Here is a 55712-nt window from a genome sequence, read left to right as displayed (position 1 = left end):
GCAGTCGGGCGCGCTGCCGCTGCCGTCGCTGGCGTGCGCGACGGCGAGCCTAACCGCCACATCGCTGATCGCCGCGCGCAAGGCGGAGATGGAAACCGCGCGCGGGCTGACGCTCGATCACCTCAAGGCGCGCGGGCTGAAAGTGGTGCCGACGAACGCGAATATGGTGATGATCGACTGGAAGACGAAGCCCGCCAAGGAAGTGCAGGCAGCGTTCCGCACGCAAAGCGTCGAGATCGGTCGGTCTTGGCCGATCTGGCCGACGGTGTCGCGCGTGACCGTAGGGTCGGCGGCTGACATGAAGGCGTTCTGCACCGCGCTTGATAAGGTGTGGACAGCCTAAGGATGCGGCAGGGACGCGGGCGTCGCTTAGCCCGCGTTCTTGTCTGCCCGACGCACGCCGAACAGCACTTCGCGCTCAAGGTGCGCGCGCAGGCCTTCGTAATAGGCCCATAGGAAGGCGCGGGGGTCGTGCAAATTGCCGGTCCAGCCGATCCGGTTTTCGATCGCGCGGGCGACGATCCAGCACGCATCGTCATTCGGTTCGCGCAAGACCTGTTCGAGCCGCTGCAGCTCGCTGATGCCATAAGCGTCGAACTGCGCATCGGTGAAGTGGAAGCGCGCCACTTGCGGCGGCGCGACGGCTACCAGATCATCGAGCAGACGGCGGCGCGGGGCGTGGATGACGGCAGTACCCGCGAGTAGATCGCCGATTCGCAGCCGATCCCGATTGAACAGCGGGAAGAAGGTGAACAGGAGCGCCCAGCCCAGCCCGAACAGCGTCATCAGCGTATCGGCGGTGCCATTGGCCGCGCGCGTCGCCAACAGCGTGAGCGGCAGGAACACCTCAATCTCGCGCATCAGATTGCGGGCGATGATCTGGTCGATCGACAGCCCGCTGCCATCACGGCTGATCACGCGCAGATTGTTGAGCCGCTTGCCCGGAGTCGCCGCACGACGGCCCGCTTCGAACAGAATGAAATAGAAATTGCGCAGCAGGAAAAAGAACAACAGAAACGCAATCGCCATTGGCTCGCCGGCGGTCGCGCCATATCGCACGACGCCGATGATGATCACGATCGCGACGAAGACGATCGTTACCAGCATGATGATCGCGTCAATCACAAAGGCTGCCGCGCGCGGCGATGCTTCGGCGAGAACGATGCCGAGATCGACGCCTTCGGGCGTCACCAGCGATCGGCGCATGTCGCGGAGACGGCGCTCAGCGCGGGCCATGCGTCATCCGGGGCAAGAGGTAGAAATAGCCAAGCCACAGCAGCAGCATCGTCGCCCCAATGCCATACCGCACGGCGTCGCTGGTGATCCGCTGGCGGCCGATACCTTCGAGCAGGCCCGCCACGAACAGCATCACCACCACCCCCAGTATCGCGGTGGCCGACACGCGGCCCGCACGCGCGGCGGCGGCAAGCCTCGTTTGTCCGCCCGGAAACGCCACGCGCGTGCCGATACGGATACCGGCGGCGCCCGCGATCGTGATCGCGAAAAGCTCGGTGGTGCCGTGGATCGACAACCAGCCACCGAGTTCGAAGCCCAGCCCCTTGGCCACATAGACCTGAAAAAACGCGCCGAGCAGGCAGCCGTTCATCAGGATCAGCAAGGCGGTTGGCACGGCAAGCGCAAAGCCGAGCGCAAACGCCAGCAGCGAGATTTGCGCGTTGTGCGTGAACAGCATGACGGCAAAACCCGACAAGAACTGGCCACCGCCGCCGTCATACAGCATCGCACGCAGCGCTTCGGCGCTGGCATTCGGCCCACGCCCGCCGGCAAGCTCTCCCGGAATGATCGCGTCGAACCACGCCGGATTGGCGGCGACGAGGCGATAGCCCGCGACCGCGCCGATCGCCAGCAGCGCGAATGACGCCCAGGTCTCGCGCCACAGATCCTGCACCGCACGCGGCCAATCGGCGAGGAAGAAGCGGACGATGCGCTTGCCGATGCCCTCTTTCACGCCATAGATGAACAGATAGCCGCGCAAAGCGAGTGCTTCGAGATAGGCGATCAGCCCGGCGTCGAGCGAAATCGCGCGCGCCACCGACAGCGACGACAAGGTCGATCGGTAGAGTGTCGGCAGCAACAGCAATTCTTCTTCCGACAGCGCGCGCGGCGACCGGCGCTCGACACGGTCGAGCAGCGCCTGGAATTCGAGCCAGCCGGCCTCGCGCTCGGCACGAAAGCTCGACACGCTCTGACGGTCGGGAGCAGTTGCCATGATCAGAGCCTATCCATCCGCTTGATCGCGAGATAGCGCGCAATCAGGGCCGCGCCGATCGATTTGTGGTCAGCCTCGATCACATCGGCGCCGAGCAGCTTCAGCCGCCCGATGACGAGGTCGCGGTCGCGCAGCATCGCGCCCGCCGTTACCGCGCGCGCGACATCGTCGAGCGTTTCGGGCACGGCATCGGCCAGCCCCTCCAGCTCTTCGTCACGCATCAGCATGAACAGCACGACATGGCGTTCGGTCAGGCGGCTGGTCACGCGCAGCATCAGTTCGGCGCTGACCGGATCGACGAAATCGGTGAACACGACGATCAGCGACCGCCGCGTGAGCTTGCCGGCGAGCGTGGTCAGCGCGAGCGTGAAATTGGTTTCCTCGGTCGAATAGTCGATCTCCGCTGCCAGCCGCTGGAGTAACAGGAAGCGATCGGCGCCGCGGGTTGCGCCGCTGCTGATGCGCGGACGCGAATCGAAGCTGAACAGGCTGACAAGATCGCCGCCGCGCAGCGCGACAAATGCCATCAGCAGTGCCGCCGTCACCGCGCGGTCGATGCGCGGCATCCCGTCGAGCGGCTCACACATCAGCCGCCCGCTATCGATCGCGAGGACGATGTTGTTGTTCTGCTCGACCTGAAAATCCTTGGCGAGCAATTGGCCGTGGCGGGCGCTGCGCTTCCAGTCGATGAAGCGACGCTCCATGCCCGGTTGATAATCCTTGAGCGAATCGAATTCGCGTCCGCGCCCGCCGCGTTTGCGCGCAAGGTCGCCGGTGAGCGCATCGCTTTGCAGCAGCGCGATGGCCTGTTCGCGCACGCGTTCGACATCGGGCATGACGGCGATGCCATGGCCGACCGGGACCGTCTTCTGCTGCCACGCGAGGCCGAAAGGGCCGCGCCAGCGCAGCCAGAGGCGGTCGACCGCCGCGATGCCGCGCCGCTCGGCACGAAACGACAGCGTTACGCTGCTATCGGGGAGCTTAATCGTCGCGGTGTCGGCCGATAGCGGGATAATCCGGTCGTCATGGCCGATCCGCAGCTCGACCCGCCGAGCGCCTGCCCGCTGCTGGTTGATGGTCACGCGCAGATCGATAACGCTGCCGATCGCGACGCGCCCGGTCGAGCTAATCTCGGCGGTGACGGTGCTGCGCCCCGGTGCTGCGACGACGTCGATCAGCGTGAAGCCAAGCACGGCGCAGGTCCAGGCGAGGCCCAGATACCAGAGCGCGGGGAGCAGCAGCGCGATAGCAAATGTTGGCAGAATCCCTGCCACCGCCAGCCAGACCGCGCGACCGCTGGGGTAGATCAACGCGGCGCCTCCGTCGCGTCGACCATGTCGGTCACGATTTGCTCGACCTGGCGCCCGTCGATCTGCGCGGCGGGCGAGAGCAAGACGCGGTGGCGCAGCGCCGGTATCGCGAGCAGCTTGACGTCATCGGGAATGACATAGTCGCGCCCTTCGAGCGCGGCGCGGGCGCGGGCGGCGCGGGCGAGCATCGCGCCAGCGCGGGGTGACGCGCCGACTTCGAGCTGGGTGTTGGTGCGCGTCGCGCGGATGAGCGTCGCGACATAATCGACGACTTCGTCGACCAGCCGGACCGAATCGACCACCGCCCGGGCGGCAGCCAGCGTCGCCGCGTCGGTCTGCGCGGTGATGGGGTAGCGCGCGAAGGGATCGGCTCCGGCGGCACCGTGCTGGGCGATGATCGCGCGTTCCTGCGCCAGATCGGGATAGCCGACGCGGTGCTTGAACAAGAAGCGGTCGAGCTGCGCTTCGGGGAGCGGATAGACGCCCTGATGCTCGATCGGATTCTGCGTCGCGACGACCATGAAATTGGGGCTGAGCTGGTGCGTCGTCCCGTCGAACGTGACCGAGCGTTCCTGCATTGCTTCGAGCAGCGCGGCCTGCGTCTTGGGCGGGGTGCGGTTGATTTCGTCGGCGAGCAGCAAGTCGCAGAACACCGGCCCCTTGGTGAGGCTGAATTCGCCCGTGCGGAAATTGAAGATGGTGCCGCCGACGACATCGCCCGGCATCAGATCGGGCGTGAACTGGATCCGGCCATAATCGACCCCGATCGCGGCGGCAAAGGCGCGGGCGGTGAGCGTCTTGGCGGTTCCGGGAGGTCCCTCCAACAGGATATGGCCGCCCGCGAACAGCGCGGTCAGCATCAGATCGAGCGTGTCGCTTTGCCCGGTGATCGCCTTGGCGACTTCGCCCCGAATGGCATGGCCCAGGGCCTTGACGTCATCAACTGTCACGCTTCCTCCTTTGAATCCAGTCGTTGAGCGCGCGCGTGCGGGCGTGCACTCTTGCTTCGTCGGTCGTGGCGCCGGTAGCGGCGGCAAGCTCGCTGAAGCGCGGGGCCGACGTGTTGTCGCGGGCATCGAGCCACGCGTCGAGCGCGTCGCCCGCCAATCCTGGCGGTGCGCCGAGCAGCTTGCCCGCGCGGGTGCGCATCAGCGCGGCATAGCGCCCGCCAAGCGACCCCAGCCGCCCCGCGCGCCGGAACAGCCGCGCGGTGGTGTCCGCCAGCGCATATTTGCCAAAGGCGATGGCACGGGCCTCGGCACGGGCCGGGCCGAAGCGCACCAGCCCATGCGCCACCGCCAGACCGGCAGCCGCGATCAGCGCGAGCGTCAGCGCGAGGAAAGGCGGCTCGACCAACAGCTTTTGCAAGCTCATGCCATTGCCCGCGCGCAGCAAGGTGAGATCGAACATCACCGCATCGTCATTGCCCTGCAACCGCTGGATCAGCCGCAAGGCGGCGGCGGCGCGGGTGGGGTCGGCTAGGCCCTGATTGTTGAGGAAATCGGGGTCGGCGAGGATCCAGTGGGGGGCGCCTTCGATCTGGCTCACAATCGCGTGGTCCGCCGCATCGGCAATGTAAGGCTCAGAATTTTCGAGCCATTGCATTTCTTCGGGCGCGGGCACCGACAGATCTTCGATCATGACCGGCGCGACCTTACCCTCTTGCCAGCCGATATGCACCACGGCGACTTTGCCCAGCACCTTGTCGATCGCGGCACGCTCGAGATGGCCGATCTGCTGATCCCAACCGGCATGGTCGAGGCGCGGCGCCACGATCCACTTGGGCAGCACGAACAGGGTTGGCTTCGATTCGCGATGCGCGACCAGCGTTTCGAGCGCCTTGGGCGGGGTGTCGGGGCGCAGCGGGACGATCAGCAGCCGCTCGTCGAGGAGATCATCGTCGCTGCGCGCCATCTCTGGCGGCTTGCCGGTGAGCGTCAGCAGTTTCGCGAGGCCAGCGAAACCAACGCCGCTTTTCGACAGCGGCGTTGCATCGCCTTCGCCCGCGAGCCGAAAGTCGGGTGCGTAGGTCGATAGCAGGAAGAACGCCGCTGCCGCCATCATGCTGGCAAAGGCTGCCCACAATATCGTGCGGGGATTGAAGGCGTCGCTGCTGTTCACGCGGGGGATTGCTGACGATTCCAGGTGCCGCGCAGCGCGAAATCGGCATAGGCGTCGCGTGCGCGCTGCCACCCTTCGACCCCGACCGGGGTGCGCGCGAACAGCGCGGCTTCGACGACAACCGCGATCGTCGCAAAGGCGGTGCGCGCGCGATCGGGCAGGCTGGGCGAAGCGGCGATGTCGCGCGCGGTAAGCGAGGGGCGGACGAAATCGGGCAGGCGGTCGCCGATATCCTCGAAACTGCGGCGCAGGATCAGGTGGACCGCGCCGTCATAATCGCCGCTCGCGGCCAGTGCTTCGGCTTCGGCGAGCAGGGTGCGCGCTTTCGATTCATCGGGGGCAAGCGCGGCGTCGGGGTCTTCGTCGACGACAGCGCGCTGCCACGGCCAGCGCCATGCCATGCCGGTCGCTTCCTTGATGATCAGAAAAGCGATGAACAGCGCCCCCAGAATGACGGCGCCCCAGAACAAATAGACCAGATAGGGGCTGATCGCATTGAGAAGCTCAAGCACCGGCCGCAACCATGCCGGTGGCTTGGGTGGTTGATAGGCCGTCAGGTCGAACTGGATGCTCCGGTCCGCCAGCAGCTTGGCATGCGCCGCCGCGACGTCGGGCGCGATCGCGGCCTGATTTGCCCCGGAATGAACCGCTGATTGCGCCGCCGTCACACACCCTCCCGCGTGGCGCGACACTGTAGAATGCAATCCCGCTTGGCAAGGAGATAACGGACTGGACTTGCTGACTTTCGATGGGCAGGCTGGGCGCCAAAGAATCACGCAGGTCTTTCGGGGGCAATGGCCATGGCGACAGTATCACCAGCGTTTCAGGAAAATTTCGAAATCGGTCGGGTCATCAGCCTGACTTTCTCGGTGATCGGACGTAACGCACCGTTGTTTTTCGGGCTTGCCTTCATTGTGAGCGGCATTCCGCAGATATTCCTGCAATATTACCAGCTTCAAATTTTGTCGTTGGGGCAATCTGGGGTCGTTCCCGATGCCGGTGCGATCACGGCCGATCTTACTTTTCTTGGGCTTTATGGGGCGTTCGCGGTGATTCTCGGCGGGCTGTTGAACGCGATGCTGTGCCGTGCTGCAATCGAGGACTTGAATGATCGCCGCCCTCAATTTGGCGAATGCTTCGGCACCGCGATTGCAGTCCTGCTCCCGCTGTTTGCGATCGGGATCGTCTCAAGCATAGCGATTCTCTTCGGGTTGATGTTCCTGGTCGTGCCGGGGATTTACCTCGCGCTCGGCTGGGCTGTGGCCGTGCCGGTATTGGTGCAGGAGCGCGAGGGCGTCTTCGGCAGCTTGTCGCGCAGCCGGGCCTTGACCAGGGGCAGCCGCTGGCGGCTTTTTGCGATGTTTCTGGTGGTTTTTGTCGTGCTGTGGGTGCTGCAGATTCCGCTTGGCCTGTTGTCGCTGCTCGGGGCGTCGATCGGTCCAGCCTATCTCGCGCCCGCGATTTCAGCCGGGATCAGCGGGACGTTGTCGTCGGTGTTTACGACGACCATCGCCGCCGTCAGCTATATCGAGCTGCGCCGCATTCGCGAGGGCACGTCGATCGACGAACTGGCGCAGATTTTCGCCTGATCGCGGCAAGGTTGACGGGAAGCCGTCGAACCGAGGGATTGGCAAAGTGTAACCTTCACGGGGGCCCGTGCGAATGTGGCATAGATTCGCCCGATTTTGGATGCCGGCCCGCCGATGACCGATTGCCCGCCAGCCGCTCCCGCATTCTGCTTTCGATCGACCGGCGGGTCGGTCAATGCGGTTGCCGCGCCGCTTGAGCTGCGGTTGTCGGGCCAAACGGCAGAGGGGCTCGCCGTGCTTGTGCCGCTGCTCGGCTGCGGCGAGGAAGCAGCGGCATCGGCGTTCGACGGCATGGCTGCCGCGCCGCCGCTTGCGCATGCGGCGCTCGCGACGATCGCCGCTGAGGAACGGGTCCATGACGTCTTGCTCAAGCAAGTCGCGGCCAGCCTGCCGTCAATCGACCGCACCAGCGCGGCACTGCACGCATCGAAGCGATTCCATATCAGCCTGGGCCGGGGCGGGGCAGGGCTTCACCTTGGCCGAATTGCCGCGATCGATGCCGCGCTATGCCTCGTGATCGCGCGCCTGATCCGACCTGGCACGCCGATCGCCGCCGAACGGCAGCTCCACCGGATTTTCGCGCGCATTCACCGCGACGAAGCGCGGCATGTCCGCGTGTCGCGCACGCTGGCGATTGCCGGGCTGCCGGTGGCCCGGTTGCGCAACGTGGGCGCGGCGGCGCGTGAGGCGATGGCCGACATTATCGCGCTGGCCGGTGAGTCCTTTGACGCCTTGTCGGTCGATCCCGATGCGGTCCGCCGCGATGTCGCGCGCCTCCTCGACGGCCTGTTCACCGCGTGAGCAAGCCCTGGACCACCCCGCGCAAGCTCGGCGTGTTGGGGACCGGCAGTGCGCTGCCTGGACCGGCGATATCGAGCGCGGCACTCGTCGCGCGTGCCGCCGAACGGTTCGGGCTTGCGAATCCCCGGCGGGCGCTAGCGATCACCGAACGCATGGGCATCGCCACCCGTCATCTGGTTCGCGACTTTGCCGATGCGCGCGAAGTCGCGCGGCCAGGAGATAGCAATCCCGAGCTCAGCGCGCGCGCCGTTCAGAGCGCGCTCGATCAGGCGGGACTGCCCATCGAGTCGATCGATTATCTGATCGGTCACACGACGAGTCCGGCACAGCACTTGCCCGCCAATGTTGCGCTGGTCGCCGATCATCTCGGCTATGCCGGGCCGCATCTCGAACTACGGCAGGCCTGCACCGGCTTTGCCAATGCCTTGATGATTGCGCATGGCCTGATCACGATCAATCCCGGCGCGCGCGTCGCCATCGTCGGTTCGGAAACCGCCTCGACCTACCTCGACCCGGCGACGCTCGATTCGCAGCCGGGGCAGCTCGTCAACTTCGTTCAGATGGGCGATGGTGCGGGTGCCGTGGTGGTGTCGGCGCCGGGCTGCGGCGCGACGATCGATGCGACTTGGTATGGTGCAGTCGGCATGGGGCGGGCACCGGGCATTAGCCTTGCCGTCGGTGCCGACCAGTTTGAACATGACTTCGAAGCCATCCGCGCGGAGGGCCATGTCCTGTTCGACGCGGGGCGCGCGACCGCCGCAGACCTTGGCTATGATCTGGCCGACGCGCACCGGATCATCCCGCACCAGGTGAGCGGCCGAATCGGTGCGCAGATGGCGCGACATTTCGGGCTTTGCCCGACGCGCGCGTTCGTCAATGCTGATCGGGTGGGCAATACCGGATCGGCGGCGATCTGGATTGCGCTTGATGCGCTGCGCGGCGAGGCGCGAACGGGGGACATGGCGATCGTGCTGGGCGCTGAGGCATCGAAATTCATGTTCGGCGGCTTTGCCTACACACATGGTTGATCCGGTGATCGCCGTGACGGGCCTGGCCAAATATTATGGCGGGCGTGCGGTGATCGAAGGGGTCACGCTGACGCTGGCGCCGGGCGATATGGTTGGGCTGGTCGGTGCGAATGGCGGCGGCAAGACGACGACGCTGCGGATGCTCGCGGGGCTGATCGCATCCGATACGGGGACCGGCAGCGTGCTGGGCGAGCCGATCGGTCGCGCCAGCGCGGCGCGACGGCGGCGCATCGGCTATATGGGGCAGCGGCTGGCGCTTTATGCCGACCTGACCGTTGCCGAGAATTTGCGCTTCTACGCCGATGTCCATGGGCTCTCGGCAGCGCGTGCGGTGATCGCTGCGGCGACTGATCGCTTCGGGTTGGTGCCGGTGTTGACGCAGCGCTTCGGCACGTTGTCGGGGGGATGGGCACGACGGGTGCAGTTCGCCGCAACCATGCTGCACGCGCCGCCGTTGCTGCTGCTCGACGAGCCGACCGCCGGCCTCGATGTTGTGACCCGGCACGATATCTGGCGCTGGCTCGACGAGCTTGCGGCGGCTGGCCACGCGATCGTGATCAGCACCCACGACCTCGCCGAAGCCGAGCGTTGCCCCACGGTGCTGCTCTATGAAGCCGGTCGTGCAGCCGCGCAGGCGACCCCGCGCGCGCTTGCGGCGGCAGCGGGCGTCGCGACCCTTGAAGCGGCCGTGCGCGCGCGCGCGACGCGGACATGAGGGCGATCCTTGCCATTGCGCGGATCGAGCTGATCCGGCTGCGGCGATCGCGCATTGCCTTCACGCTGCTGCTCGTGGTGCCGATGTTGCAGGTGTTGCTCTTTGGCTATGCGATCCGGCCCAATGCGGCGCGCGTCACAATTGCCATCGCGGCACCCACAGCTGCGCAGGGTGAATTGGTCGCGCGCCAATTGCGTGCCGAGGCCGGTGTGGCGGTGCTTGCCGCCACCCTGAAGCCTGGCGAAGCGGCAGCGCAGGTGCATGCGGGCAAGGCGTTGATCGGCATCGAAATCCCCGCGCAGCGCAGTTTCGCCAATCCGTTCGCGCCGATTGCGCCGGTGCAGGTGGTGGTCGATGGCACCAACGCCGCACTGACGGCTGCTACGGTGCCGGCAATCGAGGCGGCTTATTGGCGCGCGCTGACCGACCGAGCCGGGGTAACCGACACGGGCCCCGGGCTGCGGATTGATCGGCTCCATAATCCGCAAGGCCGGGCAGACTGGACGTTTCTGCCGGCGCTGATCGGGGTGACGGTGATGATCGCGATGATCATGCTGGGCACGCTTAGCCTTGCCCGCGAGCGCGAGGGCGGGACATGGGAAGCGCTGCTCATTCTGCCGCTGCGTCCGGTCGAGGCGTTGCTTGGCAAGCTATTGCCCTATGTGGTGATTGGGACGGTGCAGGGCGGGCTTGTGCTGGCGGTGGGTGTCGTGCTGTTCGGGCTGCCGGTGCGGGGCAGCGTGGCCGCGCTGCTGGCGCTGCTGCCGCTGTTCGCGGCCTGCCACCTGGTGCTCGGCTATGCGATTTCGGCGCGGGCGGCGACGCAGCTTGCCGCGCTCCAGGGCGCGGTCGCCTTTTATCTGCCGGCGATGCTGCTGTCGGGGTTCTTCTACCCGTTTGAGACGCTGCCGGGTTGGGCGCAGATGGTTGGTCAGATTTTTCCGCTCACCCATTTCATTCGGGCTGCCCAAGGCGCGTTGTTGCGCGGCGATGGTGGCTTGGTGGTATTGGCGCACGGCGTGCCGATGCTGATATTCCTTGCCGGCGCGACGCTGGCGGCGCTGGCGTTGCAGGCGCGGCGGCTCGATTGATCGCGCGCTTGTAACCGTTTCGCGCGCGCTGGCGAAATTCGGTTGGTGCGAGCGCCGAAGGGGTGCTCGTCGATAAGGAAGTCTGCCATGTCCCTGCGCCGTTTCCTTCCCATTGCCGCCCTTGCCCTTGCCGTGGCGGTCGCACCCGCACAGGCCGCCGAAGTGAAGAAATTCGATCGCGCGTCGTTTGAGGCTGCCCGGGCCGCCGGCAAGCCCATCCTCGTCGACGTCAAGGCATGGTGGTGCCCGGTCTGCGCATCGCAAAATCGTACGATCAAAAAAGCCGTCGCCGGCAATGCAGCCTATGACAAGCTCGTCATTTTCGAAGTCAATTACGACAGTCAGAAGGCCGACTGGCAGGCACTTGGCGTGCGCAAGCAGGGCACGCTGATCGGTTACAAAGGCGCGCGCGAAGTCGGCCGGGTGGAATTCAAAGCCGACAAGGCCGTGATCAACGAACTGCTTGCGCAGACGCTTCGCTAGCATCGTGGCCACCGAAGCGCTCAACCCCGCGCTCGCCTATGCGGCGGGTGCGCTGACCATTTTGTCACCGTGCGTCCTGCCGCTGGTGCCGATTGTGCTCGGCAGCGCCGGCGCGCGCCACCGCTATGGTCCGCTCGCGCTGGCGGCAGGACTGGTGCTGTCGTTCACTGGTGTCGGCTTCGCGCTCGCGACGGTGGGTGCGGCGAGCGGTTTCGATGGCGACTGGGCACGTTATGCCGGCGCGGTGATGCTGCTGATTGCCGGGGGCGCATTGTTGGTCCCGAAGCTTCAGTATTGGCTGCAATCGGCGGCGGCGCCACTGGCCGACTGGGCATCGCAGCGGCAGGCAGGGCTTGAGCGCTTCGGCCTGCTCGGCCAATTTGCGATCGGCGCGCTGCTGGGGCTGGTGTGGAGCCCGTGTGTCGGCCCCACGCTGGGCGCCGCGACCGTGCTGGCGGCGCAGGGGATTAATCTCGGCATGGTTGCGCTGACGATGGCAGCATTCGGGCTGGGGATCGCCAGTGTATTGCTGGTGCTGGCCTTTGCCACGCGGCAATTGCTCGCGTCATGGCGCGGCAGGATGCTGTCGGGCGGGCAAAGCGGCAAGCGCGTGCTCGGCAGCTTGCTCGCGGTGGTTGGCCTGCTGATCCTGACCGGCGGCGATCACATCGTCGAAGGGGCGATCGTGTCGGTCTCGCCCGACTGGCTGATCGATCTGACGACATCGGTGTGACGCATGGTTGCAGACGGGTTGTAATGTCGGAATAGCTCGGTTAAGTTCGTGCTTCGTTCTACTCGATCGGAGCCTTAAACGCTTGGATATGCTTGCCATCTTGCTGATTGTTGCCGCGCTCGTCGGCGGGCTCGCGATCGGCTGGCGCGTCGGGCGGGGCGAAGCGGCATCGGCCCGCGCCGAGCGCGACAAGGCGGTTGAGGATTTCCGCCGCGCGATCACCGATCTGGCCGCCGCGAGCGAGCGCGCCAAGGCGACCGACGCGCTGGCGACCACGCTCGATCGCGTGCGGGGCGAGCGTGAAGCAGCGCTGACGCAGATCGCGACGCTGACCGCCGAAAGCGCGGCGTTCGAAGCACGGCTGACCGAATTGCGCGAGGCCAAGGAGGCGATGGGCGCGCAGTTCGCTGAAGTGTCGGGCAAATTGCTCAACGAAGCACAGGAGTTATTCCTGAAGCGCGCCGACGAACGCTTCCGCCAGTCGGAGGAAGTCGCCGGCCAAAATCTGCGATCGATGCTCGCGCCGGTGAGCGAGCGGCTGTCGCTGTACGAAGAGACGGTCAAAAAGGTCGAGACCGAGCGGGCGAGCGCGTTCGACCAGCTGAAGGGCGAACTCCAGGGGCTGCGTGTCGGGCAGGAGCGGGTGAGCAGCGAAGCCGCACGGCTGGTCAATGCGCTGCGCAATGCCCCCAAGGCGCGCGGGCGCTGGGGCGAGCAACAATTGCGCAACGTGCTCGAGACGTGCGGCCTGTCCGAACATGCCGATTTCCAGACCGAAGTCAGTGTGAGCGGCGAGGACGGGCGGTTGCGGCCCGATGTCATCATCCGCATTCCTGGCGGGCGGCTGCTAGTGGTCGACGCGAAAGTGTCGCTCAATGCCTATCAGGACGCGTTCGAGGCCGAGGAGGATGCCGAGCGGATCAAGGGTCTCGCCCAGCATGCGGCATCGATGCGCGCGCATGCGATGGCGCTGGGCAACAAATCCTATGAAGCGCAGTTCAAGGAAGCGGTCGATTTCGTGGTGATGTTCGTGCCGGGCGAGCATTTCGTCTCGGCAGCACTCGAACAGGATCCCAAGCTGTGGGACGATGCCTTTGCCAAAAAAGTGCTGATCGCGACACCAACCAATTTGGTCGCGATTGCGCGCACGATTGCGGCTGTCTGGCGGCAGGAAAACCTCGCGCGACAGGCGGCCGAAATCGGGCGGTTGGGCAAGGAGCTTTATGAGCGGCTCGCCAAGGTCGCCGAGGACATGAACAAGGTCGGCAGGGGGCTGAACAGCGCGGTCGGCAACTTCAATGCCTTTGCCAATTCGTTCAACGGGCGGCTGGTGGTGACGGGCAAAAAGTTCCGCGACCTCGACATCGAAACGGGCACCCGCGAGATCGAAGAGGTCGCCCATGTCGAAGCGCTGGCGCGTGTCGGCGATACGCCGTTGTTGTTTGATCCGCACGTTGTTGACGACTGACATAGTCGCGGTCGCCATGCAGCGCCGCCTCGCGGGGCAAGGAGCATCTTAGGATCAAATCAACCCCTGCGCGATAGGCTTGGTCAGCTAACCGGGAAACTGCCACATGACTTTGCCGATGATCGACCTTGCGGATGCGCTGAAGGCGCGCGCGGTGATGACTGCCGATGATGTGCTCGCGATCCGCCGCGTCGCCTGGCCCGACGGCAAGATCGATGCGGTCGAAGCCGATGCGATTTTCGCGCTCAACGACGCGATTGCCGCACCCCCTGCCGAATGGGTCGCGTTTTTCGTCGAGGCGATCACCGCCTATGTCGTGCAGCAGCAAGCGCCGACGGGCTATGTCGATGACGCCAAGGCGGCGTGGCTGATGGCGCGGATCGATGCCGATGGGCGGGTTGAATCGCGCGCCGAACTCGAAACGCTGGTCAAAATCCTCGAAGTTGCGGTCAATGTCCCCGATAAGCTGAAGGCCTATGCCCTGCGCCAGATCGAGGCCGTGGTGACCAGCGGGGCAGGGCCGACGCGCTCGGGCACGCTCGATCCTGGATCGATCAACGCAACCGAAGTCACGCTGCTGCGCCGGATGTTGTTTGCCGCTGCCGGCGACGGCCCTGGCTGCATCAGCCAGGGCGAGGCCGAGCTGCTGTTCCGGTTGAAGGCGGCGACAATGGGCGCGGCCAATGCGCCCGAATGGAAGACGTTGTTCGTCCAGGCGGTGGGCAACCACTTGATGGCGCACAGCGATTATCAACCGCTGAGCCGCGACCGTGCGGGTGAGCTCGACGCGTTCATGAACGACACCCATATGAGCGTCGGGGGCTTTCTTGGCCGCATGGGCCAGTCCTTGGCGAGCGGGGCCTTCCTCGACCTGTTCGGGGCCAAGCCCGCCAAGCCCGACCATGACGCCGCGGTCGCCGCCGACCGCGCCATCGCGCCCGGTGAAGCCGCTTGGCTCAAGGCGCAGGTCGATGCTGACGGCACGCTCGACGATTTCGAAAAGGCGCTGCTGGCGTTCGTCGCTGACGAAAGCGGTCGCCCCGCCTTTTGATCAGGCTGCCCGCTCACCCGAGCTGAGCGAACGCCTCATAGGCCATCACAGCTGTCGCGACGGCAGCATTGAGGCTGTCGGCCTTGCCGCGCATCGGGATTTTGACCAGCAGATCGCAGGCGGCGGCGTAATCTTCGGGCATGCCCTGCGCTTCGTTGCCGGTCAGCAGGAAGCAGGGCGCGGCATACTGTGCGGCGCGATACTCGCTATCGGTGTCGAGGCTGAGACCGACGAGCTGGCCCGGCCCCGCGCGCAGCCACGGCAGGAATTGCTCCCATTCGGCCTGCACCACGGGCACGGTAAACAGCGCCCCCATGCTCGCGCGCACGGATTCCACGCTGAACGGATCGACGCACTCGCCGATCAGGATCAGCCCGCCCGCGCCAACGGCGTCGCCGGTGCGCAGGATCGTGCCGAGATTACCCGGATCGCGCAGGCGCTCGGCGACCAGCCAGATCGGCGCGGCGCTGCGGTCGATGCCGTCGAGCGTGGCGGCGAATTCAGCGAACACGCCGACCACCGCTTGCGGATTATCCTTGCCCGAGAGTTTGGAGAGAATGTCGGGGGTGGTTTCGATCGCTTCGCCGCCTGCCGTCTCGACATCGGCGATCAGCGCGCGGACGAGCGGGTGGTCAGCGCTGTCGCGGGCGAAGAACAGATAGTGCGGCAAGCGCCCGGTCTCGCGCGCTTCGGTGAGGATGCGCAGCCCCTCGGCGAGGAAGAGCCCCTCGGCTCGCCGGTGGCGCTTTTCGCGCAACGACCGGACGCGCTTGATCAGCGGGTTGGAGTAAGCGGTTATCTCGCGGGGCATTTCAGTGCAGCCTTCCCGCGCTATTCCTCGTCAAACTTGGCCTCGACCAGCGCGGCGAGGGTGCTCACCGCGTCCTCGGCACCGTCGCCCGAAGCACTGATCGTGATCGAATCGCCCTTGGCCGCGCCGAGCATCATCAGCCCCATGATCGATGTGCCGGTGACCGCCGCGCCTTCCTTTTCGACCATCACTTCGCACGGCAGGCTCGATGCGAGCGTGACGAACTTGGCGCTCGCGCGCGCGTGGAGCCCGCGGACATTGGTGATCGGGACGGTGCGGCGAACTTCGGTCACGCGGCAGCTTCACCCAATACTTGCGAGGCGACCGAGATATATTTGCGGCCCGCGTCGCGCGCGGCGGCGACGGCTTCGGTGACCTTCATCGCCTTGCGCGCGCCCTCCAGCCGGATCAGCATCGGCAGGTTGATGCCGGCAATCACTTCGACCCGGCCCGGCTCCATCAGCGAAATGGCAAGGTTCGACGGGGTGCCACCGAACAGGTCGGTGAGGACGATCACCCCGCTGCCGTCGTCGACATTGGCAATTGCCCCGGCGATGTCGGCGCGGCGCCCCTCCATATCATCGTCGGGGCCAATCGCGATCGCCGCGATTCGCTCTTGCACGCCGACGACATGCTCCATCGCCGTCACGAATTCGGCGGCGAGGCGGCCGTGCGTTACAAGTACCAACCCGATCATCTTACCCGAATCACTTCAATTTCGTCCCCGGCTCGCGCGCCACTTCGCGGTCGGCAGCGGTCGGCGCGCCCTCAAGCGAGTCCTGCGGCGCCGCGCCCAGATCGCGGTGCGCGACCGTGGGCGAAAAACCGGCCGCGCGCAACCGTGCAGCGGTACGCTCGGCGACATGAACCGACCGGTGCCGCCCGCCGGTACAGCCAAACGCAATCGTAACATAGCTTTTGCCCTCGGCCTGGTAGCGCGGCAGCAACAACAGCAGCAACTGGTCGATCGCCGCCAAGGCTTCGTCATAGGCCGGATCGCGGGCGACATAGGCCGCAACCGCCGGGTCGAGCCCGGTGCCGGGGCGCAGCGCGTCGTCCCAATGCGGATTGCGCAGGAACCGCATGTCGAGCACCAGATCGGCGTCGCGCGGCAGGCCACGGGCAAAGCCGAACGACATCACCGAAAGCGTGGGCTCGCCATGCCCCTCGCGCGCGAACGTCGTGCGGATTTGCGTCGCGAGCGCGTTGGCGCTGAGATTGGTGGTATCGATCAGCCGGTTGGCCCAACTGCGCAAGGGGGCTAGCAGCCCGCGTTCCTGCGCAATGCCGTCGGCGGCGGGGCGATCGAGCGCGAGCGGATGGCGGCGGCGGGTTTCGGAATAGCGGCGCTCAAGCTCGGACCCGGCGCAATCGAGGAACAGCGTGCCAATGTCATGGCCGTCTTCGCTGCGCAGCCGGTTGATCAGCTTGACGATGCGGTCGGGATCGAAATCACGCGTCTGCGCGCCAATGCCGATCGCCAGCGGTCGGTCGACCTCATCCCCGCGCGCGCCGGGCATAGGCGCCAGCAACCGGTCGATCAGCCGCACGGGCAGATTGTCGAGCACTTCCCAGCCCATGTCCTCCAGCGCGTTGAGCACGGTCGATTTGCCCGCGCCCGACATGCCCGTGACGAGCAAGATATCGCGCGGATGCTCGCGGGTCATTGCCCGGCCCGCGCCTTGAGTGCGAGTTCGACCTTGATCGGGGCTGAGGCATAATGGCCCTCGACCGCCACCACGGGCACCTTGATCCCGGCAATGGTGCGGACGACGACATCGGGCGGCATCCGCTCGACGTCCTCGGTCAGTTCGACCAGCAGCGCGACCGGCACGCGGTCGACAGCAGGCATCGCGATAATGCCGATCCCGCGCACTTCGATCTTGCCCGCGATCGTGGCGGGCGCGGTGGCGAGCAACCGGTCGCGGTCGCGGATCACCAGCGTGTAATCGTCGCTGACCAGCCGCGCGCCGCGATCGATCAGCCGCAGCGCTAGGTCGGATTTGCCCGCGCCCGACCGCCCCTCGATCAGGACGGCACGGTCGCCGATCGCGACGCAGGAGACGTGCAAGGTCTCGGAGGAAACGACGGTCAAGCGGTTCTCCAGCGTCACAAAGGGTCGGCCAAGGGCAATGTTACCACGAACCGCGCGCCACTGAGGCGATCATCGCGCGATTCGACGGCAATTGCTCCTTGATGCCCATCGACGATCGTGCGCGCAATGGCCAGCCCGAGCCCCGAATGCTTGCCAAAGGCTTCATTTTCGGGGCGGATCGAATGGAAGCGGCGGAACACCGCCTCGCGTGCTTCGGCCGGCACGCCGGGGCCTTCATCCTCGACGCGGATCACCGCATCCTCGTCGGTCCGGGTGAGCGCAATCGAAATCAGCCCGTCGTCGGGCGAGAAGGACACGGCATTGTCGATCAGATTTTCGAATACGCGTTCGAGCCGCGCGCCTTCGCCGGTCACGCGCATCGCGGCATCGTCGCGGCGGTCGATCTTCAGACGGATGCCGCGTTCGATACCGCGTGCGACGCGCGACGCGACGAGCGCATCGATCATTGCGGCAATATCGACGGGCTCGAATTTGGCGCGGCTGAGCTGCGCGTCGAGTCGCGAGGCTTCGGAAATATCGCTGATCAGCCGGTCGAGCCGGTGAATATCGTCGCGGATCACCGCGAGCAGCTGGTCTTGCAGCGCGGGCTGGCGGACACTCCCGAGGCTGTCGACCGCCGAGCGCAGCGACGCGAGCGGGTTTTTGAGTTCATGCGTCACATCGGCGGCAAAGGCCTCGGTCGCGTCGATGCGCGCGCGCAGCGCCTGGCTCATGTCGGAGATCGCGCGGGCGAGGCTGCCGATTTCGTCACGGCGATCGGGCAGGCGCGGCACCACGACTTCGCGCGCGCGCCCCAGCCGCACCCGGACCGCCGCGCGGGCGAGGCGTCGCAACGGGCCAACAATCGTGCGCGCAAGAAACAGCGAGAGGTAAATCGAGACGATCGTGACGACGAGCAGCACCAGCGACAGGCGAAAGCGCTCGATCCGCACGGTCGCGGTGATGTCGCGCGCATTGTTCGCGGTCATGACGACCCCGCCACCGGCAATCGGCGCCGCCGCCGTAATGACGGGCGTGCGATCGGGCGCGCGCCAGACGCTGGCCCCGGCGTTCCGCTGCGTCCGCGCTTCGCTGACATCGGGCCAGGGCGACCCCGGCTTGAGCTCGCGGTAAAGTGGTGCGCGTTGCGCCCCCGCGACGGTGTCGATCACCGCGTCGAGGAAGCGACCGGCGGCGGGTCCGGGGCCGTCCTTGTCGGGATCGACCAGCACGAAATTGCGCAGGCCCATCGCCTGCGTATCGGCAATCTGGATGCCGCCCGCGTCGAACAGCCGCAGCCGTACGCCGGTGTCGCGCGCAAGCTGGAGCGCGAGCGCCAAGCGTTCGTCCCTGGGCACGGCGCCAAGCGCCGCCGCGATCAGCCGTGCCTCGCGCGTTGCCTGCGCCACGCGGCTGTCGACAATGCGGCTGCGGTACGAATCGAGGTAGAAAAAGCCGCCCGCGAGCATCGCCAGCGCGAAGATATTGACCGCGAGAATCCGCCGCGTGAGCGAGACGCGGCCCGACCAGCGCAGCGTCAGGTCGCGGTCGACATCACTCCTCGGAATAGCGATATCCCGCGCCATAAAGCGTCTCGATCGCGTCGAATTCGGGATCGACCTGACGGAATTTGCGGCGGACGCGCTTGATGTGGCTGTCGATCGTGCGGTCGTCGACGTAAATGTCGTCCTGATAGGCGGCATCCATCAACTGGTTGCGGTTCTTGACGATGCCGGGGCGCTGCGCGAGCGTTTCGAGAATCAGAAATTCGGTGACGGTCAGCGTGACGGGTTTGCCGTCCCACGTCACGCGGTGGCGCGCGGGGTCCATCGCGAGCCGCCCGCGTTCGAGGATTTCGGTCGGCGGCGCAGCCTCGGCGCCCGGCACGGGCGGTTGCGACAGCTCGGCACGGCGCAGGATCGCGCGGATGCGGGCGATCAGCAGCCGCTGCGAAAAAGGCTTCGAAATATAATCATCGGCGCCCATCGCGAGGCCGAGCGCTTCGTCAAGCTCATCGTCCTTGCTGGTAAGGAAAATCACCGGCAGCGCCGATTTCTCGCGCAGGCGCCGCAGCAGCTCAAGCCCGTCCATGCGTGGCATTTTGATGTCGAAAATCGCCAGATCGGGCGGATTGTCGATCAGCGCCTTGAGCGCGGTTTCACCTTCGGAATAGACCCGCGTCACAAAGCCTTCGGCCTGGAGCGCGATCGATACCGACGTCAGGATATTGCGATCGTCATCGACGAGAGCGATCGTGGCCGTCATCCGCGTGGGGCATTCCATGGTTTCACGCTGCTAGGCCTAGGCGAAAGCGCGGGGCGGCTCAACAGCATCAACCATCTTGGCCATTTGACCATCGACGGACACGGGGATATGCGCCGCCACAGCATACGTATGCGCAAGCGCGACCCAATCGATTTGGGCGAGAGTTTTTAGGAGAGAATGCAGTGACGAAGCGTAGCCCGATCAAGGGACTCGAGGCGCAAGGCATTGCGACGCAGGCGACGATCCACTGGAATCTGATCACCGCGCCGCTGGTCGAACACGCGATTCGCCGGGGCGAGGGGGTACTTGCCGCTGACGGTCCCTTGGTGGTCGAAACGGGGCGTTGCACCGGCCGGTCGGCGCAGGACAAGTTCACCGTGCGCGATGCCGAGACCGCAGACACGATCTGGTGGGGCAAATCCAACAAGCCGATGGAGCCGGCGCATTTCGCCGCGCTCAAGGCCGATTTCTTTGCCGCTTTGGGCGAAAAGGACACTTTGTTCGTGCAGGATCTGTTCGGCGGATCGCAGCCCGAACACCGCGTGCGGGTGCGTGTGATCAACGAACTCGCGTGGCACAATCTGTTCATCCGCACGATGCTGGTGCGGCCGCGCGCTGACGAACTTGCCGCGTTCGAGCCCGATTATACGATCATCGACTTGCCGAGCTTTGTCGCCGATCCCGCGCGCCACGGCTGCCGCAGCGAGACGGTGATCGCAGTCAATTTCACCGAAAAGCTCATCCTGATCGGCGGCACCAAATATGCCGGCGAAATGAAGAAATCGGTGTTTGGGCTGCTCAACTATCTGTTGCCGGTGCAGGGCATCATGCCGATGCATTGTTCGGCGAACATCGGCCCGAACGGCGACACCGCCGTGTTTTTCGGCCTCTCGGGCACCGGCAAGACGACGCTCAGCGCCGATGCCAGCCGCACGCTGATTGGTGATGACGAGCATGGGTGGTCGGACACCGCAGTCTTCAACTTCGAAGGCGGCTGCTATGCCAAGATGATCCGGCTGTCGGCCGAAGCCGAGCCCGAGATTTTCGCGGTGACCAAGCGGTTCGGCACGGTGCTCGAAAATGTCGTGATCGACCCTGAAACGCGCGCGCTCGACCTCGACGATGCGCGGCTCGCCGAAAATACGCGCGGCGCCTATCCGATCGATTTCATCCCCAATGCCAGCGACGCGAACATGGGGCCAGTGCCGCACAATATCGTGATGCTGACGGCGGATGCTTATGGCGTACTGCCGCCGATTGCCAAGCTGACGCCCGAACAGGCGATGTACCACTTCCTCTCAGGCTATACCGCGCGCGTTGCGGGGACCGAGATTGGCGTGACCGAGCCTGAAGCGACCTTCTCGACCTGTTTCGGTGCGCCGTTCATGCCGCGTCACCCCAGCGTCTATGGCAACTTGCTCAAGGAACGGATCGCCAAGGGCGGCGTCGCGTGCTGGCTGGTCAACACCGGCTGGACCGGCGGCAAATATGGCGTCGGCAGCCGGATGCCGATCAAGGCAACGCGCGCGCTGCTCAATGCGGCGCTGGACGGCAGCCTGAACGACGCCGACTTCCGTACCGACCCCAATTTCGGCTTCAAGGTACCCGTGGCCGTTCCCGGCGTCGATCCGGCGATCCTCGATCCGCGCGAAACCTGGGCGGACAAGGACGCCTATGACGCGACGGCGGCCAAGCTGGTCGACCAGTTCGTTGAGAATTTCGCACAGTTCGAAAGCCAAGTGGACGAAGGGGTGCGACAATCGGCGCCCAAGGTGAAGCAGCCCGCCTGAAGGCCCGATCACGTCGGGCCATCCTTTTTGCAGGAAAGCCCGACATGACCGACCCTCTGCCCCGCCTGTTTGCGTCCGACGCCGATGTGATCCGCATCGGCGAAGGGCTGCTCGACCGCAGCCTGCCGCGCCCCGACTGGACGCACGAAGCGCATCTCGCCGCGTGCCTGTACCTGTTGCGGGAACGGTCGGAAATCGATGTCGATGCGCAAATCGCGGCGATCATCTCGGGGTATAATGTCGCGGCGGGCGGGGTGAACGACGATGCCCAAGGCTATCACGACACGATCACGCGGGTGTTCGTGCATGGCGTGCGGCTGCACCTCGCGGGGGATGAGCCGGGCGGGCTGGCCGAATCGGTCAACGCCCTGCTGGTCTCGCCGATCGGCAGGCGCGGCTGGCCGCTGCTCTTCTACAGCCGCACGCTCTTGCTGTCGACGACGGCGCGGCGCGATTTCGTGGCGCCAGACCTCGCTCCGTTGCCGCGCCTGTGATAGGAACGCAGTCGAACCAAAAGGAGCCTGACGATGGGAATGCTTGACGGACTGCTCGCGCAACTGGGCCCCAATTTCGACATTGCCAATATGGCCACCAAAGTCGGGCTGAGTCCCGAACAGGCCGAAATGGCAGTCAAGGCTCTGGGAATGGCGCATCCCGAGCCGGGTGACACGGTCGCGACTGCGGCTGCCAACACCGGCATTTCGACCGATATCCTCCAGCAGATCGTCGGCCATATCGGCGGCGAAGGCTCGCTGGGGAATTTCGCCTCGATGCTTGCAGGCGGTGCGCAGGGTGGCGCGGGCGGCATGCTTGGCCAAGTCACCGGCATGCTCGACCGCGACGGCGACGGCAATCCGCTCAACGATCTCGCCGGGCTTGCCGGCGGGTTGTTCGGCGGCAAGAAGTAAACGCCGGTCGAACGGTAACGGGTTTTGCCTCGGCTCTTCCCGTTTGCCCTGAGCCTGTCGAAGGGCCGTTCTTCTTCTGCGCTCTCGCCGAAGAAGAAGGACAGTGCTTCGACAAGCTCAGCACGAACGGATTAAGGGTCGGGTTCTTCAACCGCGAGAGGGCGGGGTCAGCAGCGCGCTGGCCCCGCCCTTTACGTCTCAGTGCGTCAATTCTTCGGGCGTGGTGCCGCCGTGCGCGGCGAGGCGTGACATCACCTGCTCGTGCAGCCAGATGTTCATCTCCGCGCTGCCGTCCTTTTCGCCAGTGTAGCCGAGTTCTTCGGCCAGTTCCTTGCGATTGGCGAGCGACGGGTCGAGGCCAATCAGCTTCATCAGATCGACGATCGAGGTCTGCCAGTTGAGCTCTGACCCCGTTGTCGATGCGATCTGGCCGAGCAGCGATTCGATTTCGGCGCGCGTCATCGGCGTTTCAGCCGGGGCGGGGGCGGGGGCGGCTTCAGCCGCTGCGGGGGCGGCTGCGGCGGCGGGCGTGGGGGCAGGGGCAGGGGCGGCTTCGGCCTTTTTGCCCCAGATTGCATTCTTGATCGCGCCGAAAATGCTCATTGTCGTGTCTCCTCTTTCAGGTCGAAACGCTAAACCACCGACAGGCTAGCAACGTTGCATGACAGTTCGGCGCGTCACACGCCGGGCGGCAAGGACTCGACGATCAGCACGCCATCGCGCACCGCGACGACCCGCATCCGCACGCCCACGTCCGCTGTGCTGCCCGATGCGCGCCACTCGCCATCGCCGACCCGCACGCGGCCCTCGCCGCCGTCGAGCGCCGCGACGACGGTGACAATCTCACCGACCAGCCGCGCCGAGCGATCGTTGAGCATCGCGTCGCTCGTCGCGACCGGGAACTGGGTATACCAGCGTCGCCCGATCGCGACGGCCACCGCGCTCCACGCGGTGAAAGACACAAGCTGGACGAGGAAGGGAATGTCAGGCAGCGCGAGCATCGTCACGCCGGTGACGAGCGCGCCCGCCGCCAGAAAGATCAGGAAAATGCCCGGGCTCGCCAGCTCGCCGATGACGAGCGCGACCGCGAGCATGATCCAGACCAGCCCGGCGCTGCCCAGGATTTCGCTCGAGCTCATCGCCGCCTCACTGCTCGCTCGGCTCAAACGGACCCTTCACGCGCGGCGGCGTGGGCGGCTTGGGCGCGGCGGCGCCCGGATCGCCGAACGCTTCCTTCGCCAGTGCACCGATGCCGCCGAGCGTGCCGATCAAATTGGTCGCCTCGACCGGGAACAGGATCGTCTTGGCATTGGGTGACGTCGCGAATTTACCGACGGCTTCGACATATTTCTGGGCGATGAAGTAATTGATCGCCTGTGCGCTGCCCTGTTCGATCGCGTCGGAGACGAGCTGCGTCGCCTTGGCTTCGGCCTCGGCAGCGCGTTCGCGGGCTTCGGAGTCGCGAAACGCCGATTCCTTGCGGCCTTCGGCTTCGAGGATGCGGGCCTGCTTCTGCCCTTCGGCGCGGAGGATTTCCGAAGCGCGCGTGCCTTCGGCTTCGAGAATGTTGGCGCGCTTCTCGCGCTCGGCCTTCATCTGGCGCGCCATTGCGTTGACGATGTCGACTGGCGGTCGGATGTCCTTGATCTCGACGCGGGTGATCTTGACGCCCCAGGGATTGGTCGCGTGGTCGACCACGCTCAGCAGCCGCGCGTTGATCTCGTCGCGCTTCGACAGCAGCTCGTCGAGGTCCATCGAGCCCATCACCGTGCGCAAATTGGTGGTCGCGAGCTGCATGATCGCGACGAACAGGTCGGACACTTCATAGGCGGCCTTGGCAGCATCGAGCACCTGGAAGAACACCACCCCGTCGACCGCGACCATCGCATTGTCCTTGGTGATGATTTCCTGCTGCGGCACGTCGAGCACTTGCTCCATCATGTTGATGCGCCGCCCGACCTGATAGAAAAACGCCGGGTAGAAATTCAGCCCCGGTCGCGCAACCGTGGTGAAGCGACCGAAATGTTCGATCGTATATTCAAAACCTTGCCGCACCATCTTCAGGCTGGCGAAGAGGAACATGATCACCAGCACCAAAATGCCGACCACGACACCGAAAATCACGCCCATGCTCAACTTCCCTAACAGCGCGCTGATGTGGCGCAGCGGTGCTTTAGCATATTACCACGCAGCCCACAGCGAAATGCGGCGGCCCTAGCGCTGCGGCGCCCGCTTGGTTACATGGGCCGCCACGAATCCTTTGCGACGCAGGAACTGGCACCCCATGGACATCCGCCTCGGCCTCACTTTCGACGACGTGCTGCTGTATCCGGCGGAGAGCGACATCGTGCCGTCGATGGCCGATCCGCGCACGCGACTGACCAAGGGGATTGCGCTCAACATCCCGATGCTGTCGGCGGCGATGGATACGGTGACCGAGGCCGATATGGCGATCGTGATGGCGCAATTGGGCGGCATCGGCGTGCTTCATCGCAATCTGACGATCGAGGAACAGGTTGCCGCCGTGCGCCAGGTCAAGCGGTTCGAAAGCGGCATGGTCGTGAACCCGATCACGATTGGCCCCGATGCGACGCTTGCCGAAGCGCAAGGACTGATGGCGCGCCACCGGATCAGCGGCATTCCCGTGGTCGAGGCGAGCGGCAAGCTGGTTGGCATCCTGACAAACCGCGACGTGCGCTTTGCCGAAAATCCGCAGCAGCCGGTCGCCGAGCTGATGACGCACGAAAATCTGGCCACGGTGCGATCGGGCGTCAGCCAGGAGGAAGCGCGGCGACTGCTCCACGCGCGGCGGATCGAGAAATTGCTGGTGGTCGACGACGGCTATCGCTGCGTCGGACTGATCACGGTCAAGGATATCGAAAAGGCCGTTACCTACCCCAACGCCACCAAGGATGGCGCGGGGCGGCTGCGTGTCGCGGCGGCGACGACGGTCGGCGAATCGGGCTTTGCCCGCACCGAAGCGCTGGTCGAGGCCGAAGTCGATCTGATCGTGATCGACACGGCGCACGGCCACAACCGCGATGTCGCGCGCGCTGTGGAGCGGGTGAAGGCGCTGTCCAATTCGGTGCAGGTGGTTGCCGGCAATGTCGCCACCGCCGCCGCCACCCGCGCGCTGATCGATGCCGGCGCCGACGGCGTGAAGGTCGGGATTGGGCCGGGATCGATCTGCACCACGCGCGTGGTGGCAGGCGTCGGCGTGCCGCAGTTGACGGCGGTGATGGACTGCGCCGAGGAAGCCGCGAAATCGGGCGTGCCGGTGATCGCCGATGGCGGCATCCGCACGTCGGGCGATGTCGCCAAGGCGCTCGCGGCGGGCGCCTCCGCCGTGATGATCGGCTCGCTGCTGGCGGGGACCGAAGAAGCGCCGGGCGAAACCTTTTTGTATCAAGGGCGTGCGTATAAATCCTATCGCGGCATGGGATCAGTGGGCGCAATGGCCAAGGGATCGGCCGATCGCTATTTCCAGCAGGACATCAAGGACCAGATGAAGCTGGTACCAGAGGGCATTGAGGGCCAAGTGCCGTTCAAGGGGCCGGCCAAGGACGTGATCCACCAGCTCGTCGGCGGCGTGCGTGCGGCGATGGGCTATACCGGCGCGCGGACGATCGAGGAATTGCAGGCGCGCGCCCAATTCGTTCGGATTACCGGCGCGGGGCTGAAGGAAAGCCACGTCCACGACGTGACGATCACGCGCGAAGCACCCAATTACCCGACGCGATAACACTAAAGACTTCGACTGGCATTTTACGCGTCGTTCAGATTTGCGAACTATGCTTGCGGCATGGCGAACGTCAGCTTCCTCAAGGTCATCTTGCCGATCAGCATCGGCTTTGGGCTGAATTCGATGTCGCGTGGTATCGCGCTCCACGGCGACCTTGCCAAGCTTCAGGGCGACAACGCGGGGGCACTGAGCGGCCACTTGGCGGCCTTGCTTATTCTCGTCGCCGCGGCCGTCTGCTTCATCTATGCGGGTCGGAATATCTACCTCGGATGGCGTGGACGGGGCGATGCGCCGCCGCCGGAACAACCAATCGAGCGCGTGGTCGATCCGGTCGATCATGGCCCGAGCGAAGAAGCGTTCGATGCCGACGCCATCATGGCCCGCTATCTCGCGAAGCGCGGCGGCGGCGCTCCCGAAGCGTCGTCCGTCGCCCCGCAACCTGCTCCGGCGCTCGCGCCGCGGCCTGCTTTCGGGCGCAAGCGCAGCTGATCCGCCGCTCCGGCGGGAGCGAATGACTTTGCCATGACGGGCTGGTTGCGCCTAAGCGCGAAGGCATGACTCCATCCGCCCGTGTCCAGGCCGCGATCGACCTGCTCGACGCCGTAATCGATGCCGCCCGCGAAGGTGGCGCCGCTGCCGATACCTTGATCGCCCGCTATTTCGCGACGCGCCGCTATGCCGGGGCGAAGGATCGCCGCGCGGTGCGCGAGCTGGTCTATGCCGCGATCCGGCGCGCTGGCGAGCGTCCCGTGAGTGGCCGCGCGGCCATGCTGGGGGTCGCCGCCGACGATCCTGAAGTTGCCGCATGCTTCGACGGATCGCCGCACGGCCCGGCGCCGGTTGGCGAAGGTGAGGTCGCGGCGCCAGCAGGCGTCGCACCCGACTGGTTGCTCGTGCTGCTGGCGGCATCGGGCATTGGTGCGGAAGAATTACCCGCGCTGGTCGATCGCGCGCCGCTTGATGTGCGGATCAACCGCGCGTCGGGTGCGGTGGTTGAGATCGAGGGCGCCGAGCCGGTCCCTGGCCTGCCCGACGCGCTGCGGCTCCCCTCGGGTACCAACGTCGAGCGGCACCCCGCTTATGAGCAGGGCGTGATCGAGATTCAGGATGCGGGCAGCCAGATCGTCACGCTCGCCGCCGCCGCCGAACCCGGACAGCGGATCGTCGATCTGTGTGCGGGCGCGGGGGGCAAGTCGCTCGCGCTCGCCGCGACGATGGGGGGCGAGGGGGCGTTGCTCGCGACCGACACCGATCGCGCGCGGTTGTCGCGGCTCGCCCCGCGTGCCGAACGCGCGCGTGCCGCCATTATCGAAACGCGGCTGCTCAATCCGGGACGCGAGATTGAAGCGCTCGCGGACTGGACCGCGAGCGCTGACACAGTGCTGATCGATGCGCCCTGCTCCGGCACGGGCACGTGGCGGCGCAATCCCGAGGCGCGCTGGCGGCTGACGCCCGAGCGAATCGCGCGGCTGGCCGAAACGCAGCGGCATGTGCTGACCGTCGGCGCGGCGCTTTTGAAGCCGGGTGGGGCGCTGGTCTATATCGTCTGTTCGCTGCTCGACGAGGAAGGCGTGGGGCAGGTCGTGACCTTCCTCGACGCCAACCCGGGCTGGCGGGCTGAGCCACTGACGCTGCCCGCCGGTCGTGCGCACGGACTTGGCGTGCGACTGACGCCACAGCATGACTCGACGGATGGCTTTTTTGTCGCGAGACTGGTGGCGCCATGCTAGCGTCACTGCCTCGCCCGTTGGAGATGTTCATGCGTTATTCGTCGCTTGCCGCCGCTGCGGCCCTGGTTCTGGTCACGGTGTCGACGTCGCTGCACGGCCAGCGCCCCGATGATCAGATCGATCCGCGATCGATGCAACTGGTTGTGAGCGCCAAGGCAGCCGCCGCAGCGGGCAATCTCGACGGCGCGACCGACACGCTCGAGACCGCGCTTGCGGTCGATCCGCGCAACCGCGCCGCGTTCGTGGCGCTGGGCGATGTGTCGCAGGCGCGCGGGCTGTCGGGCAAGGCGATCCGCTATTACCGCGAGGCGCTCGAACTCGATCCGAACGACATCGCCGCGCTGAAGGGGCAGGGCGAGGCGCTGGTAACCAAGGGTGCGATTGAGCGCGCGCGGCAGAATCTGTCGAAGATCAAGCGCTTGTGCACCAAGGGGTGTGCCGAAGCGACGCAGCTCGCTGCCTCGATCGCACGCGGTGCCACGGTGCCTGTGGTCGCGTCACAGACAGCCAAGTCGACCAAGGAATAATCAGCCGAGCGCGCGCGCGAGCGCGACGAATTCGGCGACGCTGACGGTTTCAGCGCGGCGCGTCGGCTCGATCCCGAGCGCTTCCATCGCTTCGGCGGCACCCGGCACGGCCTTCAGGCTCTGCCGCAGCATCTTGCGGCGCTGACCAAAGGCCGCACCCGTCAGCCGTTCGAGCGTTGCCAGCTTGACGCTCTCGGGGCTGTCGAGCGGGGTCAGATGCACCACCGCCGACATGATCTTGGGCGGCGGGGTGAAGGCCGATCGGTGGACCGGCATCGCGATTTTGGCGGTCGTGCGCCACTGCGACAGCACCGACAGTCGCCCATAATGCTCGCTGTCGACCGCAGCGACGATGCGGTCGGCGACTTCGCGCTGGAACATCAGGGTCAGCGATTGCCACCACGGCCGCCAAGGTGCCGACAGCCAGCCGACCAGCAGCGGCGTGCCGATGTTGTACGGCAGGTTGGCGACGATATGCGGCGCGCCCGTGAACAGGGCAGGCGCATCGACGGCCAAGGCGTCGGCTTCGATCACCTTGAGCTGGCCAGGGAAATACTCGCTCAGTTCCGCCAGCGCGGGCAGGCAGCGGTGGTCGCGCTCGACCGCCGTTACGCGCCCACCCGCCTGAAGCAGTGCGCGCGTAAGGCCGCCGGGGCCGGGGCCAACCTCGAACACTTCGGCACCGTCGAGATCGCCGGGAATGCGCGCGATGCGCGACAATAGCTGGCCGTCGAGCAGGAAATTTTGGCCGAGCGCCTTGCTGGCGGTCAGTCCGTGCCGCGCGATGACTTCGCGCAGCGGTGGCAGGCTGGTCACATCGGGTTCGCCAGTCGCCGCGCGGCTGACTCCGCCGCGAGCTGGATCGCGGCGATCATCGCACCGGGCCGCGCGAGGCCTTTGCCCGCGATGTCGAACGCCGTGCCGTGATCGGGCGAGGTGCGCACGATCGGCAGCCCGAGCGTGACATTCACCCCGTCATCGAAATGGAGCAGCTTGAGCGGGATCAGCGCCTGATCATGATAGCAGCACATCGCCACATCGTAGCGCGTGCGCGCCGAATCATGGAACATCGCGTCCGCCGGGATCGGCCCGGTGCAGTCGATACCTTCTTCGCGCAGCAGCTCGATCGCGGGCATCAGCACATCGATTTCCTCGCGCCCGATCGAACCGCTCTCGCCCGCGTGCGGGTTGAGGCCGGCGAAGGCGAGGCGCGGCGCGTCGATCCCGAAATTGCGGGTCAGCCCGCGCGCGGTCGCGCGACCGCGCGCCACGACAAGATCGATCGTCAGCGCGGCGGGAACCGCCGACAGCGGGATATGTGTCGTCATGGGCACCACCCGTAGCGTCGGCCCCGCGAGCATCATCACGGCATTTTCGCGCGCAATGCCGCAGCGTTCGGCGACGAATTCGGTCTGACCCGGATCGATGAAGCCGATGCCGTAAAGCTGCACCTTCGATACCGGCCCGGTGACAAGCGCCCCCGCCGTGCCCGACCGCGCAAGGCCAACCGCGAGTTCGAGCGCGCTCAGCGAACAGCGCGCGCCATCGGTATCGGGCACGCCGGGCGTGATCTCGCCCGCGTCCTGAATATAGAGTACGGGCAGCGCCCGGTCGAACAGCGCGGCGGCCTCGTTGGGGTCACCGATCCGTTCGACCGGCCCCTGCCAGACGCTTTCGATTGCACGCGGATCACCGACCGCGAAGAACGGCGGCAGCTTTTCGGCAAGCCGCGCGTCCCATGCCTTGGCGATGATTTCCGGGCCGATACCGGCGGGGTCGCCCATCGAGACAGCGATCGGTGCGATCATCCTGGGCCTCCCCGATGCGCTGTCCGCCAGCAGCCGATGCTCAGCGATATTCGATGATGGCGTCGCGGCGCAGATCGCGCAGCTTGTGATCGGCGCGCAGGTTGATCGCGTGCTGTTCCATCTGGTTGCGTACCGCTTCCATACCCGGCAAGTCGCCGGCCTGCGCATCGGTACGACCGCAGACCACGAGCGTGCGCACGCCATCGGTCGGCGAGCCGAAAGGCGGTGTCGCTTCGCCGACGCTCAGGCCCGAAATCATATCCTGCAGCTGGGGCGGCAAATCGCGGATCTTGACCGCGTCATTGTCGACGACTTCGGCTTGCAACGTGGCGGCGACCTTTTGCACTTCGCCGCAGCCACGGATCGTCTTGATCGCGCTGGCGAAGGTCGACACGCGCTGCGACGCTTCGGCTTCGGTGATGCCCTTGGGAAAGGCGATGCTGACCTGGCGCAGGCTGAGCACCGCGTCGCGCGCGTCCGCTGTCAGCACTTTGCGCTTGTCGACCAGATACAGGATCGAAAAGCCGCCCGGGACTTCGATCGGTCCGGCAAGCTGATTGACGTTCATTTCGACCGACGCCTGCGCGAGCGATTCGGGGAGTTGGTCGGCTTTGACCCAGCCGAGATCGCCGCCAACCGCGCGCGTGGTGGCTTCCGAGCGCGCCAAGGCAATGTCCTCGAAGCTGCGCTTGCCCTTCTGGATTTCGTCCATCAGCGCGCGCGTTTCGGCGAACACCTGCGATTGCTGCTCGGGGTTGGCGCGGAGGTAGATTTCCTTGACGTGGAATTCGGTCTGGCCCTTTTGCGCTTCGAGCCGCTTCAGGATGCTCTTCACTTCGGCATCGCCGACGTTGATCGTCGCGCCGATCCGGCGTCGCAGATAGCGGTTCCACGCAAGTTCAGCTTCGACCTGACGGCGCAGGCTGCGCTCCGACGATCCCGATGCGCGCAGGAAACTGCGGAATTCGGGGACGCTCTTGTTGAAGTTCTTGGCGATCAGCGCGATCCGCTGGTCGATTTCATCGGCCGCCACCTTGATGTCACCGGCCTTGGCTTCCTGCAGCTCGAGCGTTTCGTCGATCAGCGAGCTGAGCACCTGCAGCCGCAGCGTCGCGAGCTCCTGCTCGTTGAGCTTGAGCGTGTTGGCCGCGAGGATCAGGTTGACGCGGTGGTCGACATCGGTGCCCGTGATCACCGTATCGTTGACGATCGCGGTCGCCTTGCGGACATTGGGGTCGCGCTTGCCGAAAATCTGCAAATTCTTCGGAATGTTCAGCCCGGTGTCGGGCACCGATTGGTCCTGCACGGTCTGCGCGAGCGCGGCAGTCGCGAGGCCAGTCCCGGCTGCGACCAGCAGCGCGACGCGCATCGGGCGCGATTTAACGAATGATTTCATCGACGTGGTCCAACTCTCATCTGTGCAAACGATCCTGCGCACCCCTTTGGCGGATCCCTGTTGATCGCCTGCTTAACGTCCGAGGTTCTTGAATGCCAGAGTCACGAGGAAATTGTCGCCGCGACGCGCGTCGCCCGTGTCCTGGTAATTGCGCACCCACGTCAGGCCGAGCCTGAGGCAATCGTCTTCATAGCCCACGCCAATGCGGCGGCGCACCGGCGCAAAACCGTCGGTCGTCGACAGCGGATCGGCGCGCTTGGTCGTCAAGTCGATCACGGTCGAGCCAAACAGCGACCAGAAGCGCGCGAACTGGACGCGCGCGCCCGCGCGCACTTCTTCACGGTCGCGCAAATCCTCCAGCGTGGGGTCGATCTGGCGATTCAGCCGGAGATAGCCGAGCAGCAGATAGGTGCCGCGTGTGCCGACTGTCGCGTCAAGCTCGTTGCGGCGGATCGCCAACCCGCTCTTGTCGAGCCGGTATCGATGCGTGAGCGAGACGAGGTCGCGAAAGCGCAGTTCGGTTCGGCCCACAATATCCGACACATTGTCGGAAAAGCCCGTTCCTTTGGGGATGAAGGTGGGATCAGCGCTAATGCGGTAACTTTGCCCGACATTGGAGGTCAGGCTGAAGTCGGGCAGGTCGACTGCCCATTCAAGGCCGTAGACGACGCGCGTTGAACCGCCGAACCGGTCGTAGCCGGGGAAGCGGTTGAGCGCGAACAGGTTCGAATCCTCAAGATCGACCGCGCGCGAATCCTCATTGGGCACGATCAGATTGGCGATTTTGGGCGATGCGACGATCTGGACGCGCGGCGTCAGGCGCTGCGTCCCGCCCAGAAAACGCCCGACGAAGGGCCATTTGACGTCGATCGCGACCGCCGCAATCCCGCGCGTCTGAATGCCGGGATTGCCGCGATAGCTGGCAACCGTCGTCGCGATCTGGTCGGCCGAGTTGTAGAGATCACCACGCAGATAGCCGGTGATCGTCACTTCCTGGCCCCAGCCGGTCACGCGGCGCAGGTTCCAGGTTGCGCTGGTAAAGGCGCGCTGGGTGTCCTGCCCGGCGGCGCGGCCGATCGCGAGCGTGTTGGCTTGCACGTCGAGCTGTCCGCCGAGCAGATTGCGAAAGCGGCGCCGATAATCGATTTCGGGCAACGCGACCGGCTGGAGCCCCTGACGATCGCCGACGCGCAGCGTCTGCACCGCCCAGCCGCTGATCGCGAAATAGCTGTCCTGACCGATCCGCTCGATCCGCGCGGTGCTGCGCAAAATGTCGTCGCGCGAAATATCGTAGCGGCGCAGGAAGGTGCGGTCGGTTGCGACGCGAAACGAGGTGCTGACGCTCCAATTGGGGGTCAGCTGGAACCGCCCGCTGCCCTCGATATAGCCGCGGAACACATTCTGCGACGTGACCGGGTTGATGATGCCGGTTTCGGTCCGGTCGCTGACCGTGCCATAGACCGACAGCCGATAAGCGCCGCGCGTCGTGAGCGCGTTGTAATCGACCGACAGCAGCGGCAGCACGTTTGAAAAGATGCGCGGCGTGATCTTGATCCCGCGGTTGGGCGCGATCGACAGATAATAGGGTTGCGCATATTCGAACCCGTTCACGCGGGTGTAGCGGATGTCGGGGTTCAGCAGGCCGCTATGCGTATCGTCGCCGACCGGGTTCGACAGCGCGGGTAGCGGCAGCGTGGCGAAACCGAAGATGCTGATCCGCGCGCCCTTATAATAAATGCGCTGCTTGGCGGGATTATAGACCACGCTGACCGCCGTAATCTTCCACGACGGTTCCTTCGGGCAGTTCGCGGCATTGGTCACCGCGCACGGCGTGTAGGCAGCGTTGGTGAGGCTGACGATGCCGTCCTTGTCGCGGCTGCCGTGTTGGGCGGCGAGGCGCCCGCCGCGATCAAGCACAACGAGCATATTGTCGACGACGCCGTCCTTCAGCGAATCGGTCAGTTCGATCGCATCGCCGTAAGCTTGGTCGCCGCCCGGATTGGTGACGACGATATTGCCGGACGCGATGACCCTCCCGGTCTTGCGGTTCCAGCTGACCTTGTCGGCGCGGAGCCGGTCGCCTTCACGGTACATGCGCACATCGCCGTTCGCGGTGACCACGTCGGCATCCGTGTCATAGCTGAGTTCGTTGGCGCTGAACTGGACCTGATCTTCGTCCTTGGTCGGCGCGGGCTGTTCGGCCGGGGTAAGCGGCGGCGGCGGCGGTGTGGTGCGGTCCTGCAGGTCCTGCGCCCAAGCGGGTGCGCTAAGGCCGATCGCGAGCGCTAGCGCACAGGAATTCAGAACAATACGCTGCCTCACGTCGGCACGAATCCCTTTCCGGTCGCCATTGCGCCCGCCCGACTGCCCTATCGCACCGGTTCGGCGCTGCCGCAACGCCGCGCGCTTTGACAGAGCAAGCAGGCTGGCCCAAGAAACTTTCACGCCACCCCCGACTCTCTTTTTCAAACTCGCTTTGAGGTTAATGATGCAGATTGAATTTTCCGTCACTCGCGCGGCGGATGCCGCCGTCGTTGCGATACCCGTCGAAAAGGACGGGATCGACCGGGTGGCGTTTGGTGACCTTGATGCGGGCGCGCAGGCGCTGGCGCTGGCGGCTGCCCGCGCGTCGCGCTTTGATGGCGAACCCGGTGCTATCGTCGAGGCCTTTGTGGCGACGGGCACTGGGGTGCGCCAACTGCTGCTGCTGGGTGTCGGGGCAGGGAGCGAGCATGATTATGAGCGCGCGGGCGGCGCGCTGACCGCGAAGTTGCTCACATCGGGTACCACTGCCGTCACCGCCGATTTCGCGGCGCTGGCTGCAGCACCGTCAGCAAGCGCTGTGGCGCGCTTTGCCGCCGCTGCGGTCATGCGTGGCTGGCGGATCGATACTTACCGCACGCGCCTGCCCGAAAGGCAGAAGCCGACGCTCGCGCGCATCACGATTGCTGGCGCGCCCGAGGGCAGCGACGCGGCGTGGCATGCGCAGGATGCCGTCACCAAGGGGCTGGCGCTCACGCGTACGCTCGTCGCCGAGCCGCCAAACATCATGTACCCGGTCGCCTTCGTCGAGCGCGTGACCGCCGACCTTGAAGGGCTGGGGCTCGAGATTTCGGTGCTGGGCGAGGCGGAAATGACCGAGCTCGGCATGGGGTCGCTGCTCGGCGTCAGCCAGGGATCGGTGCGCGAGGGCCAGTTGCTCGTCATCAAGTGGAGCGGCAAGGGACCGGGCGATCCCGACCTCGCGCTGGTCGGCAAGGGCGTGACCTTCGACACCGGCGGCATTTCGCTCAAGCCCGGCCCCGGCATGGAAGACATGAAGTGGGACATGGGCGGCGCGGGTGCCGTGGTCGGCGCGATGAAGGCGCTCGCGCTGCGGGGGGCCAAGGCGAATGTCGTTGGCGTCTGTGGTCTGGTCGAGAATATGCCCGACGGCAATGCCCAGCGCCCCGGCGACATTGTGACGTCAATGTCGGGGCAGACGATCGAAATCCTCAACACCGATGCCGAAGGGCGGCTGGTGCTGTGCGACGCGATCACCTGGGTCCAGCGCACGCATCGGCCGAAGACAATCGTCGATCTCGCGACCTTGACCGGCGCGATGATCATTGCGCTCGGCAACGAACATGGCGGACTGTTCGCGAATGACGACAGCTTGGCCGATCAGTTGCTCGCGGCAGGCAAGGCGTCGGGCGACCTGCTGTGGCGTTTCCCGCTGTCGGACAATTACAACAAGCTGATCGACAGCCCGATCGCCGACATGAAGAATGTCGGTCCGCGCGGCGCTGGATCGATCACCGCCGCACAGTTCATCCAGCGCTTCGTCGACAAGGGCGTGCGCTGGGCGCATCTCGACATCGCCGGGATGGTTTGGGCCGACAAGCCCGGAGCGACCTTTGACAAGGGCGCGACGGGTTACGGCGTGCGCGTGCTCGACCGGTTTGTGGCGGATAACTTCGAGGGCTGAGCCTCACACGATGCAAGTCGACTTCTACCACCTGACCCGGCAGCCGCTCGAGCAAGTCCTCCCGCGGCTCGCCGAGCGGGTGGTGGCGGGGGGCGGGCGACTGCTGATCGTCAGCGGTGACGCCCCGCAGCGCGCGGCGCTCGATCGGTTGCTGTGGGATTATGCCGCCGACAGTTTCCTGCCGCACGCGCAGGCGGGGACCGGCGATGATACTGCCCAGCCGGTGTTGATTGCGCCTGAGCCGGTCGCGGGGAACGCGGCGCGCAACATCCTGATCGCCGATGCACTGTGGCGCGATGCCGCGCTTGGCTTCGACCGCGCGTTTCATTTGTTCGACGAAAGCTGCATCGACGCCGCGCGCGCGGCATGGAAGGGGCTGGCCGGGCGCGAGGGTGTCGAGCGGCGCTATTGGAAACAGGGCGCGCGCGGCTGGGAGCAGGCGGGGTAGCGGCTTGCCCCCGCTCGCTGCCCCGGCTAAAGGCGCGCCAGACTATCCCTCAATCTCCAGACACGAAGGACCGCTCCAGTCATGGCCGCGACACGCACTTTTTCGATCATCAAGCCCGATGCGACGCGTCGCAACCTGACCGGCGCCGTCACCAAGATGCTGGAGGAAGCGGGCCTGCGCGTCGTCGCGTCGAAGCGCGTCCACCTGACGCGCGAGCAGGCCGAGGGCTTTTACGCCGTCCACCGCGAGCGGCCCTTTTTCGGCGACCTCGTCAGCTTCATGATCTCGGGTCCGGTCGTGGTGCAAGTGCTCGAAGGCGAAAACGCCGTCCAGCGCAACCGCGACATCATGGGCGCGACCAACCCCGCCAATGCCGAAGCTGGCACGATCCGCAAGGAACTCGCCGAATCGATCGAAGCGAATTCGGTCCATGGTTCGGACAGCGACGAAAATGCCGTGATCGAAATCGCCTATTTCTTCAAGCCCGAAGAAATCGTCGGCTGATCGTGGATTGAATGCGGCGGCGCAATGGTCGCGGATCGTAGACTCGATCATTCGAGGCGATCCGTTCCCGCGCCCCAATGTGGTGTTGGGACCGACTCCCAATCTGCTGAAGCGGGTTGGGCTTTCGCCGGTGGACTTGGTGATGACGTGCGGCAAGATCGCGCGTTGCCGCCGCGAGCATCCCGAGGTTGAGCTCGACACGTGGCATCGCTTGCCTGAATTGCTCTGCGATCCGCTGGCGGCGGTCCCATCGATGCGGCGCGACGGGTCGCTGGTCGTGATGCTGGTGGTTAGCGACAGGTCGGGTGATCCGGTGGTCGCCGCGATCGCACCTGGCCGTGAAGGCGCGCCGAACGTTGTGCTATCGCTATATGGCAAGGCAAACGGCATTGCGTGGCTGACGAAGCAAATCGAGTATGCTCAAGCCGACAAGCTGCCATATTACGCACGGATGGACTTCGCCGCCACTATGCCGCAGCCGGGGTCTGCCGAAGCTATCCCCTCGTCACCTGGTCCAATTCCAGCAGACGGGACGGCGAAGCCAAGCCGCAATATACTGTCCATCCGTAAAGATTCAACCAAAAGCTGAGAAAGCTTCAGTTCGGGCCGACCGTGGCCCAGCGCGTGTCGATTGCCGCCTGCGTTGCGCCCTTGCGTTGGTGCAACATCAGTCCCTTGAGGCGGAGCGCGCGGCCCTCGATCAGGCGACCGTGGCTTTGCCAGACGATGTCGTAGATCGCGCGGTCGTGTACCTGCGTGTCGCCGTCCCAATAATCGGCATCGATCAGCACCGGCAGGCGACCGGTGGCGTTATCCGGCCCCTTGGCGGTCGCGTCGAGCAGCTTGGCGGCGAACCAGCGCAGGTCGATTTCGGGGGTGGCGCTGCTCGTCTGGGTGCCGACGCCAAGCGCTGCGGGGAAGCTGACGGTGATCGCCTGCACCGGATGCGCGGAGTCCTTGAGCGCCAGGCGGCGGCCACCGTCGACTTCGGTGGCGGTCAGCAGCACAGCCGTGCGCGCCTTGGCTTCGCTGGCCTTTTCGCGCTGCCGCTCGGCCTCGTCGGCGCGGCGATCAGCGTAGCTCAAATACAAGGCGAGCGCCGAGATGATAAGTCCCGCCACCGCGACGATTTCGCCGAGCGTGATCCAGCGGCGACGGATCGCCGCGGCTTCGGCCTTTTCGGCCGGGGTGTCGGTCATGCGCGGTAAGCCTCCAGCAAGCGCTTGGGCGCGATGAGTTGCCAGCTGATCGCGATCCGATCGGCCACACGGTCCCAGTCGGTGTCGTCGCGGTCGAGCCGCATCCCGATCCAGCCGCTCGGGCCGAGGTAGGGCGGCACGAAATAGAAATCGGGGTCCATCTCGACCAGCATGGCTTGTTCTTCGCGCCCACTGGTCTTCACATGGCACGCCATGATGCCGTCGTCGTGGTGGTTGTTCCAGACATAGGCGAAGAACTTGCCCTTGGTGATGAAGAAGCCCGGTGACCCGTGCGACAGCCGCTCGTCGGTTTCTGGCAGCGCAAGGCAGATGCTGCGCGCGCGGGCGAGGGCGAGGTCGGGATCAAAGCTCATCGCGCGACATAATCTGCCAGAAGTCGCGGATAAAGGCGATGCTCGGCCGCCAGCACGCGCTTCGCCAGCACATCGCTGGTGTCGCCTGCCAGGATTGGCACGACCGCGCGGCCGAGTACCTCGCCCGCATCAAGCGCTTCGGTGACGACATGGACCGAGCAGCCGGCGATCTTGTCGCCCGCGTCGATCGCGCGCGCATGGGTGTCGAGGCCCTTGTATTTGGGCAGCAGCGAGGGGTGGATATTGACGATGCGGCCCTCCCAGCGTGCGACGAAATCGGTCGAGAGAATACGCATAAAACCTGCAAGCGCGATGAACGCCACGTCGGCTTCGCGCAGGGCAGCATCGAGCGCAGCTTCGTGTGCGGCCTTGCCGATGCCCTTGGGCGACAGGCTCCAGCAGGGGATGCCTTGATCGGCGGCCCAGGCAAGTCCAGGCGCGTCGGGCTGGTCGGACGCAACAATCACGATTTCATAACGGGCGTCTGCGCTGCGCGACGCCTCCACCAGCGCCATCATGTTCGATCCGCGCCCCGACAGGAGCACGGCGACCCGCGTTCGGTCAGGCATCGAAGCGCACCGACCATTTTTCGCGGGCGCCCCAGGTTTCGACCGAGCCCGAGACGACACAGCCGCGCGAGCCGCTGACGACCAGCCCGATCGCATGGACGCTTTCGCCAGCGGCTTCGAGCTGCGCGGTCACTTCATCAAGGTCTTCTTGCGCCACGACCACGGCCATGCCGATGCCGCAGTTAAACGTGCGCGCCATTTCGCCCGGCTCGATATTCCCTTGCGCTTGCAGGAATGCCATTAGCCGGGGCTGTTCCCAGGCATCGGCACCGATCAGCGCCTGCATGTCTTTCGGCAGGCAGCGCGGGATGTTTTCGAGCAGCCCGCCGCCGGTGATATGCGCCATCGCGGCGATCTTGCCTGCCTTTACCAGCGGCAGCAGCGACTTCACATAGATGCGCGTGGGCGCCATCAGCGCATCGATCAGCCGCGTGTCGATATCGAACAGCGCTGGACGGTCGAGTTTCCACCCACGATCCGCCGCCAAGCGCCGTACCAGCGAGAAACCGTTCGAATGGACGCCCGATGAGGCAAGGCCCAGGATGACATCGCCCGCGCGCACCTTGGCACCCGTGATGACTTGGTCGCGCTCGACCGCGCCGACGCAAAAGCCCGCGAGGTCATAGTCGCCCGGCGCATACATGCCCGGCATTTCCGCCGTCTCGCCACCGATCAGCGCGCACCCGGCTTGCAGACACCCCTGCGCAATCGACGCGACGACACGCTCGGCGACACCGGGCACGAGCTTGGCGCTGGCGTAGTAATCGAGAAAGAACAAAGGCTCGGCGCCCTGAACGATCAGGTCATTGGCGCACATGGCGACCAGATCGATGCCAACGCCGTCATGGCGGTCATGCTCGATCGCGAGCTTCAATTTGGTGCCGACGCCGTCATTGGCGGCAACCAACAGTGGATCGACGAAGCCGGCGGCCTTGAGGTCGAAAAAGCCGCCGAAGCCGCCGAGTTCGGCATCCGCCCCGGGTCGCCGTGTTGCCCGTGCCAACGGACCGATTGCGCGCACCAGCGCATTGCCCGCCGCGATCGAAACGCCGGCATCGGCATAGGTATAGGCCGGGGTGTCGGCGGGCGGCGCGGAGCGATCGTCGGTCATTGTCAACAGCGCCTAGCGATATCGCGCTTGGATTTCCACGCCTGCTTCGCCAAAAGGGCGCGCTATGACGCTGTCAAAATCCTTTCGCTTGGCTGTTGCGATGCTTGCGATCGTCCCGCTGATCGGCAGCGACGTCGCCGCGCAAGAGGGCGCTGGCCCGAGCTTTGAAGTGAGCGGCGTCGAAGTCGATGTCAGCGCGAAGAGCTCCGATACCGCCCGGACCGCGGGCTGGCGGCTCGCGCAACGCAAGGGCTGGGTGATGCTGTCGCGGCGGATGGGCGTTGGCGGCGCAGGCTTGCCCGATTCGGTGCTCGATCAGCTTGTGTCGGGCATTGTCGTCGAAAGCGAGCAGATCGGCCCGACGCGCTACATTGCAAAACTGGGCATCCGGTTTGATCGGTCGCGCGCGGCATCAATTCTGGGCGTCAGTGCATCGTTCACGCGGTCGCCGCCCTTCCTGCTGCTGCCGATCGAATGGACCGGCGGCGCGCCGCTGGCGTTCGAGCGCAAGAGCGTGTGGCTCGATGCCTGGGGGCGCTTCAACGGAGGCAACAGCACGGTCGATTATGTGCGCCCGGCCGGCAATGGCCCCGATGCGCTGCTGCTGAACGCGGGGCAGATCAACAGGCCGGGGCGGGGCCAGTGGCGGTCGACGCTCGCGCAATATGGCGCGTCCGACGTGCTGATCCCGATCGTCCACCTCGAACGCCAATGGCCCGGCGGGCCGATCATCGGCCGGTTTCAGGCGCGCTTTGGCCCCGACAATCGCCTGTTGACCAGCTTTTCACTGCGCGTGAGCAATGCCGATGCGTTGCCCGCGCTGATGGATGCGGGCGTCAAGCGCATCGACGCGGCGTATCAAGCTGCACTGTCGAGCGGCATCCTCCGCATCGATCCGGGGCTGCTTGCTCGCGCGCCGACGGCGGTCGATGAAGCGACCGTCCCCGACGAGTCGCTGCTCCCCGAAGATGTGATCGGCACCAGCGAAGTGCCGGCCATCGGCATCACCGTACAGGTCGAGACGCCCACGGCGGGCGCGTTCGATTCGTCGCAGGCGACGCTCCGCGGCATTCCGGGTATCCGCAGCGTGTCGATCGATAGTCTCGCGCTTGGCGGCATTTCGGTGCTGCGTGTGACCTATGAAGGCGATGCGGCGACGCTGCGGTCGGCGATTGAGGCGCGCGGCTGGGCGGTGATTTCGGGCGGGGGCGCTTTGCGCATGCAGCGCCGTGCGCCCAGCCTGCCGCCGCCCGACGTGCCTGCGGACAATGCCACCGCCGGATGACGCAGCTGCCGCTCCCCCTGGCCTGGCCCGCAGACCCGACCGACGACGACTTCCTGATCAGTGCCTCCAACGCCCATGCCGCGCAGCATTTGCGGCGATGGGGCGCGTGGCCGGTGATGGCGACCTTGCTCGCGGGCCCGCGCAAATCGGGCCGCAGTACGCTCGCGCGGCTGTTCGCGCAGCATAGCGGGGGCACGATCATCGACGATGCCGAACGCGTGAGCGAAGCAGCGATCTTCCACGCCTGGAACGCGGCGCAGGACGATCGCCGCCCGCTGCTGATTGTTGCCGAAGCGCCGCCGCCCGAATGGCGCGTCAAGCTGCCCGATCTGCGCTCGCGCTTGGCCGCGACCCCGGTCGCGCGGATCGAGGCGCCCGACGACGCGCTGATGGCGGCGCTGTTCGAACGCGCCTTCCTGCGCCGCCAGCTCGATGCGCGCGCCGATCTGATCCAGTGGCTGGTCGCGCGGATCGAACGCAGCCATGTCGCGATCGAGCGCACCGTCGACACGCTCGATCAGGCCGCGCTCGCGCACCGCAAACGCCTGTCGATTACGCTCGCGCGAACCGCTATGACCAGCGCCGGGCTGTTGACGGCTCGAACCCGCGAATCAGGTGAGACCAACGCATGAGCCGTCCGACGCCGCTTGTGGACATGAGCGATGATGACGAACAGTTCGAAGCCGGGAGCGGCGGCGACCGGTTCTTCAACCGCGAGCTGAGCTGGCTGGCATTCAATCGGCGCGTGCTCGAAGAAGCGCGCAATCCGGCGCATCCGCTGCTCGAACGCTTACGTTTTCTGTCGATTTCGGGCTCGAATCTCGACGAATTCTTCATGGTGCGTGTTGCCGGCCTGAAGGGGCAGCAAATGCAGGATGTCGACCGCTTTTCGGTCGACGGGCTCAATTCGAGCCAGCAGCTCGCGGTGATCGTCGCCGAAGCCGATGCGCTCGTCGAAAGCCAGCGTACGGTGTGGCGTGAGCTGCGCACCTTGCTCGCCGAAACCGGCATTACCGTGCTCAGTTCGCGCACGATCGACGAATCGCTCAGTGCCGATGAACTCGCCTGGCTCGAAACCCAGTTCCGCGAGCAGATTTTCCCGATCCTGACGCCGCAGGCACTCGACCCCGCGCATCCGTTCCCGTTCATGCCCAACAAGGGGCTGGCGGTAATGTTCGATATGGTGCGCGATTCGGACGGGCAGCCTATGCGCGAATTGGTGATGCTGCCCGCGCCGATGCCGCGCTTCGTGCGGTTGCCGGGTGAAAACGCGCGCTATGTCGCGGTCGAATCGCTGGTCAAGCGCTTCTCCGACCTCGTTTTTCCCGGCTACCGCAAGCTGGGGGCCGCCGAATTCCGCGTGCTGCGCGACAGCGATATCGAGATTGAGGAAGAAGCCGAGGACCTCGTCCGCCACTTCACCAATGCGATCAAGCGGCGGCGGCGCGGCCGGGTGATCCGGCTCGAACTCGAATCGGGTATGCCTGAAGTCTTGGGCAGCGTGCTGCGCGACGAACTCGGCGGCAGCGATGCCTTTGTGACCGAAAGCGGCGCGTTTCTGGGCGTCGGTGCGCTCGAAGCGATTGTCGATGAGGATCGGCCCGACCTGAAATTCCCGCCCTATTCGCCGCGCTTCCCGGAACGGATTCGCGAATATGGTGGCGATTGCTTTGCCGCGATCCGCGCCAAGGACATTATCGTCCATCACCCGTACGAAAGCTTCGACGTCGTGCTCGCCTTTTTGCGGCAGGCGGCGAGCGACCCCGATGTCGTGGCGATCAAGCAGACGCTCTACCGCGCGGGCAAGCAGCCCGCCGTCATCAACGCGCTGATTGCTGCCGCCGAAGCGGGCAAATCGGTGACGGCGGTGGTCGAGTTGAAAGCGCGTTTCGACGAAGAGCAAAATCTGCTCTGGGCGTCGGCGCTTGAGCGCGCGGGGGTGCAAGTCGTCTATGGCTTCATCGACTGGAAAACGCACGCGAAGATTTCGCTCGTGGTGCGGCGCGAAGTGGGCGAATATCGCACTTATTGCCACTTCGGCACCGGCAATTACCACCCGATCACCGCGCGTATCTACACCGATCTGAGCTTCTTCACCGCCGATCCACGGATCGGGCGCGATGCGTCGCAGATGTTCAATTATGTGACCGGCTATGTCGAGCCGACCAATATGGAGCTGCTCAGCATGAGCCCGCGCAACCTGCGCGCGCGGCTGGTCGATCTGATCGAGGCCGAGATCGGCTTTGCTCGCGCGGGCAAACCGGCGGCGATGTGGGCGAAGATGAATTCGCTCGTCGACCCTGCGATTATCGAAAAGCTCTATGAAGCGAGCAACGCCGGGGTCCAGATCGACCTCGTCATCCGGGGCATCTGCTGCCTGAAGCCCGGCGTGCCCGACATGAGCGAGCATATCCGCGTCAAATCGGTGATCGGGCGCTTCCTTGAGCACAGCCGTATCTGGGCGTTCGGCAATGGTCGTGCGTTACCCAATGATGGTGCCAAGGTTTTCATTTCGTCGGCCGACTGGATGCCGCGCAATTTCGATCGGCGGGTCGAATATATGCTGCCGATTCTGAACCCGACCGTGCATGATCAGGTGCTCGATCAGGTGATGGTCGCCAATTTGATCGACAACGAACAAAGCTGGGATTTGCAGAGCGACGGCGCCTATGTCCGCACCGATCCGGGTGATCGGCCGTTCAACCTGCACCGTTACTTCATGACCAATCCGTCGCTGTCGGGGCGTGGCGCCGCGCTGGCGACCAGCGATGCGGTGCCCAAATTGTCGCTGCGGCGCCGTGCGGCGCGGACGAGCGCTTAACGCCCGGTGGCCACGCTCTTCTTCCGCAAGAACCGCGCCGAAGCGCTCGGCGGCGATCCGCGCACCGGCATTATCGACATCGGGTCGAATTCGATCCGGCTGGTCGTCTATCAGGGGCCAGCGCGGCTGCCGGCGATCCTGTTCAACGAGAAAGTCATGGCCGGGCTGGGGCGTGGGCTTGGCACCACCGGCGCGATCGAGCCCGGCGCGCTCAAGGTCGCGCGGCTGGCGCTCGCGCGCTTCGCTGCGGTTGCGCGCGAAATGGATGTTAATGAGCTGCGCACCGTTGCGACGGCGGCCGTACGCGATGCGGTGAATGGTCATGATCTGCTCGACGATGCCCGCGCGCTTGGGCTGACGGTTGAGCTGCTCTCGGGCGAGCAGGAGGCTTTGGGGGCCGGGCTGGGCGTGCTGTCCGCCATTCCCGACGCCGATGGCATTGTCGGCGACCTTGGCGGCGGCAGCCTTGAGCTGGTGCGGGTGAAGGACGGCGTGATCGGCGAGCGTGCTTCCTTCCCGCTCGGCGTCTTGCGGCTGGCGGCGCTGAAGGCCGAGGGGCCGCGCAAGTTTGATCGCGCGATCAGCAAGCTGATCGCCGCCGCAGGGTGGGAAGGCGCGGGGGCAGGGTTGCCGCTTTACCTGGTGGGTGGGTCGTGGCGGACGCTCGCGCGGCTCGATATGCACCAGATCGGCTATCCGCTGCCGATCATCCACCAATATGAAATGACGCCGATGGCGGTGTCGCGGCTGGGGCGCACGCTGAGCCATGTGGCGAAGGGCAAGCTGCGCGCGATCCCGAACCTGTCGACGGCGCGTCTCCCTACCTTGCGCGATGCCGGCGCGCTGTTGAGCGTGTTGCTGCGCCATCTCGACGCGCGCACGACCATTGTCTCGGCCTTTGGCTTGCGTGAGGGGCTGCTCTACGCCGGACTCGATCCTGCCGAGCGCGCGCTTGATCCGCTGATCGTGGCGGCACGCGACGAGGGGCGGCGGCTTGGGCGCTTTGCCGAGCATGGCGACATTCTCGATAGCTGGATCGCGCCGCTGTTCGCGGGCGAGGAACCCCGGCTCGCTAGACTGCGGCATGCCGCGTGCCTGCTTGCCGATGTCGGCTGGCGCGCGAACCCGGAGTTCCGTGCCGAACGCGGCGTCGAGATTGCGCTGCACGGCAATTGGGTGGCGATCGACGCACCGGGCCGCGCGCAAGTCGCGCAGGCGCTGTTCAGTTCGCTCGGCGGCGGGCTGACCTCACCGCCGCCAATCCCGGCACTGACCGGCACGGCCGAGACGCGCCGCGCGATGGGCTGGGGCCTGGCGATGCGGCTGGGGCAGCGGCTGTCGGGCGGGCTTGCCGGGCCGCTCCAGCGCAGCCGGATCGACGACGACGGCGCGGCGATCGTGCTGACGCTCCCGGGCGCCGACCGCGCGCTCTACAGCGAAGCGGTCGAGCGGCGACACAAGGCGCTGGCGGGGTTGCTGGGGCGCGGGGTGGCGGTGCGGGGGTAGGGGCCTGCGTTCGCGATGCGGCCAACATTCCTACTTCGTCTGCAGAACAGCCAATGCCTTTATATCTGAACCGTCCGCCTGTGCGCGTGCCGCGCAGAGAATGCTGGTTAGTCGGCCGCCCGTGCGTTCGAGTCCTGTCCAATTCATGATGCAACTCCCGCGAGAGACAGGGACCGGCGTTGCACCTCCAGCAAGATATAGTCGTTCGACACCAAGCATCTGAACGGCGTCGGCCCCAAATCCTTGTTTCCCTTCGATCGTCCCTGCGAAGCCAAGAATCCTGCCATCATCGCCGCTCTTGTCGGAAAACTGTATGAGCACGGTGCCGCGCTCCGTGCGGGTGATGACAACAACGTCACATCCGAATTTGCTGTTTTCACCGTCATCGACTGTAACGCCCGATTTTGCGTCGCACGTACCGTTGGCAATGATAGGCTTGCCTACAATTTGGGAAAATGCGGGCGTGGACAATAAGAGTAAAATGAGCGTGACGATCAGGCGTCTCACTTGGTTTGTCCTTATAGAATATGGCATTTTAAAAGAATGATATTAGTCTGAATTTTGCCTCCATTGGTCAGTCCTCCCTACTCCTCCTCGGCCCGCGTCATCTTCAGCCGCCCGTTCTTCACCGCGAACCCCAGCCGCCCCTCGACCAGCGCGAGGGCGTCCTTGCCGAACTGGTCGTAGCGCCAGCCTTCGAGCATCGCCAATCCCTCGCGCTGCCCCGCCGCCAGCGCCTCCAGCTCTTCGGTCCGCGCCAACAGCTTCGCCGCCACATCGATGTCGCGCGCGCGAATCTTCAACAGCAGCTTGAGCAGATCGGCAACCAGCGCGCCTTCCTTGCCCATGCCGGGCTTGCGGTCGTCGCGCGGGGGCATTTCGTCGGTGCTCATCGGCTTGGCGCCTTCGAGCGCCGCCATCAGCCGCGCGCCGATGTCGTTCTGCGCCCACGCCGCCGAGAGGCCGCGCACGCGCGCGAGATCGGCTTGCTTCTTGGGCGGACTGCCCGCCAGATCGGCGAGCGTCTCGTCCTTGACGATGCGGCCGCGCGGCAAATCCTTGCCCTGCGCCTCGATCTCGCGCCAGCGCGCGAGCGCCTTCAGCCGCCCGAGCACTTCGGGCTTGCGCCCGGCGATCCGCACCCGTCGCCAAGATTCCTCAGGGTCGTTGCGGTAGTTCGCCGGATCGGCGATCCGCTCCATTTCCTGGTCGAGCCACGCGCCGCGCCCGGTCTTGCGCAGTCGGTCGAGCATTTTCGGGAAAATCACCGACAAATGCGTGACGTCACCGATCGCATATTCGATCTGGCGCTTGTCGAGCGGGCGGCGGCTCCAGTCGGTGAAGCGTGCGCCCTTGTCGACCGCGATGCCGAGATAGGTCTCGACCAGATTCTGGTAACCGATCTGCTCGCCTTGCCCGAGCGCCATGGCGGCAATCTGGGTGTCGAACAGCGGATAAGGCGTCTTGCCGGTGAGGTTATAGACGATTTCAATATCCTGCCCGCCGGCGTGAAAGACTTTCAGCACGTCCTCATTCTCGACGAGCAGGTCGAGCAGCGGCTTCAAATCGATGCCGTCGGCCATCGGATCAATCGCGGCGGCCTCGTTCTCGTCGGCGATCTGGATCAGGCACAGCTCGGGCCAATAGCTGTTTTCGCGCATGAATTCGGTGTCGACGGTGATGAACGCCGCGTCGGACAACCGGTGGCATAAATTGGCGAGGCTGGCGGAGTCCGTGATCAGATCATGAATGTGCATGACGCTGGGTAGCATCGCTTCATGACGTCATCTAGCCTTGGCGGGCGTCAAACTGCGCAGCGCATGCTTGACAAGCGCGGGGCGAACGCTTGTTAGGCCGCCATGCATATTTACCGCACGCACACTTGCGCCGAGCTACGCGCCGACAATGTCGGGCAGGAAGTCCGGGTTTCGGGCTGGGTCCACAAGAAGCGCGACCATGGCGATCTCGTCTTCGTCGATCTGCGCGATCATTACGGCATCACCCAGATCGTCACCGAAGTCGACGGCCCCGCCTTTGCCGTGATCGAGAAATTGCGCCCCGAAAGCGTGGTGACGGTGACCGGCAAAGTGACCGCGCGGGCGCCTGAAGTCGTCAATCCCAACCTGCCCACGGGCGCGATCGAAATCCGGGCGGTCGAGGCGGTGGTGCAATCCGCCGCGCAGGAATTGCCGATGCCGGTCGCGGGCGAGGCCGATTACCCTGAGGACATCCGGCTGCGCTATCGCTTCCTCGATCTGCGGCGCGAGCGGTTGCACGCCAACATCATGCTGCGCAGCCATGTCATCGCGTCGCTGCGCCAGCGGATGATCGGGCAGGGCTTTACCGAATTCCAGACGCCGATCCTGACCGCGAGCAGCCCCGAAGGCGCGCGCGACTATCTGGTGCCGAGCCGGGTGCATCCGGGCAAATTCTACGCGCTGCCGCAGGCGCCGCAGATGTTTAAGCAGCTGTTGATGGTCGCGGGCTTCGACCGTTACTTCCAGATCGCGCCATGCTTTCGCGACGAGGATGCGCGGGCGGATCGTAGCCCGGGTGAATTCTACCAGCTCGATTTCGAAATGAGCTTTGTGACGCAAGACGATGTGTTCGCGGCGATCGAGCCGGTGTTGCACGGCGTGTTCGAGGAATTCGCCGACTGGCAGGGGAAGGGCCGCACCGTCAGCGCGCTGCCGTTCAAGCGCATTCCCTACCGCGAATCGATGCTCAAATACGGCAACGACAAGCCCGATCTGCGCAATCCGCTGATTATCACTGACGTGACCGAGCTGTTCCGGGGAAGTGGTTTCGGGCGGTTCGCGTCGATGGTCGAGGGCGGCAATGTCGTCCGCGCGATTGCGGCGCCGAACACCGCCGAGAAGAGCCGCAAATTCTTCGACGACATGAATGCCTGGGCACAGGGTGAAGGCTTCCCCGGCCTTGGCTATGCGACGCAGAAGGACGGCGTGTTCGGCGGCCCGATCGCCAACAATCACGGGCAGGACGGCATGAAGGCGATTGCCGAGGCGCTCGGCCTTGGCCCTAATGACGGCATCTTCTTCGCGGCGGGACCCGCGGCGCAGGCGGCCAAGCTTGCGGGCCTTGCACGCACCCGCGTTGGCGAGCAGCTTGGGCTGATCGACGCCAACCGCTTCGAATTCTGCTGGATCGTCGATTTCCCGATGTTCGAATATGACGAGGACAACAAGAAGATCGATTTCAGCCACAATCCCTTCTCGATGCCGCAAGGCGAGATGGAAGCGCTGGAGACCAAGGATCCGCTCGACATCCTCGCCTATCAATATGACATCGTGTGCAATGGCGTGGAGCTGTCGTCGGGCGCGATCCGGAACCACCGGCCCGACATCATGTACAAGGCGTTCGAGATTGCGGGCTATAGCCAAGCCGATGTCGACAGAAATTTTGCGGGCATGATCAATGCCTTCAAATGCGGTGCGCCGCCGCACGGTGGCTCGGCGCCGGGGGTCGACCGGATCGTGATGCTGATTGCGGGCGAGCCCAATATCCGCGAAGTCGTGGTGTTCCCGATGAACCAGCGCGCCGAAGACCTGATGATGGGCGCCCCCAATTTCGCGACGGCCAAGCAGTTGCGCGAACTTAACCTCCGCCCGTTAGAGGTGGCCAAACCCGGCGCCTGACGCCGGATCAACGAAAGGGCGCGCATGCTGGAGAAGGGGCTGGAACCGGAGACGCCATCGGGCCTCGTCCGCAGCCTCGGCGTGCTCGGCGTGCTGTTCCTGACGCTCTCAGTGGCGACGCCGGTGTCATCATTGTTCGTGATCGTGCCGGGGATGTTCAGTGTCGCGGGGACGGGCGCGGTGTGGGCGATGCTGCTCGCCACGATCGTCTGCATCGCCACGGCCTATGTCTATGCGGAACTCGCGTCGAACTGGCCGGTGGCGGGCGGCGAATATGTGATGGTCGCGCGGACATTGGGGCCGATGGCGGGCTTTGTGATGCTCGGCGTCAACGTGTTCAACAATTTGCTGTTTCCGCCAGTTGCGGGGCTTGGCCTGAGTGCGGTGCTGGCCGCGATCTGGCCGGGGCTACCGCAAATCCCGCTGGCGCTGATCGTGGTGGGGGGCGCGACCCTGGTGTCGCTGCTCCAGATCCGGGTGAATGCGCTGATCACCGGCGCCTTTCTGCTGATCGAGCTGGTCGCGGCGCTGCTGGTGATCGGATTCGGCTTTGGTCATGCCGTGCGCGGGATGGGGGGCTTTCTCGCCGCGCCGGTGATGCTCGCCAGTGACGGCGCACATCTGATTCCCGCAACTGCCGGATCGATTGGCGTTGCCGCATCAATCGCCATTTTTGCGCTCAACGGCTATGGCGCCGCCGTTTATTTCGGCGAGGAAATGCACGAAGCCCCGCGCAAGATCGCCCGCGCGATCTTCTGGGCAATGGTCGCAACGGTCGCGATCGAGGGATTGCCGATCCTCGCCGCGCTGGTCGCCGCGCCCGATCTGGTCGCGCTGTTCAACCATGATGATCCGTTCGGCCATATCGTGCGGCTTTACGGCGGCGGGCAAGCCGCGGACTGGCTTGCGATTGGCGTCGCGATTGCGATCGTCAATGCGGTGATCGCGTGTATCCTCGCCTGCGCGCGCTTCTTCTATGGCACCGCGCGCGATCGGTGCTGGGGGCGCCCGATCGATCAATTGCTGACCGCGATCCACCCGCGCTTCGGATCGCCGTGGATGTCGACGCTGATCGTCGGCGGGGCTGGAGCCGCATGCTGCTTCGTCCCGCTCGAGCAATTGCTGGTGCTGAGCGGCACCGGGCTGATCGCGATTTACGCAGGCATTGCGCTTGCAGTGATCGCCGGACGCCGCAGCGGCCAGACGGCGAACGCGCCGTTCCGTATGCCGCTCTATCCGCTCGCGCCGCTCGTCACACTGGCGGCGCTGGGCTATATCGTCTGGCTCAACTGGCTCGATCCGGGCGAGGGGCGCACCGGCCTGCTGATGACCGGCGCGCAAATCCTGCTCTCAGCCGCCTATTACCGGCTGGTGCTGCGCCCGCGCGGGAACTGGGAAGTGCATGTGCCGGTCGTGACCGCGCCATGATCAAGCTGAGCGATTACGAAGCCGCGCATGACTATTCCGGCAATTTTGATGCCGATCTCGCGGCGCTGCAAGAGCGGCTCGCGCGGATTCAGGTCGCGCATATCTGCCACGGACGCCGCGCAATCGTGATGTTCGAAGGCTGGGACGCGGCCGGCAAGGGCGGCGCGATCCAGCGGCTGACCGCACGCTGGGACCCGCGCTATTACGAAGTCCACCCGGTCGGCGCACCGACAGCGGAGGAAAAGGGTCGCCATTTCCTCTGGCGATTCTGGACGCGGCTGCCAATGGACGGCGACATCGCGGTGTTCGACCGCAGCTGGTACGGGCGCGTCCTCGTCGAACGCGTTGAGGGTTTCGCGATCGAGACCGACTGGAAGCGCGGCTATGACGAGATCAACGAGTTCGAGGCGCAACAGGCTGATTCGGGCACGACGATCGTCAAACTATTTCTCCACATCACCCAGGTCGAGCAGGACAAAAGGCTGAAGGATCGACTGCAGGACCCGTGGAAGCGCTGGAAAACGGGGCTCGAGGATTATCGCAACCGATCGCGACGCGAGGACTATCTTGACGCGATGCACGAGATGTTCAAGCGCACCGACACGCGCTGGGCGCCGTGGACGGTGATCGACGGCAATGACAAGAAATCGGCGCGGATCGCGGCGCTGACGGCGATCGCCGACCGGCTCGAAGCGCATGTGTCGATGGCGCCACCGCCGGTCGATCCCGCGCTGGAAAAGGTCGCGCGCAAGGCGTTGGGGTTGGGTTAGTTCGCCTCGGCTTATAGTGCCAAAACCTCCCATCCGCTCATGCTGAGCTTGTCGAAGCATCGTCCTTCTTTTGCGGGCCGTTGGAAGAAGAAGAACGGCCCTTCGACAAGCTCAGGGCAAACGGTGAGGGAAAACTTCGCACGAACCCGGGCGCGATTCGGCGGGGAGGTGCCGTCTAACCCGCCATCAACGTATCGATTGCGCTTTGCAGGATGTAGCTCGCCGCAAGCTTGTCGACGCGCTCGGCGCGCTTGGCGCGGCTGACGTCCTCGGCGATCATCTGGCGCTCGACGGCCTGCGTCGACCAGCGCTCGTCCTGCAGGAAGATCGGCAGCCCCAGATCGGCCATGTTGCGCGCAAAGGCGCGGCTCGATTGCGAGCGCGGGCTTTCGCTGCCGTCGGTCAGGTTGAGCGGGAGGCCGATGACGATGCCCGCGACCTGCTGCTCGGCAATCAGCGCGGCGAGCGCGGCTTTGTCGGCCGTGAATTTGGTGCGCCGGATCAGCAGTGCGGGCGAGGCAAAGGTCCACCCCGCATCGCACAGCGCGGTGCCGATCGTCTTGGTGCCGACATCGAGCCCGATCAGCCGCCCGCCCTGCGGCAGCGCCGCGCGGAAATCGGTGCGCTCGGTGGTGATCACGGCGCTTTGAACGCCGCCAGTCGCCGCGCGACATCGGCGCGGACATTGGCCCAGAACAGGCTGTAGTCGAACACATGGTAGTTATTGCCGGGCAGCACATAGCGCCCGAATTCGCTCGGCGGCGATCCGATCATCAGGAACCCGCGCCCGGTGCACCGCGCCGGAATGCGGCCCGCGCCGATCGTCGCGGTTTTCAAGTCCGCCGAGGGAAAAAGCGTGCCGAGATTCGCGCTCGCGGGTGCATCGGCATCAGGGGTGCCTGTGATCGGGTTGGTGCAGACCAGCGCGGTGCCGCTGCGCGCGACCCCGGCAAAGCCGGTCGACGCATCAAAGGTGTCGAGGATCATCGCCGGATCAGCGGGCTCGGCGAAGCTTTGCCATGAGAGCAGGCAGCCCGTCTGGTCGGCGCGGGTGCATTCGGGCAGGCCGAGCGCGGGCAGGTCGGCGCTGCGCGACACGGGCCAGCCGACGACATAGGCCGCGACAATGCGCTTCGCGAGCGGCGTGCCCGCGACGCGATCGTGCAGCAGCCGCGCGAGGTGCAGCGCGCCCTGGCTGTGCCCGGCGAGGATGATCGGACGATTGGGGCCGATGTCGCGCAGGAAGGCATCGAATGCCGCGTCGACATCGCGATAAGCGAGATCGAGCGCCTGCTGCGCCGTGGCTTCGTTGGTCAGGAACGCACCGAATGTCGCCTGACGATAGCGCGGCGCCCAGATGGCTGCACTTTCGTTGAACGCGCTCGCCTGCCCACGCAGGAACAGCGCCGCGCGATCATTGGCGGTCGCGTCGTCGAGTGGTGCATTCCAGCGGCTGCGGTCGAGGTACGAGGTCGGGTGGATGAAGAACAGCGCTGCACCCGGATCGGCAGCGGGCGTGTACCCCGGCGGCGTCCAGAGCGCGGGATTGCCGGGCTTGTCGGGGCGCGCAATCCACAGGCGCGCGTCGGCATAATCGGCTGGCGGCACGGCAGGCAGCGCTTGGAATGCCGCCGACGGCACGAACGCGGCACGCATCATCTGCGCGCCGAAAATCCTGAAAGCGAGAAGACCAGCGAGTGCCATGACGATGAGGACGGCGACCAGATAGAGGAATTTGCGCGCCAACCGGGATACTCCGAAAAATGGTGCGGTGCAGCAAAAACTCGCCAGTCGCACGGCAGTTCCCCTGCCGCATGACGGGCGGGCGCGCAATCGCGATCCCGACGCCGCGCAGGTCGACTGAATAGGTTGCGTAAGGCGCGCGCGCGATGCTAGCCGCTCCAGCATGGCAGTAGACATTCCCACCGTAAGAAAAATCGCGAGTCTCGCCCGGATCGCGATCACCGAGGACGAAGCCGCGCGGATCGCGCCCGAGCTCGACAATATCATGGGCTGGATCGAGCAACTCGGCGAAGTCGACACGCATGACGTCGAGCCGATGACGGCGGTGATCGCCAACACGCTGCGGCTGCGCGACGATGTGGTGAACGCCGATCCCCTGACCGGCGGCAATGTCCGCGACGCGGTGCTCGCGAATGCACCCCAGGCCGAGCATGGCTTTTTCACCGTGCCGAAGGTGATCGAATAATGAGCGATATCACCGATCTCGGCGTTGCCGCTTTGCGCGACGGCGTGCGCACCGGCAGCTTCTCCGCGCGCGAAGTCGCCGACGCGTTCATCGCCAAGGTCAGCAAGGCCAAGGCGCTCAATGCGTTTCTGGTTGAGACCCCCGATCACGCGATTGCCGCCGCGACCGAAGCCGATGCCGCACGCGCGGCGGGCGAGACGCTCAAGCCGCTGGCGGGCGTGCCGATCGGGATGAAGGACTTGTTCTGCACCAAGGGCGTGCCGACCACCGCCGCCAGCCTGATCCTCGAAGGCTTCACCCCGCAATATGAATCGACCGTGTCGAGCAATTTGTTCGCGGCAGGGGCAGGGATGCTCGGCAAGCTCAACATGGACCAGTTCGCGATGGGATCGTCGAACGAGACCAGCGCGTTCGGCAACGTCATCTCGCCGTGGCGACGCCGCGACGGTGGCAATGCGCCGCTCGCGCCCGGCGGGTCGTCAGGCGGCAGCTCGGCGGCAGTGTCCGCGCGCTTGTGTCCAGGTGCGACCGGTACCGACACCGGCGGCTCGATCCGCCAGCCTGCCGCGTTCGTCGGCATTTCAGGCATCAAGCCCACCTATGGCCGTTGCTCGCGCTGGGGCGTGGTGGCGTTTGCTTCGTCGCTCGATCAGGCCGGACCAATGGCGCGCGACGTCCGCGACTGCGCGATCCTGTTGGAGGCGATGGCGGGCTTCGATCCGAAGGACGCGACCTCGCTCGACCTGCCGGTGCCGCAGTGGGAAGCCGGACTCAACAGCAGCATGGTCGGCAAGCGGATCGGCATTCCGAAGGAATACCGTGTCGACAATATGCCCGCCGAAATCGACGCACTGTGGCAGCAGGGGATCGACTGGCTGAAGGATGCGGGCGCAGAGATCGTCGAAGTCTCGCTGCCGCACACTAAGTACGCGCTGCCTGCTTACTACATCATCGCGCCCGCTGAAGCCTCGTCGAACCTCGCGCGCTATGACGGCGTGCGCTACGGCCTGCGCGACCTGCCCGAAGGCGCGAACCTGCAGGACATGTACGCGGCGACGCGCGCGGCGGGCTTTGGCGACGAAGTGAAGCGCCGAATCATGATTGGCACTTACGTTTTGTCGGCGGGCTTTTACGACGCGTACTTCACACAGGCTTCGAAGGTCCGCACGCTGATCGCCCGCGATTTCGACCGCGCGTTCGAGGCTTGCGATTACCTCCTGACTCCCACCGCGCCGAGTGCCGCCTTCGCGCTTGGAGAGAAGAGCGCCGATCCGATCGCGATGTATCTGAACGACGTCTTCACGGTGCCGTCGTCGCTGGCGGGGCTGCCCGCGATGAGCGTGCCGGGCGGGCTCGACAAGGCGGGGCTGCCCTTGGGTTTGCAGATCATCGGCCGAGCGCTCGACGAGCAGGGCGTGCTCAATACATGTCTGGCATTGGAAGAGCGTGCCGGGTTTGTCGCGAGGCCCGATTCGTGGTGGTAAAGGCCATTTGAAAGAGGCCTCTCGCAAGCCCCGTTGGCACATGCGCTGGAAAGTGTTACTTGAGTAACACTGGAGAAGTGTGATGAACGCGTCGACCCGTATCGAAACTGGCATGATGACAAGCAAGGGACAGATTCTCATCCCCAAGGCGATTCGCAATGCAGCTGGCCTGCTGCCTGGCCAACCCTATAAAGTGAGTCTGGATTCCGATGGACGCGTGACGGTTGCGCCACTTGGCGATGGGCCAGCGGATATCGAGATGCGGCGGCAGGCACAGGCGAAAGCCATCGATTTATTGGCCGGACGGTTCTTCTTTGGGGGTTCCACCGACGAGGTAATGCGCGAATTGCGGGGCAACTACGCGCCGTGATCTTGGTCGATTCTAACATATTGATCGACGTGCTTGGACGGGATCCTCAATGGTTCGACTGGTCTCGCAGCCAGATTGCGCGAGCGGCTGAAGGCGCCTATCTTTTTGTCAATCCCGTGGTCGCTGCGGAAATCGGCTGGCAGTTCGAAGGTCCGGATCATTTTCGGTTGGTGATGAGCGCATTGCTGATTGGCGTCGAAAGCCTTGACGAGTCGGCAGGCATCCTCGCCAGTAAGGCGTATCAGCGCTATCGAGAGCGCCGCGGCAGCGACGCGCCGCGCCTGCCGCTGCCGGACTTCCTGATTGGCGGCCACGCACA

General features: G+C 65.4%; 60 protein-coding genes (2 of these 60 cut by a window edge). 32 read left to right on the top strand and 28 right to left on the bottom strand.

Going from position 1 to position 55712, the window contains the following annotated elements; translation table 11 throughout:
- Positions 1 to 343, top strand: partial view of a pyridoxal phosphate-dependent aminotransferase gene (locus K2W81_RS07505; RefSeq protein ID WP_294102859.1) — the final stretch only. Its footprint begins 848 nt before the window's first position; the window shows 343 of its 1191 coding nt (coding positions 849–1191); its start codon lies off the left edge, out of view; its stop codon occupies positions 341 to 343.
- Between the two features lie 26 nt (positions 344 to 369).
- Here the strand turns inward: K2W81_RS07505 and K2W81_RS07500 are convergent, their stop codons facing one another.
- Genes K2W81_RS07500 through K2W81_RS07475 form a run of 6 tightly spaced genes read right to left on the bottom strand, consistent with a single transcriptional unit; the run spans position 370 to position 6329 of the window.
- A complete protein-coding gene (locus K2W81_RS07500; RefSeq protein ID WP_294102856.1) occupies positions 370 to 1206 on the bottom strand; it encodes an RDD family protein in 837 nt (278 codons plus the stop codon).
- A gap of 16 nt (positions 1207 to 1222) precedes the next feature.
- Positions 1223 to 2230, bottom strand: a complete 1008-nt coding sequence (locus tag K2W81_RS07495) for a stage II sporulation protein M (RefSeq protein WP_294102854.1) — start codon at positions 2228 to 2230, stop codon at positions 1223 to 1225.
- Between the two features lie 2 nt (positions 2231 to 2232).
- Positions 2233 to 3540, bottom strand: coding sequence for a DUF58 domain-containing protein (locus K2W81_RS07490; protein WP_294102851.1), 1308 nt, complete (start codon positions 3538 to 3540; stop codon positions 2233 to 2235).
- Positions 3537 to 4490, bottom strand: coding sequence for a MoxR family ATPase (locus tag K2W81_RS07485; RefSeq protein ID WP_294102848.1), 954 nt, complete (start codon positions 4488 to 4490; stop codon positions 3537 to 3539). Before K2W81_RS07485 ends, K2W81_RS07490 begins: the two co-directional genes overlap by 4 nt.
- Positions 4480 to 5661 carry a hypothetical protein gene (locus K2W81_RS07480; protein ID WP_294102845.1) on the bottom strand — a complete coding sequence of 394 codons (1182 nt, stop codon included), beginning with the start codon at positions 5659 to 5661 and terminating at the stop codon, positions 4480 to 4482. Before K2W81_RS07480 ends, K2W81_RS07485 begins: the two co-directional genes overlap by 11 nt.
- Positions 5658 to 6329 carry a hypothetical protein gene (locus K2W81_RS07475; protein WP_294102842.1) on the bottom strand — a complete coding sequence of 224 codons (672 nt, stop codon included), beginning with the start codon at positions 6327 to 6329 and terminating at the stop codon, positions 5658 to 5660. The genes K2W81_RS07480 and K2W81_RS07475 overlap by 4 nt, the downstream gene beginning before the upstream one ends.
- A 132-nt stretch (positions 6330 to 6461) precedes the next feature.
- Between K2W81_RS07475 and K2W81_RS07470 the strand changes: the two genes are divergently transcribed.
- The 9 genes from K2W81_RS07470 (at position 6462) to K2W81_RS07430 (ending at position 14620) form a co-directional block, all read left to right on the top strand.
- The gene (locus K2W81_RS07470) at positions 6462 to 7250 is read left to right on the top strand and encodes a hypothetical protein (RefSeq protein WP_294102840.1); all 789 of its coding nucleotides are present in this window, start codon (positions 6462 to 6464) and stop codon (positions 7248 to 7250) included.
- 114 nt (positions 7251 to 7364) lie between these two features.
- Positions 7365 to 8051: a 3-oxoacyl-ACP synthase gene (locus tag K2W81_RS07465; RefSeq protein ID WP_294102838.1), complete on the top strand. Its 687-nt coding sequence runs from the start codon at positions 7365 to 7367 to the stop codon at positions 8049 to 8051.
- Positions 8048 to 9079, top strand: a complete 1032-nt coding sequence (locus K2W81_RS07460; protein WP_294102835.1) for a 3-oxoacyl-[acyl-carrier-protein] synthase III C-terminal domain-containing protein — start codon at positions 8048 to 8050, stop codon at positions 9077 to 9079. The genes K2W81_RS07465 and K2W81_RS07460 overlap by 4 nt, the downstream gene beginning before the upstream one ends.
- A complete protein-coding gene (locus K2W81_RS07455) occupies positions 9072 to 9794 on the top strand; it encodes an ABC transporter ATP-binding protein (RefSeq protein WP_294102832.1) in 723 nt (240 codons plus the stop codon). The genes K2W81_RS07460 and K2W81_RS07455 overlap by 8 nt, the downstream gene beginning before the upstream one ends.
- Positions 9791 to 10885, top strand: coding sequence for an ABC transporter permease (locus K2W81_RS07450; RefSeq protein ID WP_294102829.1), 1095 nt, complete (start codon positions 9791 to 9793; stop codon positions 10883 to 10885). Before K2W81_RS07455 ends, K2W81_RS07450 begins: the two co-directional genes overlap by 4 nt.
- A 45-nt stretch (positions 10886 to 10930) precedes the next feature.
- On the top strand, positions 10931 to 11368 hold the full coding sequence (locus K2W81_RS07445; RefSeq protein WP_294102827.1) for a thioredoxin family protein: 438 nt from the start codon (positions 10931 to 10933) through the stop codon (positions 11366 to 11368).
- A 4-nt stretch (positions 11369 to 11372) separates the two neighbouring features.
- On the top strand, positions 11373 to 12101 hold the full coding sequence (locus tag K2W81_RS07440; RefSeq protein ID WP_294102824.1) for a cytochrome c biogenesis CcdA family protein: 729 nt from the start codon (positions 11373 to 11375) through the stop codon (positions 12099 to 12101).
- Positions 12102 to 12189: 88 nt separating this feature from the next.
- The gene (gene rmuC / locus K2W81_RS07435) at positions 12190 to 13569 is read left to right on the top strand and encodes a DNA recombination protein RmuC (RefSeq protein ID WP_294102821.1); all 1380 of its coding nucleotides are present in this window, start codon (positions 12190 to 12192) and stop codon (positions 13567 to 13569) included.
- 106 nt (positions 13570 to 13675) lie between these two features.
- Positions 13676 to 14620, top strand: coding sequence for a hypothetical protein (locus tag K2W81_RS07430; protein ID WP_294102818.1), 945 nt, complete (start codon positions 13676 to 13678; stop codon positions 14618 to 14620).
- 13 nt (positions 14621 to 14633) lie between these two features.
- Here K2W81_RS07430 and K2W81_RS07425 read toward each other — a convergent pair whose 3' ends face one another.
- From K2W81_RS07425 to K2W81_RS07395, 7 genes are read right to left on the bottom strand one after another with little or no spacing between them, the layout of a single operon-like run.
- Positions 14634 to 15431, bottom strand: a complete 798-nt coding sequence (locus tag K2W81_RS07425; RefSeq protein WP_294102816.1) for an RNA methyltransferase — start codon at positions 15429 to 15431, stop codon at positions 14634 to 14636.
- Positions 15432 to 15451: 20 nt separating this feature from the next.
- Positions 15452 to 15724 carry an HPr family phosphocarrier protein gene (locus tag K2W81_RS07420; RefSeq protein ID WP_294102814.1) on the bottom strand — a complete coding sequence of 91 codons (273 nt, stop codon included), beginning with the start codon at positions 15722 to 15724 and terminating at the stop codon, positions 15452 to 15454.
- Positions 15721 to 16128: a PTS sugar transporter subunit IIA gene (locus tag K2W81_RS07415; RefSeq protein WP_294102811.1), complete on the bottom strand. Its 408-nt coding sequence runs from the start codon at positions 16126 to 16128 to the stop codon at positions 15721 to 15723. Before K2W81_RS07415 ends, K2W81_RS07420 begins: the two co-directional genes overlap by 4 nt.
- Before the next feature lie 10 nt (positions 16129 to 16138).
- On the bottom strand, positions 16139 to 17098 hold the full coding sequence (rapZ, locus tag K2W81_RS07410; RefSeq protein WP_294102809.1) for an RNase adapter RapZ: 960 nt from the start codon (positions 17096 to 17098) through the stop codon (positions 16139 to 16141).
- A complete protein-coding gene (locus K2W81_RS07405) occupies positions 17095 to 17526 on the bottom strand; it encodes an HPr kinase/phosphorylase (RefSeq protein WP_294102806.1) in 432 nt (143 codons plus the stop codon). Before K2W81_RS07405 ends, rapZ begins: the two co-directional genes overlap by 4 nt.
- A gap of 14 nt (positions 17527 to 17540) precedes the next feature.
- Positions 17541 to 19112 carry an ATP-binding protein gene (locus K2W81_RS07400; protein ID WP_294102803.1) on the bottom strand — a complete coding sequence of 524 codons (1572 nt, stop codon included), beginning with the start codon at positions 19110 to 19112 and terminating at the stop codon, positions 17541 to 17543.
- Entirely contained in the window at positions 19081 to 19791 is a 711-nt protein-coding gene (locus tag K2W81_RS07395; protein WP_294102800.1) for a response regulator transcription factor, read from the bottom strand. The genes K2W81_RS07400 and K2W81_RS07395 overlap by 32 nt, the downstream gene beginning before the upstream one ends.
- Positions 19792 to 19973: 182 nt before the next feature.
- Here K2W81_RS07395 and K2W81_RS07390 point away from each other — a divergent pair, with 182 nt between their 5' ends.
- Genes K2W81_RS07390 through K2W81_RS07380 form a run of 3 tightly spaced genes read left to right on the top strand, consistent with a single transcriptional unit; the run spans position 19974 to position 22489 of the window.
- Positions 19974 to 21581, top strand: coding sequence for a phosphoenolpyruvate carboxykinase (locus K2W81_RS07390; protein WP_294102797.1), 1608 nt, complete (start codon positions 19974 to 19976; stop codon positions 21579 to 21581).
- Positions 21582 to 21625: 44 nt separating this feature from the next.
- Positions 21626 to 22075, top strand: coding sequence for a hypothetical protein (locus tag K2W81_RS07385; RefSeq protein ID WP_294102793.1), 450 nt, complete (start codon positions 21626 to 21628; stop codon positions 22073 to 22075).
- A 33-nt stretch (positions 22076 to 22108) separates the two neighbouring features.
- Positions 22109 to 22489: a hypothetical protein gene (locus tag K2W81_RS07380; RefSeq protein WP_294102790.1), complete on the top strand. Its 381-nt coding sequence runs from the start codon at positions 22109 to 22111 to the stop codon at positions 22487 to 22489.
- Between the two features lie 198 nt (positions 22490 to 22687).
- Here K2W81_RS07380 and K2W81_RS07375 read toward each other — a convergent pair whose 3' ends face one another.
- The 3 genes from K2W81_RS07375 to K2W81_RS07365 all read right to left on the bottom strand — a co-directional run bounded on the left by K2W81_RS07375 (position 22688) and on the right by K2W81_RS07365 (position 24619).
- Positions 22688 to 23092 carry a DUF3597 domain-containing protein gene (locus tag K2W81_RS07375; protein WP_294102786.1) on the bottom strand — a complete coding sequence of 135 codons (405 nt, stop codon included), beginning with the start codon at positions 23090 to 23092 and terminating at the stop codon, positions 22688 to 22690.
- Positions 23093 to 23166: 74 nt separating this feature from the next.
- On the bottom strand, positions 23167 to 23628 hold the full coding sequence (locus K2W81_RS07370; RefSeq protein WP_294102783.1) for an NfeD family protein: 462 nt from the start codon (positions 23626 to 23628) through the stop codon (positions 23167 to 23169).
- A gap of 7 nt (positions 23629 to 23635) precedes the next feature.
- A complete protein-coding gene (locus tag K2W81_RS07365) occupies positions 23636 to 24619 on the bottom strand; it encodes an SPFH domain-containing protein (protein ID WP_294102780.1) in 984 nt (327 codons plus the stop codon).
- Positions 24620 to 24773: 154 nt separating this feature from the next.
- Here K2W81_RS07365 and guaB point away from each other — a divergent pair, with 154 nt between their 5' ends.
- The 4 genes from guaB (at position 24774) to K2W81_RS07345 (ending at position 28488) form a co-directional block, all read left to right on the top strand.
- Positions 24774 to 26231, top strand: a complete 1458-nt coding sequence (guaB, locus tag K2W81_RS07360) for an IMP dehydrogenase (RefSeq protein WP_294102777.1) — start codon at positions 24774 to 24776, stop codon at positions 26229 to 26231.
- A gap of 60 nt (positions 26232 to 26291) precedes the next feature.
- Positions 26292 to 26720: a hypothetical protein gene (locus K2W81_RS07355; RefSeq protein WP_294102775.1), complete on the top strand. Its 429-nt coding sequence runs from the start codon at positions 26292 to 26294 to the stop codon at positions 26718 to 26720.
- Positions 26721 to 26785: 65 nt separating this feature from the next.
- Positions 26786 to 27961, top strand: coding sequence for an RsmB/NOP family class I SAM-dependent RNA methyltransferase (locus K2W81_RS07350; RefSeq protein ID WP_294102773.1), 1176 nt, complete (start codon positions 26786 to 26788; stop codon positions 27959 to 27961).
- Positions 27962 to 27990: 29 nt separating this feature from the next.
- Positions 27991 to 28488 carry a tetratricopeptide repeat protein gene (locus K2W81_RS07345; RefSeq protein WP_294102770.1) on the top strand — a complete coding sequence of 166 codons (498 nt, stop codon included), beginning with the start codon at positions 27991 to 27993 and terminating at the stop codon, positions 28486 to 28488.
- Here K2W81_RS07345 and rsmA read toward each other — a convergent pair whose 3' ends face one another.
- From rsmA to lptD, 4 genes are all read right to left on the bottom strand, one after another.
- Complete coding sequence (gene rsmA / locus K2W81_RS07340; protein ID WP_294102767.1) at positions 28489 to 29304, bottom strand: 16S rRNA (adenine(1518)-N(6)/adenine(1519)-N(6))-dimethyltransferase RsmA; 816 nt, start codon at positions 29302 to 29304, stop codon at positions 28489 to 28491.
- The gene (pdxA, locus tag K2W81_RS07335) at positions 29301 to 30296 is read right to left on the bottom strand and encodes a 4-hydroxythreonine-4-phosphate dehydrogenase PdxA (RefSeq protein ID WP_294102764.1); all 996 of its coding nucleotides are present in this window, start codon (positions 30294 to 30296) and stop codon (positions 29301 to 29303) included. The genes rsmA and pdxA overlap by 4 nt, the downstream gene beginning before the upstream one ends.
- A 40-nt stretch (positions 30297 to 30336) precedes the next feature.
- On the bottom strand, positions 30337 to 31692 hold the full coding sequence (locus K2W81_RS07330; protein ID WP_294102760.1) for a peptidylprolyl isomerase: 1356 nt from the start codon (positions 31690 to 31692) through the stop codon (positions 30337 to 30339).
- A gap of 72 nt (positions 31693 to 31764) precedes the next feature.
- The gene (gene lptD, locus K2W81_RS07325) at positions 31765 to 34014 is read right to left on the bottom strand and encodes an LPS assembly protein LptD (RefSeq protein ID WP_294102756.1); all 2250 of its coding nucleotides are present in this window, start codon (positions 34012 to 34014) and stop codon (positions 31765 to 31767) included.
- Positions 34015 to 34180: 166 nt separating this feature from the next.
- Between lptD and K2W81_RS07320 the strand changes: the two genes are divergently transcribed.
- The 4 genes from K2W81_RS07320 to K2W81_RS07305 all read left to right on the top strand — a co-directional run bounded on the left by K2W81_RS07320 (position 34181) and on the right by K2W81_RS07305 (position 37200).
- Positions 34181 to 35659 carry a leucyl aminopeptidase gene (locus tag K2W81_RS07320; protein ID WP_294102754.1) on the top strand — a complete coding sequence of 493 codons (1479 nt, stop codon included), beginning with the start codon at positions 34181 to 34183 and terminating at the stop codon, positions 35657 to 35659.
- A 10-nt stretch (positions 35660 to 35669) separates the two neighbouring features.
- Entirely contained in the window at positions 35670 to 36107 is a 438-nt protein-coding gene (locus K2W81_RS07315) for a DNA polymerase III subunit chi (protein WP_294102752.1), read from the top strand.
- Between the two features lie 81 nt (positions 36108 to 36188).
- Positions 36189 to 36611: a nucleoside-diphosphate kinase gene (gene ndk / locus K2W81_RS07310; RefSeq protein WP_294102751.1), complete on the top strand. Its 423-nt coding sequence runs from the start codon at positions 36189 to 36191 to the stop codon at positions 36609 to 36611.
- Positions 36612 to 36618: 7 nt separating this feature from the next.
- A complete protein-coding gene (locus tag K2W81_RS07305; RefSeq protein WP_294102749.1) occupies positions 36619 to 37200 on the top strand; it encodes a hypothetical protein in 582 nt (193 codons plus the stop codon).
- 7 nt (positions 37201 to 37207) lie between these two features.
- Here K2W81_RS07305 and K2W81_RS07300 read toward each other — a convergent pair whose 3' ends face one another.
- From K2W81_RS07300 to purM, 4 genes are read right to left on the bottom strand one after another with little or no spacing between them, the layout of a single operon-like run.
- Complete coding sequence (locus K2W81_RS07300; protein ID WP_294102747.1) at positions 37208 to 37810, bottom strand: hypothetical protein; 603 nt, start codon at positions 37808 to 37810, stop codon at positions 37208 to 37210.
- Complete coding sequence (locus K2W81_RS07295) at positions 37807 to 38184, bottom strand: MmcQ/YjbR family DNA-binding protein (RefSeq protein WP_294102745.1); 378 nt, start codon at positions 38182 to 38184, stop codon at positions 37807 to 37809. The genes K2W81_RS07300 and K2W81_RS07295 overlap by 4 nt, the downstream gene beginning before the upstream one ends.
- A complete protein-coding gene (gene purN, locus K2W81_RS07290) occupies positions 38181 to 38753 on the bottom strand; it encodes a phosphoribosylglycinamide formyltransferase (RefSeq protein WP_294102743.1) in 573 nt (190 codons plus the stop codon). Before purN ends, K2W81_RS07295 begins: the two co-directional genes overlap by 4 nt.
- Positions 38746 to 39864 (bottom strand): phosphoribosylformylglycinamidine cyclo-ligase, encoded by a 1119-nt coding sequence (purM, locus tag K2W81_RS07285; protein ID WP_294102741.1) that lies wholly within the window; start codon positions 39862 to 39864, stop codon positions 38746 to 38748. The genes purN and purM overlap by 8 nt, the downstream gene beginning before the upstream one ends.
- 100 nt (positions 39865 to 39964) lie before the next feature.
- On the opposite strand from purM, the gene K2W81_RS07280 reads away from it, so the two are divergent.
- The 4 genes from K2W81_RS07280 to K2W81_RS07265 are packed head-to-tail and all read left to right on the top strand — an operon-like array spanning position 39965 to position 45476.
- Entirely contained in the window at positions 39965 to 41149 is a 1185-nt protein-coding gene (locus K2W81_RS07280; protein ID WP_294102739.1) for a heavy-metal-associated domain-containing protein, read from the top strand.
- Positions 41146 to 41781 carry a DnaA/Hda family protein gene (locus tag K2W81_RS07275; RefSeq protein WP_294102736.1) on the top strand — a complete coding sequence of 212 codons (636 nt, stop codon included), beginning with the start codon at positions 41146 to 41148 and terminating at the stop codon, positions 41779 to 41781. Before K2W81_RS07280 ends, K2W81_RS07275 begins: the two co-directional genes overlap by 4 nt.
- Before the next feature lie 23 nt (positions 41782 to 41804).
- Positions 41805 to 43970: an RNA degradosome polyphosphate kinase gene (locus tag K2W81_RS07270; RefSeq protein WP_294102933.1), complete on the top strand. Its 2166-nt coding sequence runs from the start codon at positions 41805 to 41807 to the stop codon at positions 43968 to 43970.
- 6 nt (positions 43971 to 43976) lie between these two features.
- A complete protein-coding gene (locus tag K2W81_RS07265; protein ID WP_294102733.1) occupies positions 43977 to 45476 on the top strand; it encodes a Ppx/GppA family phosphatase in 1500 nt (499 codons plus the stop codon).
- A 30-nt stretch (positions 45477 to 45506) separates the two neighbouring features.
- Here the strand turns inward: K2W81_RS07265 and K2W81_RS07260 are convergent, their stop codons facing one another.
- Positions 45507 to 45983, bottom strand: a complete 477-nt coding sequence (locus tag K2W81_RS07260) for a hypothetical protein (protein WP_294102730.1) — start codon at positions 45981 to 45983, stop codon at positions 45507 to 45509.
- A 77-nt stretch (positions 45984 to 46060) separates the two neighbouring features.
- Positions 46061 to 47233, bottom strand: coding sequence for a ribonuclease D (gene rnd / locus K2W81_RS07255; RefSeq protein WP_294102931.1), 1173 nt, complete (start codon positions 47231 to 47233; stop codon positions 46061 to 46063).
- Between the two features lie 102 nt (positions 47234 to 47335).
- Between rnd and aspS the strand changes: the two genes are divergently transcribed.
- From aspS to K2W81_RS07240, 3 genes are read left to right on the top strand one after another with little or no spacing between them, the layout of a single operon-like run.
- Positions 47336 to 49132 carry an aspartate--tRNA ligase gene (aspS, locus tag K2W81_RS07250; protein ID WP_294102728.1) on the top strand — a complete coding sequence of 599 codons (1797 nt, stop codon included), beginning with the start codon at positions 47336 to 47338 and terminating at the stop codon, positions 49130 to 49132.
- A 24-nt stretch (positions 49133 to 49156) separates the two neighbouring features.
- Positions 49157 to 50560: an APC family permease gene (locus K2W81_RS07245; protein ID WP_294102726.1), complete on the top strand. Its 1404-nt coding sequence runs from the start codon at positions 49157 to 49159 to the stop codon at positions 50558 to 50560.
- Positions 50557 to 51330, top strand: coding sequence for a polyphosphate kinase (locus K2W81_RS07240; RefSeq protein WP_294102724.1), 774 nt, complete (start codon positions 50557 to 50559; stop codon positions 51328 to 51330). The genes K2W81_RS07245 and K2W81_RS07240 overlap by 4 nt, the downstream gene beginning before the upstream one ends.
- A gap of 175 nt (positions 51331 to 51505) precedes the next feature.
- On the opposite strand, the gene ruvX is transcribed toward K2W81_RS07240, so the two are convergent.
- Positions 51506 to 51970, bottom strand: a complete 465-nt coding sequence (gene ruvX, locus K2W81_RS07235) for a Holliday junction resolvase RuvX (protein WP_294102713.1) — start codon at positions 51968 to 51970, stop codon at positions 51506 to 51508.
- Positions 51967 to 53076 carry a DUF3089 domain-containing protein gene (locus tag K2W81_RS07230; protein WP_294102710.1) on the bottom strand — a complete coding sequence of 370 codons (1110 nt, stop codon included), beginning with the start codon at positions 53074 to 53076 and terminating at the stop codon, positions 51967 to 51969. The genes ruvX and K2W81_RS07230 overlap by 4 nt, the downstream gene beginning before the upstream one ends.
- 160 nt (positions 53077 to 53236) lie before the next feature.
- Here K2W81_RS07230 and gatC point away from each other — a divergent pair, with 160 nt between their 5' ends.
- The 4 genes from gatC to K2W81_RS07210 all read left to right on the top strand — a co-directional run.
- A complete protein-coding gene (gene gatC / locus K2W81_RS07225; RefSeq protein ID WP_294102708.1) occupies positions 53237 to 53539 on the top strand; it encodes an Asp-tRNA(Asn)/Glu-tRNA(Gln) amidotransferase subunit GatC in 303 nt (100 codons plus the stop codon).
- A complete protein-coding gene (gene gatA / locus K2W81_RS07220; RefSeq protein WP_294102706.1) occupies positions 53539 to 55023 on the top strand; it encodes an Asp-tRNA(Asn)/Glu-tRNA(Gln) amidotransferase subunit GatA in 1485 nt (494 codons plus the stop codon). Before gatC ends, gatA begins: the two co-directional genes overlap by 1 nt.
- A gap of 82 nt (positions 55024 to 55105) precedes the next feature.
- Positions 55106 to 55393 carry an AbrB/MazE/SpoVT family DNA-binding domain-containing protein gene (locus K2W81_RS07215; RefSeq protein WP_294102703.1) on the top strand — a complete coding sequence of 96 codons (288 nt, stop codon included), beginning with the start codon at positions 55106 to 55108 and terminating at the stop codon, positions 55391 to 55393.
- A protein-coding gene (locus K2W81_RS07210) for a type II toxin-antitoxin system VapC family toxin (RefSeq protein ID WP_294102700.1) crosses the window boundary here: on the top strand, positions 55390 to 55712 show its 5' portion. 94 nt of this gene lie beyond the right edge of the window; the window shows 323 of its 417 coding nt (coding positions 1–323); the start codon lies at positions 55390 to 55392; its stop codon lies beyond the right edge, outside the window. Before K2W81_RS07215 ends, K2W81_RS07210 begins: the two co-directional genes overlap by 4 nt.

Origin of the sequence: Sphingomonas sp. (assembly GCF_019749955.1) — a bacterium.
Classification (GTDB): domain Bacteria; phylum Pseudomonadota; class Alphaproteobacteria; order Sphingomonadales; family Sphingomonadaceae; genus Sphingomonas.
This window is presented reverse-complemented; position numbering and strand designations above follow the sequence as displayed.

Bases quoted from the DNA above. Each gene is read 5' to 3' on its own strand.
- K2W81_RS07380 (WP_294102790.1), top strand. From the start codon at position 22,109: ATGGGAATGCTTGACGGACTGCTCGCGCAACTGGGCCCCAATTTCGAC.
- rmuC (WP_294102821.1), top strand. From the start codon at position 12,190: ATGCTTGCCATCTTGCTGATTGTTGCCGCGCTCGTCGGCGGGCTCGCG.
- K2W81_RS07275 (WP_294102736.1), top strand. From the start codon at position 41,146: ATGACGCAGCTGCCGCTCCCCCTGGCCTGGCCCGCAGACCCGACCGAC.
- K2W81_RS07350 (WP_294102773.1), top strand. From the start codon at position 26,786: ATGACTCCATCCGCCCGTGTCCAGGCCGCGATCGACCTGCTCGACGCC.
- K2W81_RS07330 (WP_294102760.1), bottom strand. From the start codon at position 31,692: ATGAAATCATTCGTTAAATCGCGCCCGATGCGCGTCGCGCTGCTGGTC.
- purM (WP_294102741.1), bottom strand. From the start codon at position 39,864: ATGACCGACGATCGCTCCGCGCCGCCCGCCGACACCCCGGCCTATACC.
- K2W81_RS07215 (WP_294102703.1), top strand. From the start codon at position 55,106: ATGAACGCGTCGACCCGTATCGAAACTGGCATGATGACAAGCAAGGGA.
- gatC (WP_294102708.1), top strand. From the start codon at position 53,237: ATGGCAGTAGACATTCCCACCGTAAGAAAAATCGCGAGTCTCGCCCGG.
- aspS (WP_294102728.1), top strand. From the start codon at position 47,336: ATGCATATTTACCGCACGCACACTTGCGCCGAGCTACGCGCCGACAAT.
- ndk (WP_294102751.1), top strand. From the start codon at position 36,189: ATGGCCGCGACACGCACTTTTTCGATCATCAAGCCCGATGCGACGCGT.
- K2W81_RS07345 (WP_294102770.1), top strand. From the start codon at position 27,991: ATGCGTTATTCGTCGCTTGCCGCCGCTGCGGCCCTGGTTCTGGTCACG.
- K2W81_RS07450 (WP_294102829.1), top strand. From the start codon at position 9,791: ATGAGGGCGATCCTTGCCATTGCGCGGATCGAGCTGATCCGGCTGCGG.
- K2W81_RS07300 (WP_294102747.1), bottom strand. From the start codon at position 37,810: ATGACCGACACCCCGGCCGAAAAGGCCGAAGCCGCGGCGATCCGTCGC.
- K2W81_RS07245 (WP_294102726.1), top strand. From the start codon at position 49,157: ATGCTGGAGAAGGGGCTGGAACCGGAGACGCCATCGGGCCTCGTCCGC.
- K2W81_RS07270 (WP_294102933.1), top strand. From the start codon at position 41,805: ATGAGCGATGATGACGAACAGTTCGAAGCCGGGAGCGGCGGCGACCGG.
- K2W81_RS07455 (WP_294102832.1), top strand. From the start codon at position 9,072: ATGGTTGATCCGGTGATCGCCGTGACGGGCCTGGCCAAATATTATGGC.
- K2W81_RS07470 (WP_294102840.1), top strand. From the start codon at position 6,462: ATGGCGACAGTATCACCAGCGTTTCAGGAAAATTTCGAAATCGGTCGG.
- K2W81_RS07355 (WP_294102775.1), top strand. From the start codon at position 26,292: ATGGCGAACGTCAGCTTCCTCAAGGTCATCTTGCCGATCAGCATCGGC.
- K2W81_RS07425 (WP_294102816.1), bottom strand. From the start codon at position 15,431: ATGCCCCGCGAGATAACCGCTTACTCCAACCCGCTGATCAAGCGCGTC.
- K2W81_RS07385 (WP_294102793.1), top strand. From the start codon at position 21,626: ATGACCGACCCTCTGCCCCGCCTGTTTGCGTCCGACGCCGATGTGATC.
- K2W81_RS07495 (WP_294102854.1), bottom strand. From the start codon at position 2,230: ATGGCAACTGCTCCCGACCGTCAGAGCGTGTCGAGCTTTCGTGCCGAG.
- K2W81_RS07295 (WP_294102745.1), bottom strand. From the start codon at position 38,184: ATGAGCTTTGATCCCGACCTCGCCCTCGCCCGCGCGCGCAGCATCTGC.
- purN (WP_294102743.1), bottom strand. From the start codon at position 38,753: ATGCCTGACCGAACGCGGGTCGCCGTGCTCCTGTCGGGGCGCGGATCG.
- K2W81_RS07395 (WP_294102800.1), bottom strand. From the start codon at position 19,791: ATGACGGCCACGATCGCTCTCGTCGATGACGATCGCAATATCCTGACG.
- K2W81_RS07370 (WP_294102783.1), bottom strand. From the start codon at position 23,628: ATGAGCTCGAGCGAAATCCTGGGCAGCGCCGGGCTGGTCTGGATCATG.
- K2W81_RS07240 (WP_294102724.1), top strand. From the start codon at position 50,557: ATGATCAAGCTGAGCGATTACGAAGCCGCGCATGACTATTCCGGCAAT.
- K2W81_RS07500 (WP_294102856.1), bottom strand. From the start codon at position 1,206: ATGCGCCGATCGCTGGTGACGCCCGAAGGCGTCGATCTCGGCATCGTT.
- K2W81_RS07280 (WP_294102739.1), top strand. From the start codon at position 39,965: ATGCTTGCGATCGTCCCGCTGATCGGCAGCGACGTCGCCGCGCAAGAG.
- pdxA (WP_294102764.1), bottom strand. From the start codon at position 30,296: ATGATCGCACCGATCGCTGTCTCGATGGGCGACCCCGCCGGTATCGGC.
- K2W81_RS07315 (WP_294102752.1), top strand. From the start codon at position 35,670: ATGCAAGTCGACTTCTACCACCTGACCCGGCAGCCGCTCGAGCAAGTC.
- K2W81_RS07465 (WP_294102838.1), top strand. From the start codon at position 7,365: ATGACCGATTGCCCGCCAGCCGCTCCCGCATTCTGCTTTCGATCGACC.
- guaB (WP_294102777.1), top strand. From the start codon at position 24,774: ATGGACATCCGCCTCGGCCTCACTTTCGACGACGTGCTGCTGTATCCG.
- rapZ (WP_294102809.1), bottom strand. From the start codon at position 17,098: ATGACCCGCGAGCATCCGCGCGATATCTTGCTCGTCACGGGCATGTCG.
- K2W81_RS07430 (WP_294102818.1), top strand. From the start codon at position 13,676: ATGACTTTGCCGATGATCGACCTTGCGGATGCGCTGAAGGCGCGCGCG.
- K2W81_RS07400 (WP_294102803.1), bottom strand. From the start codon at position 19,112: ATGGCGCGGGATATCGCTATTCCGAGGAGTGATGTCGACCGCGACCTG.
- K2W81_RS07365 (WP_294102780.1), bottom strand. From the start codon at position 24,619: ATGGGCGTGATTTTCGGTGTCGTGGTCGGCATTTTGGTGCTGGTGATC.
- rnd (WP_294102931.1), bottom strand. From the start codon at position 47,233: ATGCACATTCATGATCTGATCACGGACTCCGCCAGCCTCGCCAATTTA.
- gatA (WP_294102706.1), top strand. From the start codon at position 53,539: ATGAGCGATATCACCGATCTCGGCGTTGCCGCTTTGCGCGACGGCGTG.
- K2W81_RS07375 (WP_294102786.1), bottom strand. From the start codon at position 23,092: ATGAGCATTTTCGGCGCGATCAAGAATGCAATCTGGGGCAAAAAGGCC.
- K2W81_RS07415 (WP_294102811.1), bottom strand. From the start codon at position 16,128: ATGATCGGGTTGGTACTTGTAACGCACGGCCGCCTCGCCGCCGAATTC.
- K2W81_RS07320 (WP_294102754.1), top strand. From the start codon at position 34,181: ATGCAGATTGAATTTTCCGTCACTCGCGCGGCGGATGCCGCCGTCGTT.